The organism is Kosakonia sp. AG348, from assembly GCF_003337365.1.
Lineage (GTDB): Bacteria > Pseudomonadota > Gammaproteobacteria > Enterobacterales > Enterobacteriaceae > Kosakonia.
Genome location: NZ_QPJR01000006.1, coordinates 229180 through 286850 on the forward strand (window position 1 = coordinate 229180; position 57671 = coordinate 286850).

A 57671-nucleotide genomic window follows, 5' to 3' on the forward strand; every position below is an offset into this window, starting at 1 on the left:
ATAAAAGGCTTCCCGATCCCGCGTCAGCAGTAATGTATTTGTCATGAAACTGTCATTTTAATTGCATTAAAAAATGTGATGGTGGTTTCATAATAAAAATACGTAACCATCTCAAATGCACATTACGGATGATGTTTCCGACGAGCCTTTTGTGGCTCGTCGCTATTTCTTTTCCCGCACAATATCCTTCAACTGTATTTAGCCCCGTCTGGTATTTTCTCCGAAGCGCTCACAGGCACTGACCTGCAAACCGGGTATACTGGAAAACTGTTTGCAGCCGGGAAGCGCTATGAAAACCATCACTCTTTATGATGTCGCCAGCCATGCGGGCGTCTCTTACCAGACCGTTTCGCGCGTGATTAACGATGCGGCACATGTCTCGCCAAGGACGCGCGAGAAAGTGCTCGCTGCAATGGCGAAACTGCATTACATCCCCAATCGCGGTGCTCAGCAACTGGCAGGTAAACGCACAAAAACGCTCGGTTTGTTGACGTCCGATCTGGCTTTGCATGCGCCATCGCAAATCGCGTCGGCGGTAAAATCCCGCGCCGGCCAGGCCGCGGCCAGCGTGATCATCTCTATGTTGGAGCAGCACGATGCAGCCAGCTGCTCGGCTGCCTTACAGGAACTGCTGGCGCAGCGCGTTGAAGGCGTGTTGATCAACGTGCCGCTTGATGATGCGCTGGCGCAGCAACTCGCGGCGCAGGCGGCACCCACGCCTGTGTTGTTCCTGGATGTTGGCGAGACGGCCGCGGTGAACAGCCTGGTGTTTGATGCCATGCAAGGCGCGCGGCTTGGCGTAGAACATCTGCTGGCGCAGGGGCATCGTCAGATTGCGTTACTCGGCGGGCCGCGGACTTCGGTTTCCGCCCGCACCCGCTTTGCTGGCTGGCTGACGGCGCTCCAGCAGGCGGGGCTTACGCCTTGTGCCAGCGCGCACGGTGACTGGAGCGCGGCTTCCGGTTATGAAAAAGCGCACAGTTTGCTTGCGTGCAACCAGTTACCCGACGCGGTGCTGGTGGCAAATGATCAAATGGCGCTTGGCGTTATTCGCGCCTGCGTCGAGAAAGGAATTGATGTGCCGGCGCAAATCTCGGTGGTGGGTTATGACGATACCGCCGATAGCGCCTGGTTTTCCCCACCGCTCACCACTATCCGTCAGGCATTTAAAGAGGCCGGGGAGCGAAGCGTCGACTGGCTACTCAGCCCGTCAGCTCAGGGCGATGTCACAGGTCAAACGCGGCTGCCGGTGATGCTCATCGAACGCCACTCCACCGCGCCAGCCCGGCAACAGAAACTGAGCGGTGAAACCCTTGCCAGACGCTTAAACGAACTGGCGCAGCAGGTTGCGATGCTGGATCGCCGTTAACACTTTTGTGATCCCCTTCGCTTTGATCCTGCTACCGGCTTTACCTGTGGTGAAAAATGCGTCATTGTGCCGTTAATTGTGAGCGCTTCGCAAAATGAGGTTTTTATGTCTGCTTCCGCGTTAAATTCGCTTCTCTCCCGCCGCGACTGGGAGAACCCGGTCCTCACGCACTGGCACCGTTTACCCGCGCATGCGCCGATGCGCAGCTGGCGCGATGAAGTCTCTGCGCGTTATAACGCGCCATCACCCGCACGCCGATTACTCAACGGTCAATGGCAATTCAGTTTTTTCGCTGCGCCAGAAGCGGTGCCGGCAGGGTGGATCGAGGAAGATTGCGCTGATGCGGTGGCAATGCCAGTCCCTTCAAACTGGCAAATGCAGGGTTTCGATACGCCGATTTATACCAATGTCACTTACCCGATCCCGGTAAATCCTCCGTTTGTACCACAACAAAATCCGACCGGTTGTTACTCGCTCACATTCGAAGTGAGCGAATCAGAACTGGCGCACGGGCAAACCCGTATTGTTTTTGACGGGGTGAACTCGGCTTTTTATCTGTGGTGTAACGGGCAATGGATCGGCTACTCACAGGACAGCCGCCTCCCTGCTGAGTTTGATTTAAGTCAGGCACTGAAGGTCGGAGAGAACCGGCTGGCGGTGATGGTGCTGCGCTGGTGCGATGGCAGTTACCTAGAAGATCAGGATATGTGGCGGATGAGCGGCATTTTCCGTGACGTTTCTCTTCAGCGTAAGCCCGTCACGCACATTGCCGACTTTCACCACGTTACGCAGTTAAATGCGGAACTGACTCACGGGCAGTTGCAGGTTTATGCCCGGCTTGCAGGCGATTTTACCGATTGCCGCGTCGCTTTTGCGTTATGGCGAGGGGAAGAAAAAATCGCCGAAGCGCAACAAACGCCGGGTAGCGCAGTGGTTGATGAGCGCGGATGCTGGGCGGAGCGCCTGAGCGTCACGTTGCCGGTGGCTTCTCCATTGTTGTGGAGCGCTGAAACGCCGCACCTTTATCGCCTGACGCTAACACTGTTCGACGCACGGGGAAATGTACTGGAAGTGGAAGCCTGTAATGTCGGGTTCCGCCAGGTTGAAATCAGCAACGGCTTGCTGAAACTTAATGGAAAACCGTTGCTGATCCGTGGCGTTAACCACCACGAGCACCACCCGGAAAACGGGCAGGCGATAGATGAAGCCACCATGCGTCGCGACATTGAGCTAATGAAACAGCATAACTTTAATGCGGTGCGCTGCTCTCACTATCCCAATCATCCGTTGTGGTATCAGCTGTGCGATGAGTACGGTTTATATGTGGTGGATGAAGCCAATATCGAAACCCACGGTATGGTGCCGATGAGCCGTCTCGCTGACGATCCGCTCTGGCTTCCGGCGATGAGCGAACGCGTAACCCGCATGGTGCAACGCGATCGTAACCATCCATCGATCATCATCTGGTCGCTGGGAAATGAGTCGGGGCATGGCGCCAACCACGATGCACTCTATCGCTGGCTGAAAACCACCGATCCGACGCGCCCGGTGCAGTATGAAGGTGGCGGGGCGAACACCGCCGCAACCGATATTGTTTGCCCAATGTATGCGCGCGTTGACCAGGATCAGCCATTTCCGGCAGTGCCGAAGTGGTCAATCAAAAAGTGGATCGGTTTGCCGGATGAAAACCGCCCGCTGATTTTATGTGAATACGCCCACGCGATGGGCAACAGCTTCGGCGGCTTTGCCAAATACTGGCAGGCCTTTCGCGCCGCGCCGCGCTTGCAGGGCGGTTTTGTCTGGGACTGGGTCGACCAGGCGCTAACGAAAAAGGACGAGAACGGAAAACCGTTCTGGGCGTATGGCGGTGACTTTGGCGATACGCCAAATGACCGACAGTTCTGTATGAATGGGCTGGTTTTCCCGGACAGAACACCGCATCCGGCGCTGTATGAAGCGCAGCGCGCCCAGCAATTTTTCCAGTTCAGCCTGCTGAGTACCCAGCCGCTGGTTATTGAGGTGGAGAGCGAATACCTGTTCCGCGCTGCCGATAACGAGTCCCTGCGCTGGCGCGTGGAGCGTGATGGCGAGGTTCTGGCACAGGGAGAAACGGCACTCGATATCGCGCCGCAAGGAAAACAGAAAATTGCGCTCACGCTCCCTGAACTGCATGCGGCCCCGGGAGATGTATGGCTGAATGTCGAGGTTTACCAGCGGGCGGCAACGCGCTGGTCGGCGGCGGAACACCTTTGCGCGTGGGATCAGTGGCGTTTACCTGCCCCGCTGTATAGCGCGCCGCGCGTGGCAAGAGGTGCGCGTCCGGCGTTGCAGACGAGCGAGCTGGATTACACAGTCAGCGCTGGTCATCAGCGCTGGCAGTTCAGTCGCCAAAGCGGCAACCTGGTGCAGTGGTGGCGCGATGAGCAACCGACGCTGTTAACGCCGCTCACGGACTGCTTTGCCCGCGCGCCGCTGGACAACGATATCGGCATCAGCGAAGCGACGCGCATTGATCCCAATGCCTGGGTAGAGCGCTGGAAAGCGGCTGGCATGTATGACCTGCACGCGCAGTTGCTCTATTGCGAGGCGGAAGAGGGGGCAGCAGACGTTGTTATTCATACGGGACATTGCTGGGTGGGCGCGGGAAAAACGGTGTTTATCAGCCATAAGCGCTGGCGCATTGATAGCCACGGTGTATTGCACGGTGACGTGGAGGTACAGGTGGCAACCGATATTCCGCCACCGGCGCGTGTCGGCCTGGTTTGCCAGCTCGCAGAACTCCATTCGCAGGCAAGCTGGTTAGGGTTAGGGCCGCATGAAAACTACCCCGACCGTAAACTGGCGGCGCGCCAGGGTTTGTGGACATTGCCGCTTGCTGCGCTGCATACGCCCTATATTTTCCCCGGCGAAAATGGCCTGCGTTGCGATACGCGCATGTTGCGCTATGGCGCGCATCGACTGGACGGCGATTTCCACTTCTCGCTGGGGCGCTACAGCGATAAGCAACTGCGCGAAACCACACATCATCATCTGCTGCGTGAAGAGGCTGGTTGCTGGCTGCATGTTGATGCGTTCCATATGGGAGTCGGCGGCGATGACTCCTGGAGCCCAAGCGTGTCGGCAGAGTTTATTCTCAACACGGACAAGGTGCGTTACGCCTTTTGCTGGCGGCAAGACTAAACTTATCGGGCCTGATGCGGCGGGGGTGTCCTGCCGCACGGCCACTTCGGAGATCAACTCATGAAGTATGTTGATGGTTTTGTGGTTGCCGTGCCGGCCGATCAAAAAGAGGCCTACCGCCAGTTGGCAGCAAAATCTGTCGCGTTGTTTAAAGCGTATGGCGCCACGCGGATTGTCGAATGCTGGGCGGACGATGTTCCCGACGGTAATTTCACCGACTTTCGCATGGCCGTGAAAGCTGAAGACAACGAAGAGGTCGTCTTCAGCTGGATTGAATATCCATCAAAAGAGATACGCGACGCCGCGAATCAGAAAATCATGGCTGACCCGCGAATGCGCGAGTTGGGCAACGAGATGCCCTTTGACGGCAAGCGTTTGATTTACGGGGGCTTCGTTCCCATTCTTGACGAATAAGTGGCCGCTCAGGAAACTTTGGTAAACAGCGCCTTGCGCTCCAGCACGTCGCCATCTGTACGGAATACGCCCCCACCGACATAATGCAGGGTTTGCGGCCACTCCGGCTGGGGGTTAACCCGTGCGGCAACCACTTCCAAAATAAAGAAGTTGTAGTTATCCACCATCGCGTCATCGTAAAGCCGACACTCGAACTGCCCGAAACACTCTTTTATCGACGGCGCACTGACCTTGTCGCTCTTTTCTGCTGTCAGGCCAAATTTCGCGAACTTGTCGACGTCATCGCCGGTGCAGTTACCGATGCGTGAAACGGTATCAATCATGCTGGCTTCCGGCAGATTAATCACACATTCACCGCTCTGGCGAATGCGCGCAAAACTGGCGTTTCCCGCTGAAATCATGCAGCCCACCAGCGACGGCGTAAACTCCAGAATCGTGTGCCAGCCCAGGGTCATAATATTGTTTTGCCCTTGCCAGTGGCTGCTGAGCAGTACCACCGGGCCGGGTTCCAGCCAGTGCCGGACATCATGCAGCGGCCAGGATTGCTTTTTCATCATGCTTCCTCCGCGTGTTAAACCACTTTTAACAGTAGCAAAACTAGGCGGCGCGCAGGTTGTTTTCCGCCCACTGAATAAACGCGTCAGGCGGCAGCGCTTTGCTGTAGAGCCAGCCCTGGCCGTACTCCACGCCATACTTCTTTAGCCACTGAAGCTGGCCTTCGGTTTCAATGCCTTCCGCCACCATCGCCAGCCTGAGCGCTTTCGCCATATCGATGATGTGCGGCGTTACGGCTTTGTACTCCAGCGCATCGACAAACGATTTGTCGATTTTGATGATGTCGACATCCAGATTTTGCAGATAGCTCAGGCTGCAATAGCCGGTGCCAAAGTCATCAATGTAAATTGCGTGTCCGGCGGCGCGCAGCGCACTGATTGCCGGGCCGCTCACCGCCGGATCGGCGAAACCGCGTTCGGTGAGTTCAAGGGCGATTTGTGTTGGCGAGAGCTGCCACTGGGCGATGAGACGCGCCAGCAGATCCGGCAGGGTAGGATCAAGCAGATCCGCCGGCTCAAGGTTAATCGAAATATGTTGATCCGGGTGTTGGTGCAGCCAGGATCCGAGAGTGGAAAATACGGTTTCGACCACCAGTTTGGTCAACTGCGGCATCAGACCGCTGTGCACCGCCAGCGGAATAAAAATATCTGGCGCAAGGTAACTGCCATCTTTCTGCCGCCAGCGTGCCAGCGCCTCCGCGCCGACTATCTTGCCGTTATCGAGCTCAACAATCGGTTGAAAAAAAACGGTAATTTCGCGTCCGTGAATGGCGTCCTGCAACTGCGCGCGCGGTGAATGCAAACGGCGCAGCAGCCTTAACATGACAAAAGCGAGCAGCAGGCTTACCAGCAAGCCGAGTGGCAACCAAATCATCAGTAACCGATGCCAGTTTTTTTCCAGCGGCGCAATCGCCATCCAGGTAACAATTGCCAGCCCCATGTCCGCATCGCGCTCGATCCGGTAGACCTCGCCATTGGTAATGATGCGCGTTGGACCCTGCTGGTTTATTTGTGCCAGCCTGGCCGCAGTCAGCCGGGGGCTTCCGGCAATGCGCTGGTGCGTTTTGGTATTGATAAGCGCGATATAAACGGGGGCGGTGCCATGCGACAAAATATCAATAAACGACGTCGGATCGACCATCACCACATAGTGCGCACTGCCGATCGCGACCATATATTTTGCCAGACCCAGATCGTTGTGGCGAGTCAGCCAGGCGCGAAAGCCATCGGTGGTGATCTTCCCGGGCTCGGGAAAAGGCGGAATATGGCTGTCGGCTTGTAGTGATGAGCAGATCGGTTGCAGCCCGTTCATATAAAGAACTTCGCGCACATAGCGCCATGAATAAGAAATACGCCGCATCGTCAACAAATGTTCTGGCGTACAGGGCGCGCCATCGTAGGCATCCAGCTCACGAAGCGCGGCTTTACTCTGGTTGATGACGCGTTGGGTACGCATTTCTGCCAGCGTAGAGTACGCGTCCAGATCATTCATAAAGTTTTCTTCAGCCTGGCGGTGACTCATCCAGATACTCAGGCTCACCGGCAGGAAAATGGCGAGCACCAGAGCAACTGTCGCAAGACTCATCAGTCGTCGGTTGGTCATGATCAAAAATCCTTCTTTGATACTGATAAACGAGGAGTATCTTTTAGCCGCTGATGTTATAACACGCGGCAGCGATTGTTTTCTTTCAGGAAAGAAAGGATGAAAAAAAAAGAGTTTGTGACCCAGGATTTGCTAAGCAAAATTTATCAAATCAGCGCGCCTGGCCCGCGCAAACTCCCGCCTGAACGCCAACTGGCTCAGGAGTATGGCGTCTCGCGCTTTACTATCCGACAGGCGCTGGAAAAACTCGCGAGTATTGGTGTGGTGAATATTGTGCAGGGTTCCGGCATCTGGATTAACGAGCAGGCGCGCAGCAATCCGCTGGTTTACAACTCCATCACCGAAAAGCGTTTTGATCAGATTCGTTTTCGCATGATTAGCCTGCATAAAAAGCGCCCGGACCGCGATGAACAGCAAATCTTTGGCCTGAACGAAGAGAGCTTTATCTGGCAGTTTTGCCGCCTGCGGTTTGTCGACGAACAAGCGGTACAGATTGAGATTTCCCGCATGCCGGTGGAAGGGTTTGCCGATCTCAACCAGCAGGTCATTGAACGTTCGATCCAGCAGTATGTGCTGGGCAAAGGCTACCGGATCTCACATCTCCTGACCACCTACCGGGCGGTGAGCGTGAGCCGCGAACAGGCGGTGCTGTTGGGCTGTAAAAAGGGCAGCCCGGCAATGCATATTAGTAATCGCGGTATCCTGGAAGGCGGGCAGGTGTATGAGATCAGCGACATTATTGATATCAACTACACCTGTACGTATGTCATTCCGCATAACCGCGAAAACCTCACCTTCCGCCAGGGTGGTGGCTGACGTTACGGCGTGTGGATGGCGCCATCGGCAAGGCGGCTTTGTGTCCACTCATGCGGGCGATAGATGCCAGGGTGCGCCAGCGCTTGCTGCTCGTCGAAACTGACGCCAATGCCCGGTTTTTCCGGCGCATAGACGAAGCCATCTTTGACTTCCGGCGCGCCAGGAAACACCGCGTCTGTGCTGGCGGAGCGGGGGATATACTCCTGGATCGCCGCATTATGCAGATGAATATTCAAATGCGTATTCACCGCCACACCAATGGGCGTCATATCTCCCGGCCCGTGCCAGGCCAGCCGTACGCCGAATGCCTGGCACAGAATCGCCAGTTTTAATGCCGGTGTGATGCCGCCAATCTGCGAAATGTGGCAGCGGATGAAATCGATGCGGCGATTGACAATCAACTCGTGCCACTCTGCCGGGTTGTTAAACAACTCGCCCATCGCCAGCGGCGCACTGCTGTGCTGGCGCACTTGTTCCAGCCATGCGCTTTGCGCTGGCGGCAGAATATCTTCAATAAAATAAGGCTGATACGGCTCAAGCTGCTTTGCTAACTGCACCGCTTGTTGCGGGAATAAGCGCTCGTGAACATCGTGCAGGATCTGCAAGCGATAACCATATTTTTCCCGCAACGCTTTAAACATCGCCACGGTGTTGGCCATGTACTCCTGCTGATCAAAATAGGCGCCGGTCGTGGGATTTTCCGGCGTATGCAGTTGCGCGGGCGTGCCGCCGTAAAAACCGAGCTGGCAGCGAATGTGGCGATAGCCCTGAGCCGCCAGCTTGTCGACGGCGGTGAATAATTCTTCCAGCGTTTCGCCACTGGCATGGCTGTAGGCGGCGATAGCATCCCGTGATTTCCCGCCGAGCAACTGGTACAGCGGCATGCCCGCCAACTGACCTTTGATATCCCACAGCGCCATATCAACGCCGGAGATGGCGTTGTTCATGATCGGGCCGTTACGCCAGTAGGCGTTAACGTTCATCATTTGCCAGAGATCTTCAATGTGGTTGGCATCACGGCCTATCAGCAAGGGTTTCAGATATTCATCGACCAGCGTTTTCACCGCCAGTGGGCGTTGCTGGAAAGTGGCACAGCCGTGCCCCGAGATGCCTTTATCGGTTGTCATCCGCACTACCACCAGGTTGTGGCGGTCGGGCCGGGTGATAAAACATTCGATATTCTGGATAAGCGTGGGCGTCACGGGAACTCCTTTACAGCGTGAGATAAGCAAGTGAGGGCTATTATCTTCGCCTTAATTTTGGCGAAAGGTAAACTGTTTTGTGGAATAAATTTTTTGGTCAGTTATTGCTTTATTTTTTAATTAAAAACCAAACCAATTTAAGGTTTGTTGCGTTTTTATGGCTTGTTGATTGGTAATTGTGATGCGATTCATATTTTATTGGTTTGTTTTAACATTTGGCTTTCTCTACCATTTGAGGCAATGAGTAAAACGACAACACATCCGGCAGGAGTTTTTATGGGGACGCAAGAAGCCATCGGCAATATTATTCGCCTGGTGGGCGGACGGGATAATATCAACAACGTCTGGCACTGTATGACACGCTTACGTTTTGATCTGATCGACGATGACAAAGTGGATCAGAACGAAATTAAAAAACTGCCGGGCGTGCTGGGCGCACAACTGCAAAGTGACCAGTTCCAGATTGTGATTGGTCCAAAAGTGAATAGCTGGTACGAGCAACTACTGGCCATGCTGGGTAAGGCACCAGAACACGCGGCAGGACAGGGGAAAGCGCGCAAAAGCCTGGTGTCGATGTTTATGGATACGGTATCTGGCGTGTTTGGGCCGATTGTGCCCGCCATTGCTGGTGCCGGGATGATTAAAGGTCTGCTGGCCGGGTTGATTGCGCTAAAAGTGGTATCGGCGAAAAGCGATACGGTGATGGTTATCGATCTTATCGCCAGCGGTGTTTTCTATTTCCTGCCGTTTTTCCTTGCGGTTTCGGCGGCAAAAATATTCAAGACCAATGAATATCTCGCAGCGGCGATTGCCGCTTGCCTGATGTATCCGTCGCTGATTGAGGCGGCAAAAGCGCTGGCAACACATCAGGATGGCGCGGTCAGCGCGTTCTGGTTGCTTAATGCGCTGCCGGTGTCGGTGTTTAACTACTCGGCCAGTGTCATCCCGGTTATCTTCTCGATCCTCGCGTTAAGTTACATTCATCGCTGGGTCGATAGCATCATGCCCGATGTGTTGAAAACCGTTTTTACCCCAACATTGACGCTGTTTCTCGGCGCGCTGGCGGCGCTGGTGGTGATTGGCCCGATTGGTATTTACCTGGGCAAAGCGCTGGCGTGGTTTATTGAAGGGCTGTTTGGCGTGTCGGGGAGTTTTGCCGGGCTGATTGTCGGCGCGATTCGCCCGGTGGCGATCCTCACCGGGATGCATCACGCGATGACACCGATTGCCTTACAGAACTTTAGCGAGCGCGGTTACGACATGCTGATGCCGATGATGTTTATGGCAAACATGGCGATTGCCGGGGCGACGTTTGCTATCTGGCGGTTGAGTAAAAACCGCCAGGACAAAACCGTTACGCTGTCGGCGGCTATCTCCGCGCTGCTGGGGATCACGGAACCGGCGCTGTTTGGCGTACTGACGCGCTACAAAAAAGCCTTTATCGCCGCCACCGTCGCAAGCTCGCTGGCCTCTGCGTTCATCGCCTTCTTCGGCGTGCGGCTGTATGGCTATATTTTGTCGAGCATTTTCAGCCTACCGGCCTATATTGGCCCGTACTTTGTCTTTGCGGTTTCAGGTGTGATCATCGCGCTTGTCCTGTCGTTTGTGCTGACCACCTTGCTCGTGGGTAAAGAGGCGCAAGAGTAACCTTATCGTCGGTGCGCCAGGCGGCGCACCAGCCTGTCGCCCGCCATTTGTACCCCTTGCACCAGCGCCACCAGAATCACCACTGTGCCGACCATGACCTGATCGTTAAACCGCTGATAGCCGTAACGAATCGCCAAATCGCCAAGACCGCCGCCGCCAATTACGCCAGCCATCGACGAGAAACCAATCAGCATAACAATAGTAAGCGTGATACTTGCCAGCAGGGTGGGTAACGCCTCCGGAAGCAGCGCTTTGGCAATCACATGCCACAGATTACCGCCCATCGAAAGAATGGCTTCAATACGCCCGTAATCCACTTCATCGAGCGCGTTTTCCGTTAACCGTGCGAAGAAGGGAAATGCGCCGATGGTCACCGGCACCACGGCCGCCGTGCTGCCAAGCGTGGTGCCAATTAGCGCGCGGGTAAAAGGGATGAGCGCAATCAGCAGCACAATAAAAGGCAGTGAGCGGCTAAAGTTAATCACCGCACCCAGTAAAGCATTCAGTTTTGGCATTGGTGCCAGCCCGTTACCGCGGGAGACAAATAACAGCACGCCGACGGGCAAACCGATCAGTACGGTGAAAAATGCCGCCAGCCCAACCATATAAATCGTCTCCAGTGTGCCGTTAAGCAGCAGCGGCCAGAGATCGTCCCAGCTCATGCGACCACGCATAACGGCCTCCCGTTAAAACCATGGCGGGTTAAAAACGCCTGTTCGGCTTTTGGATCATGCAGTAGCGCCTGGCGCAGTTTTGACCACGGCGCGACCAGCAAATCGGCGATTTTTCCGCTCTCGATAAGCTCGCCGTTTTCCAGCAGCGCGGCGTGATCGCACAGGGTTTTCACCACTTCCAGCTCGTGGGTGATCAGCACTATGGTGAGCTTCAGTTTCTGGTTGATATCTGCCAGCAGCTCAAGCACAGACGCGGTGGTTTGGGGATCTAACGCGCTGGTGGCTTCATCGCACAGCAGCACGTCTGGCCTTGTCGCCAGCGCGCGGGCGATACCGACGCGCTGTTTTTGCCCACCGGAAAGCTGCGAGGGAAAGGCATCGGCTTTTTCACTCAAGCCGACCAGCCAGAGCAGCTCTTCGACGCGCGCCTGGCGCTGCGCTTTTGCGACGCCAGCGATTTCGAGCGGCACGGCAATATTGTCGGCCACTGTGCGCGCATGCAGTAAATTGAAGTGCTGGAAAATCATGCCGGTGCGCAGGCGATGCTCGCGTAATGCCGCTTTGTCTAACTGCGTGATGTCGTTGCCGTTGATAATAATGCGGCCCGCCGTGGGCCGCTCCAGCAAGTTAAGGCAGCGAATCAACGTGCTTTTGCCCGCGCCACTGCGCCCAAGGATGCCGTAGATCGCCCCCTTCGGTACGCTCAGCGAGACCTCTTTCAGCGCCGGTCGGCCTGTTCCGGCATAGGTTTTGCTCAGCCCTTCAATCTCTATCATGACTGCGGTGCGACCGGAATTACCGAGCCGTTATATTGCTTACGGATAAACTCCGCCACCTGCGGCGAGGTGAGATCTTTCGCCAGCTCTTTGATGCGCGGATCGTTAGCCAACTGCGGGTTGGTAACCAGAATATTGGCATACGGGTTGTGGCTCGCGCTCTCCAGGCCGAGCGCATCTTTCGCCGGGGTTAACCCGGCTTCCAGCGCGTAGTTACCGTTTATTACCGCCAGATCGACATCATCCAGCGAGCGTGGGATCTGCGGCGATTCGATCTCAAGGATCTTCAGATGTTTTGGGTTTTCGGCAATATCTTTCGGTGTTGCCAACGTAGTTGCCGGGTCGGTGAACTTACTGTTGAGTTTTATTAATCCCTGCGCTTGCAGCAGAAACAGCGCGCGACTCAGGTTGGTGGCGTTGTTCGGTACGGCTACGGTGGCATTATTGGGCAGCGATTTGAAATCTTTATATTTGTGCGAGTAAATACCCAGAGGTTCGATATGTACCGTCGCGGCAACCGCAAAGGTTTTACCCAGCGCTTTTTCCTGATCCTTCAGGTAAGGAACATGCTGGAAATAGTTCGCATCGACGTCGCCGTTCGCCAGCAGTTCGTTGGCGTTAGCACCACTGGTTAGCTCGACAACTTGCAGATCCAGTTTTGGGTCGATCTTTTTGATGTAGTTGAGAATTTCTGCGTGTGGTACCGGGTCGGCAGCAACGCGCAGAGCGGCAGCCTGGGCGGAAGACCAGGCCAGTGAAAGAGACAGTGCAACCCCTGCCAGAGTGAATGCGGCATGTTTCATGATGTGTGTTCCTGTGTTGTTATTAGACGATCAGTTGTTCTGTGCGTTCGCGCAGCACATCGCGGTAATAGCGTTCCGCCACATCCGGGTGGGAGCGCAGACGCCCTTTCAGGTAGTTCCATCCCACGTCGCGCAGTAGCGGATTTTGTGGGTCGCTCTCTGGCCCGCGCGCTTCCTGTGCCAGCTCAGGTGGCAGTGTGTAAAGCGGGACGACGGCATCCAGTTGCGCGCCGAGGAAGAAGGCGATAGAGAGGCGCTGCTGGCCGGCCGGGGGCGATACCACGCGATGCACGGTGGCGCGCAGATAACCGTTTGTCGCCAGCTCCAGCAACTCGCCAATATTGACCACAAAGCTGCCTGGCAGCGGTAACGCATCGATCCAGCGGCCGGGTTCGATTTCGACCTGCAACCCTTTTTGCTCGTCCTGCAGCAGGAAACTGAGGAAACCCGAATCTTTATGAGCGCCGACGCCCTGTGAGCTCTGCGTGTTTTGCTGGCCGGGATAGCGGATCAGTTTGATGTGTTCGTTGGGCTTGCTGCCATACAACGCATCAAAGGCGTTGGCTGGCAGGTGCAGTGCTTCGGCAAAGGCGCGCAGCAAGGTGATCGCCATGTTGGTCATTGCCTGTTGCCAGTTAAGCAGGGCGGGTTTTAGCGTCGGCTGCGCCGTCGGCCACAAGTTTGGGCCTTGTAACCGTCGCCAGCGCGGGTCATTTTCACTGAGCTGCAAAGCCGGGCGTTCCGCGCCGATATCAAACTGTTCGCGCCAGTCAGGCTGCCCGCGGGTGATTTCTGATGCTGCGCGGTTGTAGCCGCGAAAATGCGGAGAGTGGATCATCGCCACTTGCTGTTTTTGCGCATCAGAAAGCGCGAAAAATTGCCGGGCTTCATGCTGGACAGCCTGCTGTAGCGCGTCATCGACGCCGTGGTTAATAAGATAAAAGAAGCCGATATCGCGCGCGGCATGGCGCAGGTCGGCAAGAAAGGTGTCGCGCTCAGCGCGTTGCGTATAGCGGGCGAGATCGAGAATAGGCAGTGTTGTCGCGGTCATTGTGGTCTCCGGGGACGTTAAAAAGATGTCGGTTCTGGCTCAGGGTTCGGCGGCAACAACAGCGCATTTTCTTTTCCTCACATTTTGGGTGTCGTCACAGCTTGCCTTATGACAAACACTTCAACCAATAACGTTCTTTTCTAATTTATGACCGGGCAGGATCATGTGCTTTTGCAAAAAACGCATAACGCGGAACGCTTGAAATGGGCAAATAAGTTCGATAGACTTTTGTTATGTTATAACAAAACAAAAGAGTGAATAATGAGACCTGATATCCACCCCCATTACCGTACCGTTGTGTTTCACGACACCAGCGCCAATGAGTATTTCAAAGTGGGTTCGACCATTAAAACGGACCGCGAAATTGAACTGGAAGGCGTGACGTATCCGTACGTCACGATTGACGTCTCTTCCGCTTCGCACCCGTATTACACCGGTAAACAGAAAGTGATTGCTAACGAAGGCAGCGCGGCGCGTTTCCAGCAGCGTTATGGTCGCTTTTTTGCCGATAAAAAGGAGTAAATGATGCAGGTGCTGAATTCACTACGTAGCGCGAAGCAACGCTACCCTGACTGCCAAATCGTTAAGCGCAAGGGGCGTTTGTATGTGATTTGCAAATCTAACCCGCGCTTCAAAGCCGTGCAGGGTAAAAAGAAAAGACGCTAAGCGCGAAGCGATGCCAGGGAATAACGCTGCTTGCCGTCAGCCGTGAAATTATCGGCGGCAAGCCAGCGTTGCAGCGCGCTATCCATGGCAGGCCATTCACTATCAATAATTGAAAACCAGTCTGTGTCGCGGTTATGGCCTTTACTCACCAGTGCCTGACGAAAGCGGCCTTCAAACTGAAAACCTAAGCGCAGCGCTGCCTGGCGTGAAGGTTCATTCAGACTGTTGCATTTCCACTCATAGCGGCGATAGCCAAGCGTGTCGAAAACGTAGCGCATCAGTAACCATTGGGCTTCTGTCGATGCCGGGGTACGGCTTAGCAGGGGCGAAAAATGCACGCTGCCCACTTCCACCACGCCGTTTTTTTCATCAATGCGCATCAACGATAAGCTGCCAACCGGCAAACCGGTTGGCTTAGCGATAACGGCAAAATGAAGCGGATCGCGAAGGTCGCATACGCTGGTGACCCACGCGCTAAATGCGGCTTCATCCTGCTCGGGTTCGCGCAACAACCATGTCCAGCTACGGTTGTCGCCTGCACGTTGATGCGCCTGAAACAGCGCGGCGGCGTGTCCTGGTTGCAAGGGTTCGAGACGACAATAATCGCCTTTCAGCACTACGCGCTCGGGGAAAGGTCGCGGCTGCCAGCCCGGCAGCGCTGCACCGATCGGCTGTTGATACACGTTGAATGCGTTCATTTGTGGCTCCTTTTGATATGCCGCCAGCGTAACGTGGTGCTGGTTCCCTAAAAAGAGCCATACCGCTATAGTCTTATGGGGCCACGATTGAGAACGTGAAATGAACATTCCGGACGATGAGTTATATGCGCTACTGCGCCAGCCGCTGGCGGCGCGCGCGGGAGTGACGCGGCAGCGGACGCTTTATCTGGCGCTGCGTGATGCGATACGTAATGGCAGGTTAAAATCGGGTAGCCTGTTGCCGGGTTCGCGCGTACTGGCGCAGGCGTTGGTGCTTTCGCGCAATACCGTTAACACGGCGCTTGAGCAGCTGGCGGTGGAAGGATATGTATTGCGTGACCGGCAAGGAACGCGTGTCGCTACACTGACAAATGTTGAACGTTCACCGCAGACGCCGCCACCGGTCAGGCTGGCGCGCGGCGTACAACAGCTACCCGGCGGTGTTCAGCGTAATTCACCCGCGCTGGCATTCACTCCCGGTATTCCCGCCGCCAACTATTTTCCGCTGGCTATCTGGCGGCGTCTGACGGAGCGAGTATGGCGCGACGAGGGCAACGCGTTGCTGAATTATGGCGCGTCTGCCGGTGAACTGCGTCTGCGCGCTGCGATTGCGCGCCATCTGGCGATTTCCCGCGGTATTCATTGTGACGCCGAACAGATTGTGATCACTGAAGGTGCGCAGGAAGCACTGATGTTGTGTGTGCGTTTGTTGTGCGATGCCGGTGATGAAGCGTGGGTGGAAGAGCCTGGTTATGGCGGTGCAAAAACCGCGTTTTTATCGGCGGGGTTAAATGTCACGGGAATCGGTGTCGATAACGAAGGTATGCGGCTGGATGTGAAGGCAACTACGCCGCGCATTATTTACACCTCGCCGTCGCATCAATATCCCTTAGGCCAGGTGATGAGTGCAACCCGGCGACTGGCGTTGCTGGATTATGCCCGTCGTGCGGGGAGCTGGATTATCGAGGACGATTATGACAGCGAGTTCCGTTATCCGGGCGAGCCTATTCCCGCGATGCTCGGCATGGTGGCTCATCCGCCGGTGGTCTATATCGGGACATTCAGCAAGACGCTGTTTCCATCGCTGCGTATTGGCTTTATGGTCATGCCGCCCGCCCTGGCGCAGGTTGCTGCGCCGGTTATTGGTAGTTTATTACGCGGGGGCCACCGGGCAGAGCAACTAACGCTGGCGCGTTTTATTGAAGAGGGACATTACACGCGCCATCTGGCGGCGATGCGGCGTCTTTACCGCAAGCGGCAGGCACATTTGCTGGAGGCGTTACACAGCGAAATGCGGGTTGATCATCATGTATATGGTGGCGGCGGTGGGCTGCATTTAGCGTTGTCGATTCCGGGGATTGACGATCAGGCTCTTGTTCGCGAAGCGCATCAACTCCAGCTTGCGCCGCATGCGTTAAGCCGTTTCTGGCTTGAGCAAAACGCAGCATCAAGTGGGCTGGTATTGGGTTACGGTAATACCTCCGCCGCGCGGTTTCCGGCGGCGGTAAGTGCGCTTAACCGGCTGATTGTGCGCCAGCAGGGCGGGTAAGAGTGAAAACATCGTAAAAAGAGAGTTCGCCTTTACGCTCAACCATTTTCCGTAGCTGCGCTTTGTGTTCCTCATCCACACTCGGCGAGTGAAGAATGGCCTCAATCAAACCATCAGGTACAAAGCGGGTGTTGTACCACTCGCCGTTGTAACAGACGCGAAAATCGAGAACATCGATATCGTCGTAGTTGTAGCGCGGATATACATCGAAAAAGAAAAAGCCGTTTAGCACGATGAACAGCACAACCAGCAACCATACCGAACCGGAGAGGGTTTCGGACTGCAGCATCACGGCGAGCGTAGCCAGCCAGGCCAGATACATGCCGATAAACAAGCCAGGATGTTTGCGGATAAAACTGATGCTAAAGCGCGGCCGGTTATCCCGTTTCTCGCGCTGATTTATCTCTTCAATCGTTTCGGTGAGCAGCCGCTGTATCTCTGTCATCTTACGCCTTTGTTGATACTGTTTTGCAGGTGGACAGCCTATTTTAAGTTGCCACCATGTATGAAAAAAGTAACAGTTTCAGCACAAAAAACGATAACAGTTACAGCGCGGCGGGGGGCAGTGTTTTGATGATCTGCGCCGGGTTACCGCCGACGATCACATTGGGTGGTACATCTTTGACCACAACCGCACCGGAAGCAATCACGGCGTTATCCCCGATTGTGACGCCAGGATTAATCACCGCTCGCCCGCCAATCCAGACGTTATGGCCAATGGTGACGGGCTTTCCATATTCAATGCCGCTTATGCGTTCAGCGGCATCAACCGGATGCGTTGCCGTGTAAATATGCACGCCAGGTGCCAGCATGCAATTGTCGCCGATGTGAATAGGGCAGACATCGAGCATCACGCAATCAAAATTAGCGTAAAACGACTTACCGAGGAAAATATTGTACCCATAGTCACAGCGGAAACTGGGTTCAATGTAAGCATCTTCACTTTTACCAAGCAGATCTTTGAGAATGGCTTTGCGTTCAGCTTTTTCCTCAGGGCCTGAATGGTTATAGCGATGAAGCAACTGCCGGGCGCGCAGACGGTCGGCACGCAAGGTTTCATCAGACGGGCGGTAGGGTAGGCCGGCTGTCATTTTTTGTTTTTCATCATTCATTGGGAGCGGATACACCTGTCACCAAGGTTGAACGCCATGTTGCGGTAGAAAAATCTTCGATAAACATTCAGGATAATTAGCGCACAAACTTCCACACGGAGGAGGGGATTTTGTCATAAAGCTTATTCATGGTCAGTTCTGCCAGACGATGATCCGCTGCTGAATAAAACACCGCGAGTTCCTCGTCGGGGAGTTCATATTTATTTTTTTCAATTACACGTTCAAGGGTATCAATTGTCTGACAGCGTCTTAAACGCATCAAATAATCAATTTTTGTTAATGGTTTTTCGGACATACCTTCACCTTAGTGTTGAAAAATTAACAAGAGTGGCTAACAGGATTAGCCTTGCTTACATTGACGAAACTGCGGAACAGTTTGTTACCTGTTTTACGCCATTTCTGTAAGTCGTGTGTATTTATGCCATAGCTACTGAACAACATAAACGTATCGTCGAGGTATTCGTCTATCTGTTCAATCAGCTTATTATCTTCATTGTACTTAATTTTATAATTAAGTGCGAAAGTGGCTATGTGTTCTATCAGCTCGTTTAACTGCAAATTGATTGCTGAAGTAGGATCGTTAACCCACCCATGATGGCTCTCTTCAAGATTAACGAGGCAATCATGGTACAACGTTTCGCAGAGAAATTTGAGCTGCGCAATATCATGCCTTTTCGGCGAGTATTCGTCCATAACGCATCCCCTTCTGAGTGGTAATTTTTTTACTAACCAAACGCTGTTTCAGGATGGGAAACTTCTGCTCTGACCAGAGACACAGGCTGCTTTATGATGTTGATATAACTATAAGCTAGTCTGAATAGGATTTCATGGTGCCATCATGAAAAATTACAAATAATATGTTTTTCTGCCCAAAATGGACGAAATAGCAATCGACTCAATGGAGATAAAATGTCGCGGATATGCGTTTTATTGTTCGCGCATCCTTACGATTCATTAAGTTAGCGCAATTGAGATTATTCCTCAAATGGGAATATTTTTATACCAGGATTTTTCTGACTTAATCTGATTGTACCAGCTAATTAAGAGTATTACCTGGCGATCAAAGTTTTATCCCAAATACACAGTAATTATATGCCTTATATTTGCAGCATAAAATAAACAAACAGACAATAAATGCTTTTAATGGCTGTTTATGGACGAATGCGTTGATGTGAAAAAGGCCGCTAAGCGCGGCCTTTTCTAATATAGAGACTGAGAAACTTACTGCTGCTCAACCTTGTGGCTATGTTCGATATCTTCGCTGCGGCGGCTAAAGCGGCGGCGGACCACCACAAAGAACACCGGAACGAAGAAGATAGCCAGTACGGTTGCGGTGATCATGCCGCCCATTACGCCGGTACCTACGGCGTTCTGCGCACCAGAACCTGCACCGGAGCTGATAACCAACGGCAGTACCCCGAGGATAAACGCCAGAGACGTCATCAGAATCGGGCGCAAACGCATACGTACTGCTTCGAGCGTCGCTTCTATCAGCCCTTTACCCTCTTTATCCATCAGATCCTTGGCGAATTCGACGATAAGTATCGCGTTCTTCGCCGACAAGCCAATGGTTGTCAGCAGGCCTACCTGGAAGTACACGTCATTGGTCAGGCCACGGAAAGTCGCCGCCAGCAATGCGCCAACTACCCCCAGTGGCACCACCAGCATGACCGAGAACGGAATCGACCAGCTCTCATACAATGCCGCCAGACAGAGGAAGACCACAATCAGCGAAATGGCGTACAGCGCTGGCGCCTGGTTACCGGAGAGACGTTCCTGGTAGGACATCCCCGTCCAGTCATAGCCGATGCCGGTAGGCAACTTGCTGGCCAGTTCTTCCATCATTGCCATTGCTTCACCGGTACTTTTACCGGGAGCCGCCTGGCCAAGAAGTTCCATTGACGGTAAACCGTTGTAACGTTCCAGACGCGGTGAACCATATTCCCAGTGCGTGGTGGAGAAGGCCGAGAACGGCACCATTTGACCATCGGTTGCACGGACGTACCAGTTACCGATGTCGCTTGGCAACATGCGGTATTTCGCCTGCGACATCACGTACACTTTCTTCACGCGACCACGGTCGATGAAGTCGTTAACGTAGCTCCCACCCCATGCTGCTCCCAGCGTGGTGTTGATATCGCTAATTGAGACGCCCAGCGCCTGCGCTTTTTCCTGATCGATATCGATCTTGAATTGCGGTGTATCTTCAAGTCCGTTAGGACGCACACCGACCAGCAGATCCGGATGCTGCGCGATTTCACCAAACAACTGGTTACGCGCCTGCGTTAACTTCTCATGACCGAGGTTGGCCTGATCGATTAACTGGAAGTCAAAGCCGGTAGCCGTACCCAGCTCGACAATCGCTGGCAGGTTAAAGGCGAAGACCATCGCATCTTTAATTGATGCAAAGTGCGCACTGGCACGGCCCGCAATGGCCGGAACCTTGTTCGCTTCACCTGGGCGTTCATCCCAGTTTTTCAGCGAAACGAATGCCAGACCGGTGTTCTGACCGCGACCGGAGAAGCCGAAACCGTTAACGGTAAAGACGGAGTTAACGTTGTCTTTCTCGTTTTCCAGATAATACTTCGTCACTTCATCCAGCACTTTCTGCGTGCGTTCTTGAGTCGCACCAGCAGGTAACTGAGCCATGGTCAAAAATACACCCTGGTCTTCATCCGGCAGGAACGAACTTGGCAGACGAACAAACAGCACCGCCATGCCCGCAACGATAATGATATAGAGCAGCAAATAACGACCGGTGCTGCGCAGGATGTTGCCCACGCTGTCGGTGTAGTGGTGCGTGCTCTTCTCGAACATGCGGTTGAACCAGCCGAAGAAGCCTTTTTTGCCTTCGCCGTGATCGCCTTTTGCGACCGGTTTCAGCATCGTGGCGCACAGCGCAGGCGTCAGGATCAACGCCACCAGTACAGAGAGCACCATCGCAGAAACGATAGTGATCGAGAACTGGCGATAGATAGCGCCGGTAGAACCACCAAAGAAGGCCATCGGGATAAATACGGCTGACAGAACCAGCGCAATACCGACCAGCGCGCCCTGAATCTGCTCCATCGAGCGGCGTGTCGCCTCTTTCGGCGGCAAGCCCTCTTCCATCATCACACGCTCGACGTTTTCCACCACCACGATGGCGTCGTCCACGAGCAGACCTATCGCCAGCACCATACCAAACATGGTGAGGGTATTTATCGAGTAGCCAAACGCGGCGAGTATGGCGAAAGTACCGAGCAGCACCACCGGCACCGCGATGGTTGGGATAAGCGTTGCGCGGAAGTTCTGCAGGAACAAATACATCACCAGGAACACCAGCACGATCGCTTCAACCAGCGTTTTCACCACTTCGTTAATTGAGATCTTAACGAACGGGGTGGTGTCGTACGGGTAAACCACTTTCAGACCGTGCGGGAAGAACGGTTCCAGTTTGGCAATAGTCGCGCGTACTGCCTCGGCGGTATCCAGTGCGTTCGCGCCGGTTGCCAGTTTAATCCCCAGACCCGCTGCCGGTTGACCGTTGTAGCGGGCGATAACGTCGTAGCTTTCGCCGCCCAGTTCGATCTTCGCGACATCACGCAGACGAACCTGCGAGCCATCGCTGTTCACTTTCAGCAGGATTTTGCCAAACTCTTCGGTCGAGGTCAGACGGGTCTGCGCGATGATGGAGGCGTTCAACTGCTGCCCTTTCACCGGCGGTGTACCGCCTAACTGACCAGCCGCTACCTGGGCGTTCTGCGCTTTAATAGCCGTAATCACGTCAACCGGCGTCAGCTGGAAATTATTGAGTTTGTTCGGATCCATCCAGATACGCATTGCATACTGCGCACCGAACAGCTGAACATCACCCACGCCCGCTGTACGGCTGACCGGATCTTTAATGGTCGCGCCCACATAGTCGGCGATATCTTCCTGCGTCATTGAGCCATCGGTGCTGATCATACCGAGAACCATCAGGAAGCTACTGGATGATTTCTCAACGCTAACGCCTTGCTGTTGTACTTCCTGCGGTAACAACGGCATCGCCAGCTGCAGTTTGTTCTGCACCTGAACCTGCGCGATATCCGCATCAGTACCGGAATCGAAGGTGATAGTGATCTGCACCGTACCAGAGGAATCACTGGCAGAGGACATATACAGCAGGTTATCGATACCGTTCATATTCTGTTCGATAACCTGCGTTACGGTATCCTGCACCGTTTTCGCATCAGCACCTGGGTAGGAAGCCGTGATCTGAATTGCCGGTGGCGCGATCGTCGGATACTGCGCTACCGGCAATTTGAGGATCGAAAGCGCCCCCGCCAGCATGATGATAATCGCGATAACCCACGCAAATATGGGGCGATCGATAAAAAACTTAGCCATGTCTTAACGGCTCCTGTTTAAGTTAAGACTTCGGTTTTTCTGACTGGCCGCCGGCCTGGGCTTGCTCTTTATTGTCAGAAGTCACTTCCTGCGCTTTCACCTGCGCGCCCGGTTTGACTTTTTGTAAGCCCGTGATGATCACGCGATCGCCGGTTTTCAGGCCATCCGTTACGAGCCATTTGTCGCCAATGGCCTGGGTCGCAGTGATATTACGGATTTCAACTTTGTCACCTTCGCCCACAACCATCACCGTTGCATCGCCCCGCGGTGTACGGGCAACGCCTTGCTGCGGAACCAGCATCGCGTTCGGGTTTACACCCTCTTCAAGCCTGGCGCGCACAAACATGCCCGGCAGCAGAGTGTGGTCAGGGTTCGGGAACACCGCACGCAGCGTGATAGAACCGGTGGTCTGGTCAACGGTCACACCGGAGAACTCCAGCGTACCAGTCTGCGAATACTGAATGCCGTCATTGGTGACCAGTTGCACTTTCGCTTTGCCGTTTTCCTGTTTCAGAGAACCATTGGCCATCTCCTGTTTCAGGCGCAGGAAGTCGTTGCTCGACTGGGTTACATCAACGTAGATCGGGTCAAGCTGCTGCACGGTAGTCAGCGCAGTCGTTTGCCCACTCTGCACTAACGCGCCTTCCGTTACGGTCGAGGTACCGGTGCGGCCACTAATTGGCGAGGTCACTTTGGTGTAAGCCAGATTGATACGCGCGCTTTCAACCGCTGCTTTTGCGGCGACAACCGACGCATTAGCCTGCTGTGCATCCGCCTGCGCGGTGTCGTAATCCTGTTGGCTGATGTACTTGGTGCCGAGCAGCTTTTTATAACGATTCACGGTCATCTGCGCGATATTCGCCGCAGCTTGCGCCTTAGCAAGGTCGCCTTTCGCGCTGTCGTAAGCAGCCTGATAAGTTGCCGGATCAATCTGATAGAGCGAGACACCAGCTTCAACGTCACTGCCTTCCGTGAAGTTGCGTTTTAAGATAATGCCGCTAACCTGCGGGCGGACTTCTGCGATGCGGTACGCACTGGTTCGGCCCGGCAGTTCTGTGGTGATTTGCAGAGGTTCAGTTTTGACCGTTACGACGCCAACTTCTGGCATCTGGCCTGCTCCCTGCTGCGCAGGTTTTTCGTCACATCCTGTAAGCGCTAAGCTGCCCGAAAGCATCAGAACGACCGCCAGAGGCGTTAACCCTCTGTTTTTGTTCATAAGTAAACCTCGAGTGTCCGATTTCAAATTGATCAATGGATCAATGGCCCAAAAACCCATTGCTGCGTTTATATTATGGTCGTGCTATGGTACAAACATTCACAAATGTATGTAAATCTGACTCCTGTAAATTCACCAACATATGGCACGAAAAACCAAACAACAGGCGCTGGAGACTCGTCAGCACATTCTTGATGTCGCCATGCGTCTATTTTCGCAGAATGGCGTTTCTGCAACTTCGTTGGCTGAAATTGCGCAGGCGGCAGGCGTGACTCGCGGCGCGATTTACTGGCACTTCAAAAACAAGTCGGATTTGTTTAGTGAAATATGGGAGCTATCAGAGTCCAGTATTAGCGATCTTGAGACTGAGTATCGGGCAAAATTCCCCGACGATCCACTCTCTGTATTAAGAGAAATATTGGTTTATATCCTTGAAGCAACAGTTGTTGAAGAACGGCGTCGCTTAATGATGGAGATCATTTTTCACAAATGTGAGTTTGTCGGCGAAATGGCGATTGTGCAAGAAGCGCAGCGGAATTTGTGCCTGGAAAGTTATGATCGAATCGAGCTTACACTCCGCGAATGTATGCAGGCAAAATTGCTGCCGGACAATTTACTCACCCGCCGCGTCGCAGTGCTTATACGCGCCTATATTTCAGGGATTATGGAAAACTGGCTCTTTGCCCCGCAATCTTTTGACCTCAAAAAAGAAGCGCGTGATTACGTTTCTGTCTTGCTTGAGATGTGCCAGCTCTGCCCGACGCTGCGCGCTGAGCCGCACGCGCTCAACGCATAACATTGAAAGCCGCCAGGATTTCTCCTGGAGGCTTCTCACTTCGCTAGGTTGTTGCATAACAGCGTGATATTCTTGCGCGCGTGGCTATTCCGGCCGCCTTCCCGAACAGAAAACGATCGCTCAAATTATGTTGCACAACTATCGCACGCGAAATACGTTCGCCGCTTTTGCCGCCGCATTGTTTCTTGTCTTTATTTGCCTTGCGAGTAACGTCGCCCGGGCGCAGACAACCAACGATTTGCCTTCCCGCACCGATGTGCAAAGCCAGCTTGATGCGCTGAATAAGCAAAAAGAGCACTCCGCGCAGGACAAACTGGTTATCCAGGATTTAACGGAGACGCTGGACACGCTCGACAAAATTGACCGGGTCAAGCAAGAAACCGCGCTGCTCAAGCAGAAAGTCGCACAAGCGCCAGACAAACTGCGCCAGGCAACGGATGCGCTCAACGCGCTTAACGATAAAGACAACGACGACGAGACGCGTAAAACGCTGGCCTCGCTCTCCCTGCGCCAGCTGGAATCCCGCGTGTCACAACTGCTTGAAGATCTGCAAACCGCGCAAAACGACTTATCCAATTACAACAGCCAACTGGTGTCATTACAGACTCAGCCGGAGCGTGTGCAGAATTCTATGTACTCCGCTTCGCAGCAGTTGCAGCAAATTCGCAACCGTCTGAACGGCACCGCAGCGGGCGAGGGCGCACTGCGTCCTTCGCAGCAAAACTTGTTGCTGGTACAGCAGGCATTGCTCAATGCGCAGATCGAGCAGCTGCGCAAAAGCCTGGAAGGCAACACGGTATTGCAAGACACGTTGCAAAAGCAGCGCGATTACGTTACTGCGAACAGTAACCGCCTTGAACACCAGCTCCAGTTATTGCAGGAAGCGGTAAACAGCAAGCGCCTGACGCTAACCGAAAAAACCGCGCAAGAAGCGGTCACGCCGGACGAAACGGCGCGTATCCAGGCGAACCCGCTGGTAAAACAAGAGCTGGATATTAACCATCAACTGAGCCAGAAATTGATTGCCGCGACAGAGAGCGGTAACGCGCTGGTGCAGCAGAATATCAAGGTGAAAAACTGGCTCGATCGTGCGTTGCAGTCTGAGCGCAATATAAAAGAACAGATTTCCGTATTGAAAGGCAGCTTGCTGTTGTCGCGTATTCTCTACCAGCAACAGCAGACCTTACCGTCGGCGGATGAACTGGAAGATATGACCAACCGCATTGCGGATCTGCGTCTTGAGCAGTTCGACATCAACCAGCAGCGTGATGCCCTGTTCCAGAGCGATAACTTTGTCGCCAAACTGGAAGAGGGGCATCAGACCGAGGTTAACGACGAAGTCCATGACGCGCTGTTGCAAGTGGTGGATATGCGCCGCGAACTGCTCGATCAACTGAACAAGCAGCTTGGCAACCAGCTCATGATGGCCATCAACTTGCAGGTGAATCAGCAGCAATTGATGAGCGTGTCGAAAAGCTTGCAGGAGATCCTCACTCAGCAAATCTTCTGGGTGAACAGCAATAAGCCGATGGACTGGGAGTGGTTCAAAGCTTTCCCGAAAGCGCTACGCGACCAGATTAAAAGCACCAAAATCACCGTTAACTGGGAAAAAGCCTGGCCAGCGGTGGCCATTGCTTTCCTGGCCGGTTTGCCATTATTACTGATTGCCGGGCTGATCCGCTGGCGTTTGCGCTGGCTGAAAAACTACCAGGCAAAACTTGCCGCCCAGGTCGGGCAATTGCGAAGCGACAGCCAGTTGCATACGCCGAAAGCGATCTTTATCGATCTGATTCGGGCCTTGCCAGTCTGTTTGCTAATCCTGGCAGTCGGTCTGATCCTGCTTACCATGCAGCTAAACATTAGCGAGCTGCTGTGGGCATTCAGTAAAAAACTGGCGCTGTTCTGGCTGGTATTTGGCCTGTGCTGGAAAGTGCTGGAAAAAGACGGCGTTGCGGTCAGTCACTTTAATATGCCCGCCCAGCTTACCAGCCACTGGCGTCGGCAGATTGTGCGTATCAGCCTGGCATTATTGCCGCTGCACTTCTGGTCGGTGGTATCAGAACTCTCCCCGCTGCATCTGATGGATGATGTGATCGGGCAGTTTGTCATTCTGGTCAACTTGCTGGTGATCACCGCGCTGGTATGGCCGATGTTCCGCGAAAGCTGGCGTGATAAAGAGTCGCACAGCATTCGTCTGGTGACGGTCACCGTGCTGGCGATTGTACCGATTGCCTTAATGGTGCTGACGGCGACAGGTTATTTCTACACCACGCTGCGCCTCTCCGGGCGCTGGATTGAAACGGTTTACCTGGTCATTATCTGGAACCTGCTTTACCAGACGGTGCTGCGAGGGTTAAGCGTAGCGGCACGCCGTATTGCGTATCGTCGTGCGCTGGCGCGTCGGCAGAATATGGTGAAAGAGGGCGCAGAAGGGGCTGAACCGCAAGAAGAACCGACCATTGCGCTGGAACAGGTTAACCAGCAAACATTGCGTATCACGATGTTGGTGATGGTCGCGCTGTTTGGCGTGGTGTTCTGGGCGATTTGGTCTGATTTGATCACCGTTTTCGCCTATCTCGACAGCATCACCTTGTGGCATTACAACGGCACTGAAGCTGGTGCGGCGGTGACGAAAAGCGTGACGCTTGGCAGCTTGCTGTTTGCGGTGATTGTCTTTGTGGTGGCATGGGCGCTAATCCGCAACTTACCGGGCTTACTGGAAGTGTTGATCCTCTCGCGGCTGAATATGCGCCAGGGCTCGTCTTATGCCGTCACTACTATCCTTAATTACGTCATTATTGCCGTTGGCGCGTTAACCGTGTTCGGCTCGCTTGGCGTCTCATGGGATAAACTGCAATGGCTGGCAGCCGCGTTGTCGGTTGGTCTCGGGTTCGGCTTGCAGGAAATTTTCGGTAACTTTGTTTCCGGCCTGATTATTCTGTTTGAACGCCCGGTGCGCATAGGCGATACGGTAACAATTGGTACTTTCTCCGGTACGGTCAGCAAAATCCGTATCCGTGCCACTACTATTACCGATTTTGACCGCAAAGAGGTCATCATCCCGAACAAAGCGTTCGTCACCGAGCGTCTGATTAACTGGTCATTGTCCGATACCATCACCCGCGTGGTGATCCGCATTGGCGTGGCCTATGGTTCAGATCTCGACAAGGTGAAAAAAGTGTTGCTGAAAGCGGCGATGGAGCATCCAAAAGTGATGCACGATCCGGAACCGTCCGTCTTCTTCACTACTTTTGGCGCCAGTACGCTGGATCACGAGTTGCGTCTGTATGTGCGTGAACTGCGCGATCGCAGCTATACGGTGGATGAGCTCAACCGCACCATCGATAAACTGTGTCGCGAGAATGATATTGATATCGCCTTCAATCAGCTGGAAGTGCACCTGCGTAATGGTAAAGGTGATGAGCTGACCGAAGTGAAGCGTGAGCTAAAAGGTGACGATCCGACACCGTCGGTCGGGCAGTAAAAATGTGGCCCCTCTTACGGAAGAGGGGCAGCCAGTTGTTTATTTTCAAAATCTTTTTTAACAATCTCCAGCGCCTTGAGCACCAGCTCAGGCGCAATATCATGCTGCTCCAGCAACATAATCAAATCCACCGCCAGCTTGACCTCATCCGGGGCATTTTCCAGTGACATTCTCTCTCCTGGGTTAACGGGTTAAGCGCGTCAGCACGCCTTCGATCTTCTCCAGCGCATGGCGGCAACGGGTGAGCCTGCCGGCAAACGCTTCAACTTCCTTCTGCAACTGTTGCTGTTCAACAAGCGTAGTGACCGAGCGCAAACGCTGTTCGCGTTCTTGTTTCATTGCCAGCAGCCGACGCTCATACTCCTGATGCTTCAGGCGTCTACGCTGCCAGCGTGCGATGCCCGGCGATGCGTGATCCCACTCGCGTAACGACCAGACGGCGCTTTCACGCGTCAACGCCGCGATTTGCGCGGTCAAATGCTCCGCCAGCCAGACCACTTGTTCTACCCGCCCGTGTTCAACCGCGTGGCGTAACGCCGCCATATTCGCTGTACTTTCATCAAGATAAGATTGCATCCGCGTACTGCGGGTTTGAAAAAGATGCCTGTCAAAACGGGCGCTAACCGTGGCGTGATGCGCCAGCGGTGCGACCTGCTGGCGTAGCGTCGCGAGTTGTTGTTCCAGCCTCTGTAAAAGCACGGCGCTTTTCACGCGTCTTCCCCCTGTAAATCATCCTGACTGTGCTACATTAGCCGCTCATCCTGATAACGATTCGCATTATGCAACGCACTATTTTAATCATCATAGGCTGGTTGGCGGTAGCCCTTGGTACGCTCGGCGCGGTGTTGCCGCTGCTCCCAACCACTCCTTTTATATTGCTGGCGGCATGGTGCTTCGCCCGCTCTTCGCCGCGTTTTCACCAGTGGTTACTCTACCGTTCCTGGTTTGGCGGCTATCTGCGCCACTGGCAGCAGTACCGTGCGATGCCGCCGGGCGCGAAGCCGCGTGCGATTGCGGTCATCCTGGTTACGTTCGCCATTTCATTATATTTCGTGAACATGCTATGGGTTCGAATTCTGTTACTGGTCATTCTGTCCTGTCTGCTTTTCTTTATGTGGCGCATCCCGGTGATTGACGCAAAGCAACAAAAACCATAAAGCGCAGCGAAGGCAGTTGCAATTGTGGCGGACTGCCAGTAAATTCGAGCGTTTTCGAGCACGGGTGCGGCTGATTAAATGTTAATCAGTGGTTACATCAAGCCTTCAACGCGCGTACCGTGAGTAATACCGTTTCTATCAGGCAAAAAATCCATGACAGCGACTGCGCAGCAGCTTGAATTTCTTAAAAACAGCATCAAAAGCATTCAGGATTACCCGAAACCGGGCATCCTGTTCCGTGATGTCACCAGTTTGCTGGAAGACCCGAAAGCGTACGCTCTCAGCATTGAACTGCTGGTTGAACGTTATAAAAACGCCGGGATCACCAAAGTTGTCGGTACCGAAGCGCGTGGTTTCCTGTTTGGCGCGCCGGTCGCGCTTGGTCTGGGTGTCGGTTTTGTACCGGTGCGTAAACCGCGTAAACTGCCGCGCGAAACCATCGCCGAAAGCTATGAGCTGGAGTACGGCACCGATCAGTTAGAGATCCACGTTGATGCGATCCAGCCAGGCGATAAAGTGCTGGTGGTGGACGATCTGCTGGCAACCGGCGGCACCATTGAGGCGACCGTAAAACTGATTCGCCGTCTGGGTGGTGAAGTAACTGACGCCGCATTTATCATTAATCTGTTCGACCTCGGCGGCGAACAGCGCCTGCAAAAACAGGGCATAACCAGCTACAGCCTGGTGCCGTTCCCGGGGCATTAATCGCGCTGTTTACGCCAATTACCTCCATTCCTCATGCCTGAGGGATGGAGTGTATTCACAGCCTGGCTGTGTTAGCATTATCCCTTCGTAAATCCACCTTCCAGCGTTTCAGAGCCTGCCAATGAGTTATCAGGTCTTAGCCCGAAAATGGCGACCACAAACTTTTGCTGACGTCGTCGGCCAGGAGCATGTGCTGACCGCACTGGCGAACGGCTTATCCTCAGGACGCATCCATCATGCGTATCTGTTTTCTGGCACCCGTGGTGTCGGAAAAACCTCTATTGCCCGCTTGCTGGCGAAGGGGCTTAATTGCGAAACCGGCATCACCGCCACACCGTGCGGCGTCTGTGATAACTGCCGCGAAATCGAGCAGGGCCGCTTTGTTGATTTAATAGAGATTGACGCCGCCTCGCGCACCAAAGTGGAAGACACGCGCGATCTGCTGGACAACGTACAGTACGCACCGGCGCGTGGGCGTTTCAAAGTTTATCTCATCGATGAAGTGCATATGCTCTCGCGTCACAGCTTTAACGCGCTGTTAAAGACGCTGGAAGAGCCGCCCGAACATGTCAAATTCTTGCTGGCGACCACCGACCCGCAAAAACTGCCGGTGACCATTCTCTCTCGTTGCCTGCAGTTCCATCTTAAAGCGCTGGATGTCGACCAGATCCGTAACCAGCTCGAACATATTCTCGACGACGAGAAGATCGAACACGAACCCCGCGCGCTGCAACTGCTGGCGCGCGCCGCTGACGGCAGCCTGCGTGATGCGCTGAGTCTGACCGACCAGGCAATAGCCAGCGGCAACGGCCAGCTTTCCGCCGACGTGGTCAGTTCCATGCTCGGCACGCTGAATGACGACCAGGCGCTTTCGCTGGTTGAAGCGATCGTCGCCGCTAACGGCGAACGCGCAATGGCGCTGGTGAACGATGCGGCCTCGCGCGGCGTTGAGTGGGATGCGTTGCTGCTGGAAATGCAAACGTTACTGCACCGCATCGCGATGGTTCAGCTCACACCTTCGGCGCTTGGCAGCGATATGGCGCCGGTTGAACACCGTCTGCGTGAGCTGGCCCGTACGGTACCGCCTGCCGATGTGCAGCTCTATTATCAGACGTTGCTGATTGGCCGCAAAGAGCTGCCGTTTGCGCCGGACAGGCGTATGGGCGTCGAGATGACGCTGCTGCGCGCGCTGGCTTTCCACCCGCGGATGCCGCTGGCCGCGCCGGAAGCAACACAACACTCTTTTGCTCCCGTGGCACCCACGGCGGTAGTCGCGCCGCAGCAGGTTGCTGTCGCACCGCAAATGCCTTCGCAGATGCCACCGCCACAAGATGTAGCGATGCCCGACGCGACCAGCCAGGTACTGGCGGCGCGCAGACAATTGCAACGCGCGCAGGGAGCCGATAAAGCAAAAAAGAGTGAACCGGCAGCCGCAACCCGCGCGCGGCCGGTGAGTAACGCCGCGCTGGAACGACTGGCTTCGGTGACCGAGCGCGTGCAATCGCGTCCGGCTCCGTCGGCGCTCGAACAGGCTCCGGCCAAAAAAGAAGCCTATCGCTGGAAAGCGACAACGGTCGTGGAAACGGTAAAAGAAGTTGTCGCCACGCCAAAAGCGTTGAAAAAAGCGCTCGAGCATGAAAAAACGCCAGAGCTGGCGAAAAAACTGGCGGAAGAAGCGATAGAGCGCGACGCCTGGGCGAAAGAAGTCAGCCAGCTTAAATTGCCGAAACTGGTCGAGCAGGTTGCGCTGAACGCCTGGAAAGAGCAGGACGGCGAACGGATATGCCTGCATTTGCGTAGTTCTCAGCGCCATCTAAACTCGCAGGGCGCGTTGAAAACGCTGGGCGAGGCGCTGAGTGAATTACATGGCGCGGCGGTTGAACTGACTATCATTGAAGATGATAATCCGGCAGTGCGTACGCCGCTGGAGTGGCGCCAGGCAATCTATGAGGAAAAACTTGCGCAGGCGCGCGAGTCGATCATTGCGGATAGCAACATCCAGACGCTGCAACGCTTTTTCGATGCGGATCTGGACGAAGAGAGTATCCGCCCCCTTTGACGGGCAGCTGCGGCTACCCGTTTTCAACCCTGAATGTGACTTATCACTCTGGTTAGTCACCACAGCTAAAGAGAGAAGCCTATGTTTGGAAAAGGCGGTCTGGGTAACCTGATGAAGCAGGCCCAGCAGATGCAAGAAAAGATGCAGAAAATGCAGGAAGAGATCGCGCAGCTGGAAGTGACCGGCGAATCGGGCGCGGGTCTGGTGAAAGTGACCATCAACGGCGCGCATAACTGCCGTCGCGTGGAGATCGATCCGAGCCTGCTCGAAGACGACAAAGAGATGCTGGAAGATCTGGTTGCCGCTGCTTTTAACGATGCCGCTCGCCGCATTGACGAAACGCAGAAAGAGAAAATGGCCTCCGTCTCTTCCGGTATGTCGCTGCCGCCAGGCTTTAAGATGCCGTTCTGATGCAGACCAGCCCGCTGTTAACGCAGCTTATGGAAGCACTGCGCTGCCTGCCGGGCGTTGGCCCGAAGTCGGCGCAGCGTATGGCGTTTACGCTGTTGCAGCGCGATCGCAGCGGCGGCATGCGGCTGGCACAGGCGCTCACTCGGGCAATGTCGGAAATCGGCCACTGCGCCGATTGCCGCACATTCACCGAGCAGGAAGTCTGCAACATTTGCAGCAACCCGCGCCGCCAGGAAAACGGTCAAATCTGTGTGGTGGAAAGCCCGGCAGATATCTACGCCATTGAGCAGACCGGGCAGTTCTCTGGTCGCTACTTTGTGCTGATGGGGCATCTGTCACCGCTCGACGGTATCGGCCCGGACGACATTGGCCTTGACCGGCTGGAGCAGCGTCTGGCGTCCGAGAAAATCCAGGAGCTGATCCTCGCCACCAACCCGACGGTGGAAGGCGAAGCGACCGCTAACTATATTGCTGAGCTTTGCGCGCAGTATGGTGTGGAAGCCAGCCGTATCGCCCACGGCGTGCCGGTGGGCGGCGAACTGGAAATGGTTGACGGGACGACGCTGTCGCACTCGCTGGCCGGCCGCCACAAGATTCGTTTTTAACCAAACGGAGGCAGAAATTTTTGCCTCCGCTTGAAAATTCCCGCCAATATCCCCACTTCTCCCTCAACGCATTTTTACCTTGTAAATGGCATTGTTGAGGTTTTCCCAATGAAAGGACAAGAAACTCGCGGTTTTCAGTCTGAAGTGAAACAGCTTCTGCACTTGATGATCCATTCTCTTTATTCGAACAAAGAAATCTTCCTGCGTGAGCTTATCTCCAACGCCTCGGATGCGGCGGACAAATTGCGTTTCCGCGCGCTGTCCAAACCGGAACTGTACGAAGGCGATGGCGATCTGCACGTGCGCGTCTCCTTTGATAAAGAGAACCGTACGCTGACCATTGCCGATAACGGCATTGGTATGACGCGCGATGAAGTGATCGACCACCTGGGGACGATTGCAAAATCGGGTACCAAGGCGTTTCTGGAATCCATGGGTTCCGATCAGGCGAAAGACAGCCAACTGATTGGTCAGTTCGGCGTCGGTTTCTATTCGGCATTTATCGTTGCCGATAAAGTGACCGTGCGCACCCGCGCGGCGGGTGAAAGCGCTGAAAACGGCGTGTTCTGGGAATCCGAAGGTGCGGGTGAATACACCGTTGCCGATATCACCAAAGCCGATCGCGGTACCGAAATCACGCTGCACCTGCGCGAAGGGGAAGACGACTTCCTCAACGACTGGCGCGTACGCTCGATCATCAGCAAGTATTCCGACCATATTGCGCTGCCGGTAGAGATCGAAAAACAGGAAGAGAAAGACGGCGAAACCGTGGTTTCCTGGGAGAAGATCAACAAAGCGCAGGCCCTGTGGACGCGTAACAAAGCGGAAATCAAAGACGAGGAATACAACGAGTTCTACAAACATATCTCCCACGACTTTACCGATCCGCTGATCTGGAGCCACAACCGTGTGGAAGGTAAACAGGAGTACACCAGCCTGCTTTACATTCCGTCGCAGGCACCGTGGGATATGTGGAACCGCGATCATAAACACGGCCTGAAACTCTATGTTCAGCGCGTGTTTATCATGGACGAAGCCGAGCAGTTCATGCCGAACTACCTGCGCTTTGTGCGTGGCCTGGTCGATTCCAACGACCTGCCGCTCAACGTTTCCCGTGAAATCTTACAAGACAGCAGCGTGACGCGCAGCCTGCGCACCGCGCTGACCAAACGCGTGCTGCAAATGCTGGAAAAACTGGCGAAAGATGACGCGGAAAAATACCAGACCTTCTGGCAACAGTTTGGCCTGGTGCTGAAAGAGGGCACGGGCGAAGATCACGCGAACCTGGAAACCATCGCCAAACTGCTGCGCTTTGCCTCCACGCACAACGACTCTTCCGCACAAACTGTGTCACTGGAAGAGTATGTGTCGCGCATGAAAGAAGGGCAGGAAAAAATCTACTTCATCACCGCCGACAGCTACGCCGCGGCGAAGAGCAGCCCGCATCTGGAGCTGCTGCGTAAGAAAGGCATCGAAGTGCTGCTGCTTTCCGATCGCATCGACGAGTGGATGATGAGCTACCTGACCGAGTTCGACGGCAAGCCGTTCCAGTCTGTTGCCAAAGCCGACGCTTCGCTGGACAAACTGGCAGACGAAGTGGATGAAAGCGCAAAAGAAGCCGAGAAAGCGCTGGAGCCGTTCGTTGAGCGCGTGAAAACGCTGCTGGGCGATCGTGTGAAAGAAGTGCGCCTGACTCACCGTCTGACCGATACGCCAGCCGTGGTAGTGACCGATGCCGACGAAATGAGCACCCAGATGGCGAAACTGTTCGCCGCAGCGGGCCAGAATGCGCCGGAAGTGAAGTACATTTTCGAACTCAACCCGGATCACGCCCTGGTGAAACGCGCGGCTGACACGCAGGACGAAACCCAGTTTAAAGAATGGGTCGAGTTACTGCTGGATCAGGCGCTGTTTGCTGAACGCGGTACGCTGGAAGATCCGAACCAGTTTATTCGCCGCATGAACCAGTTACTGGTTTCATAAGCCGCGTTTGAGCTGATACCGATAAGGGGCCATTGGCCCCTTTTTTTATTTCTTAATGGACTTATTAGCGCCGGGGTGATGTTACCGGGCACTTTTCCTTTTCTGCCTTGCGCATGATAAGAAAACGTATCATTAACCGTTTCAGCCGATCCCGCTTCCTTGAGCGTGGGTCGTTCTGGTGGTATCTTTTAGCGCTTTTTGAAAAATTGAACCAACATTTGAGGGGATTTTCGCAATGCGTATTATTCTGCTTGGCGCTCCGGGCGCGGGTAAAGGAACTCAGGCTCAGTTCATCATGGAGAAATACGGTATTCCGCAAATCTCTACCGGTGACATGCTGCGCGCCGCTGTTAAATCTGGCAGCGAACTGGGCAAACAGGCAAAAGACATCATGGACGCGGGCAAGCTGGTCACTGACGAGCTGGTTATCGCGCTGGTGAAAGAGCGTATTGCCCAGGAAGATTGCCGCAATGGTTTCCTGCTGGACGGTTTCCCGCGCACTATTCCGCAAGCGGACGCGATGAAAGAAGCCGGCATCAACGTTGATTTCGTTCTTGAGTTCGATGTGCCGGACGAGCTGATCGTCGATCGCATTATCGGTCGCCGTGTACACGCTGCTTCCGGTCGCGTTTACCACATCAAATTCAACCCGCCGAAAGTGGAAGGCAAAGACGACGTGACCGGCGAAGAGCTGACCACGCGTAAAGACGATCAGGAAGAGACCGTGCGTAAACGCCTGGTGGAATACCATCAGATGACCGCGCCGCTGATCGGCTACTACCAGAAAGAAGCGCAGGCGGGTAACACGCGCTATGCGAAAGTCGACGGCACCAAAGCCGTTGCTGATGTACGCGCAGAGCTGGAAAAAATCCTCGGCTAATCGCGCCCGCTCACCCGGACTCTCCGGGTGAGAATTTTTCTCATCTTACCTATCGCAGCAATGGGTTCCGTTTAACCGCATTTACGCTACAATTACCAACCATTCAAAAGGTTAAGAGGCGTGAATGAGTCAGGCGAAAACCGGCATCCTGCTTGCCAATCTGGGCACTCCCGATGCCCCGACCCCCGAAGCGGTGAAACGCTATCTGCGGCAATTCTTGAGTGACAGACGCGTGGTCGATACGTCGCGTTTATTGTGGTGGCCGCTACTGCGCGGTGTGATCCTGCCCATTCGTTCTCCCCGCGTCGCCAAACTCTATCAATCTGTCTGGATGGAAGAGGGCTCACCGCTGATGGTTTACAGCCGCAGGCAGCAGCGGGCACTGGCAGCGCGCTTGCCTGACGTGCCGGTCGTGCTTGGGATGAGTTACGGTTCGCCGTCGCTGGAAAGCGCGGTCGATGAGTTGCTGGCGCAAGGGGTCGAACATATTGTGGTGCTGTCGCTCTACCCGCAATACTCCTGTTCTACCGTTGCCGCCGTGTGGGACGAGCTGGCGCGCATTCTGGCGAAAAAGCGCCATATTCCGGGCGTCTCCTTTATTCGCGACTACGCCGACAATGCGGATTACATCGCTGCGCTCGCCAATAGCGTGCGTGCCTCGTTTGCGCAGCATGGCGAGCCGGATTTATTGCTGCTCTCTTACCACGGCATTCCCCAGCGTTATGCGGCAGAAGGGGATGATTACCCGCAGCGCTGTCGCGATACGACGCGCGAGCTGGTTTCTGCGCTCGACTTACCGCCGGAAAAAGTGATGATGACGTTCCAGTCACGCTTTGGTCGTGAACCGTGGTTAACGCCATACACAGATGAAACTCTGAAAATGCTCGGCGAAAAAGGTGTGAAGCATATTCAGGTGATGTCCCCGGGTTTTGCAGCCGACTGCCTGGAAACGCTGGAAGAGATAGCCGTGCAAAACCGCGAATTCTTTCTGGAAGCCGGTGGCGAAAAATATGAGTACATTCAGGCGCTTAATGATTCTCCTGAACATATCGAGATGATGGTTAATCTGACGGCCAAATATCGCTGATCGCAGCGCGGGCTGAGAGTGTGTTAACATTCCCGGCCCGAATGTATGGCGCTAATTACAATCATGAAATTTCCCGGTAAACGTAAATCCAAGCATTATTTCCCCGTTAACGCCCGCGACCCGCTGTTACAGCAAATTCAGCCCGAGAGCGAATCCGGTACGTGTTGGGTTGTCGGTATCGACCAGACGCTGGTGGATATCGAGGCGAAAGTGGATGATGCGTTTATTACCCGTTACGGCCTCAGTGCCGGTCATTCGCTGGTGATCGCCGACGATGTCGCGGAAGCGCTCTATCAGGAACTGGTCAGTAACGATTTGATCACGCACCAGTTCGCGGGGGGCACCATCGGCAACACCATGCATAATTACTCGGTGCTGGCGGATGACCGCTCGGTGCTGCTTGGCGTTATGTGCGACAACGTGAAAATCGGCAGTTATGCCTACCGCTACCTGTGTAACACCTCCAGCCGTACCGATCTCAACTATCTGCAAGGCGTCGATGGCGCCATTGGTCGTTGTTTCACGCTGATTAGCGACAGCGGCGAGCGCACCTTTGCTATCAGCCCTGGCCATATGAACCAGTTGCGCCCGGAGAGCATCCCGGAAGCGGTGATCGCCGGAGCGTCTGCGCTGGTGCTCTCCTCTTACCTGGTGCGCTGTAACCCCGGCGAGCCGATGCCGGAAGCCACCATGCAGGCGGTGGCGTACGCCAAAAAGCATAACGTGCCGGTGGTGCTGACGCTCGGCACCAAATATGTGATTGCCGATAACCCGCAGTGGTGGCGTGATTTCCTTAAAGAGAACGTCTCGATTCTGGCGATGAATGAAGAGGAAGGCCATGCGCTGACCGGCGAAAGCGATCCGCTGCTGGCGGCCGATAAAGCTCTGGACTGGGTTGATCTCGTCCTGTGTACCGCAGGCCCAGTTGGTCTGTATATGGCCGGTTTCACCGAAGACGAAGCGAAGCGCAAAACCCAGCATCCCTTGCTGCCGGGCGCGATTGCCGAATTTAACCAGTACGAGTTCAGCCGTGCGCTGCGCCACAAAGATTGTGAACATCCGCTGCGCATTTACTCGCACATTGCGCCGTATATGGGCGGGCCGGAAAAAATCATGAATACCAACGGCGCGGGCGATGGCGCACTCGCGGCGTTGCTGCATGACATCACCGCCAACAACTACCACCGCACCAACGTGCCGAACTCCAGCAAGCACAAATTCAACTGGCTGACGTACTCTTCGCTGGCACAGGTGTGCAAATACGCCAATCGCGTCAGTTACCAGGTGCTGAACCAGCACTCGCCGCGTTTAACGCGCGGTCTGCCGGAACGCGAAGACAGCCTCGAAGAGGCATACTGGGAACGTTGAGGTGATTGCCCGACGAAGCCGGGCAGACACGAGGATGAGACAAAGCCGGAGCAGCGTAAGCACTCCGGCTTTTTTGGATTAACCCGTTACGGCTTCTTCAGCCGGCGGTTTTTCCAGCAATGTCAGCATGGTGTTGGCGATTTCGCGCTCGCCCATGACCACCTGATTCGCGCCACGTTCAGTGATGTAGTCCACCTCATCGTCGTAGTGCGCGCGAGCGATAATTTCAATGTGCGGGCACTTCTCACGCGCGGTGGCGACAATCTCCCCGGCTTCGTAACCATTTGGAATGGTCAGCAGCAACCAGCGGGCGCAATCGAGATGCGCCAGGTTCATGATCTCTTCGTTAGCGGCATTGCCCAGCACCGCGCGGATGCCACGCTCACGCAGTTCATCCACGCGGGTACGTGAAGTTTCAATCACCACCAGCGGAATGCCTTGTGCCATCAGTTTTTCACCCAGCAGGCTGCCGACGCGGCCAAAACCTACCAGCAACGCGTGGTTGCAGATATCGACCGGGATCTGTTTCTCTTCTTCGATAGCCTCTTCCAGCGTTTGCTCTTCCAGCGTCTCGGTTTTGTCGAGGTACTTTTCCAGCAGCGTGAACAGCACCGGGTTGAGCATAATCGACAGGATAGCGCCCGCCAGCACCAGATTTTGCCCGGCCTGCGGCAGCAGGTTCAGCGACATGCCGAGGCCCGCCAGAATAAAGGCGAACTCACCGATCTGCGCAAGGCTTGCGGCGATGGTCAGCGCGGTGCGCGGCGAGTGGCCAAACATGCGCACCAGCAGGAACGCGGCGACAGATTTACCAAAGATGATGATCGCCAGCGTAGCGAGCACCGCCAGCGGCTGCTCAATGAGCACCAGCGGATCAAACAGCATACCGACGGAGACAAAGAACAGCACCGCAAACGCGTCGCGCAGCGGCAGCGTATCGTGCGCCGCACGGTGGCTCAGCTCGGATTCGTTGAGCACCATTCCGGCGAAGAACGCGCCCAGCGCAAACGAAACATCAAACAACTCCACCGCGCCAAAAGCGATACCGAGCGCCAGTGCCAGCACGGAGAGCGTAAACAGCTCGCGTGAGCCGGTCGCCGCGCTGCGCGCCATGATCCACGGCACCAGACGGCGGCCAACCAGCATCATGATGGCGATAAAGGCCACCACTTTGCCGATGGTGATGCCCATATCCACCGCCAGCGATGCCAGCCCGACATTGCCTTTTTCCACCATTCCGGCGACGGCAGGCAGCAACACCAGTGTTAGCACCATCACCAGATCTTCTACAATCAGCCAGCCGATAGCGATTTGCCCTCGCTGGCTGTCGATAAGCTGCCGCTCCTCAAGCGCGCGCAGCAGCACCACGGTACTGGCGGTGGAGAGACAGAGCCCAAAGACAATGCCGGTCATCAGTGACCAATCCAGCATTGCGGAAAGCGCCATACCCAGTAGCGTCGCAACAGCAATCTGCGCGATCGCACCGGGAATGGCGATGGACTTTACCGCCATCAGATCCTTCAACGAGAAATGCAGCCCGACGCCGAACATCAACAAAATCACGCCCAGCTCCGCAAGCTCCGGCGCGAGTTGGGTATCGGCGACAAAGCCCGGCGTAAACGGCCCGGACAATACACCCGCTATCAGGTAGCCCACCAGTGGAGAAATACGCAGTTTATTGGCAAGCATGCCGAGGATAAAAGCGAGCACAAGGCCGCCGACAATGGTGGTGATAAGCGGTGTGGCGTGATGCATTCCGTCTCCTTTCGTTGGTGCGTGGATCCCGCGGTTAAAAACCGACAACTGCGTTACAGTTTATGACAGTTTTCGCCACTATGTTTATGAATAATTGTTGAATTATGAAGAAAATGGCAATTTAGCTGAAAAAAGATAGCCTGTAGGGTATCCGTAACAGAAATCATGCGCCAGGCGCGGGCAGGCAAGAGAAAGCAGCGGCCAAAGTATGACTTTGGCCGTGAGGAAATCAGTGTTGCGGGCGGTTATCGGGCAGGAATATGGTCAGGATGCCGAGTAAAGGCAGGAAAGCACATATTTTATAGACCAATTCGATGCTGGTATGATCGGCAACCAGCCCTAATACTGCTGCGCCAAGGCCGCCCATTCCGAAGGCAAAACCAAAAAACAGCCCGGAAACCATGCCGATACGGCCTGGTAACAGCTCCTGCGCATAGACCAGAATGGCTGAAAACGCCGAGGCGAGCACAAAACCAATAATCACCGTTAAAATCCCGGTCCAGAAGAGGGTTGCGTAGGGTAAAAGCAGGGTAAATGGCGCGACGCCGAGGATAGAGCCCCAAATCACATATTTTCTGCCAATCTTATCACCCAGTGGCCCGCCAATAACCGTGCCTGCCGCCACCGCGAACAGGAAGATAAACAGATGCATCTGGGCGTTTTGCACCGACAAATCAAATTTTTGCATTAAATAAAAGGTGAAATAGCTGCTAATGCTCGCCATATAGAAGTATTTCGAGAAAATGAGGATCAGCAGCACGCAAACTGCCAGCACCACTTTGTTGCGCGGCAGTGGATTGACTACTGAAACGGGTTTTTTACCTTTATTCACCCGGTGCTGCGCGGCGTACCAGCGGCTTACCTGCATCAGCACAATAATCGCCAGCAGGGCCGCCAGCACAAACCAGGCAACATTGCCTTTGCCATAAGGCGCAATGATCACTGCCGCCAGCAATGGCCCAAGCGAGGCACCAAAGTTGCCGCCGACCTGAAAGATGGATTGCGCCAGCCCGTGACGCCCGCCAGACGCCATACGCGCCACGCGCGACGATTCCGGGTGGAACACTGATGAACCCGTTCCTACCAGCGCGGCAGCGATCAACACCGTGGTAAAACTTCCCGCCAGTGCCAGTAGCACCAGCCCGCTTAAGGTGAAACACATGCCGATGGGCAGCGACCACGGCATCGGGTGTTTATCTGTCAAATAGCCAACCACCGGCTGCAGCAGCGAGGAAGCGACCTGGAAGGTCAGCGTGATAAAACCGATCTGTACAAACGACAATGCAAAGTCGGCCTGCAACAGCGGATAAATCGCCAGCAGCAGGGATTGGATCATATCGTTAAGCAGATGCGAGAGGCTGATAGCGCCAAGAATACCGAACGAGGTGCGCGCAGCAGGCGGTGTCTGCGACGTTTCACTGATTGCCATAAATACCACGTATGTTGTCAGAAGAGGTTAGGGATAAAGCACGGTAATGATTCCCGGACTACCATACCTTTGCTGAAAGTTTGAAGGAAGTTGCGATTCTGAATACATATTTGTCTATTATTGGCAGGCGCTGTAATTTCTCAGTTTATCAATGGGTCAGGGAGGGAAGCATGAGATTGTTAAAGAAGAGCATTACGCTGGGGCTGCTGGCGGCGATGGGCGTTGCCAGCTGGCAGGTACAGGCTTACGAGCAGGATAAGACCTATAACATCACCATTCTGCATACCAATGATCATCACGGTCATTTCTGGCGCAGTGATTACGGCGAATATGGTTTATCGGCGCAAAAAACGCTGGTTGATGGCATTCGCAAAGAGGTAGCGGCCGAAGGCGGCAGCGTGCTGCTGCTGTCCGGCGGCGATATCAACACCGGGGTGCCGGAATCGGATTTACAGGATGCCGAACCCGATTTTCGCGGCATGAACCTGATTGGCTACGATGCGATGGCCGTGGGCAACCATGAGTTCGACAACCCGCTCAGCGTACTGCGCCAGCAGGAGAAATGGGCTAAGTTCCCGTTCCTTTCCGCCAACATTTACCAGAAAAGCACCGGCGAGCGCCTGTTTAAACCGTGGATGATGTTTAATCGCCAGGGGCTGAAAATTGCCGTTATTGGCTTAACTACCGACGACACGGCGAAAATCGGCAACCCGGAGTTTTTCACCGATATCGAATTCCGCAAACCGGCCGACGAAGCGAAGCTGGTGATAGCTGAGCTGAAGCAAAACGAAAAACCGGATGTGATTCTGGCGACCACGCATATGGGCCATTACGACAATGGCGAGCATGGCTCGAATGCGCCAGGCGATGTGGAGATGGCACGCAGCCTGCCAAAAGGCGCGCTGGCAATGATTGTGGGTGGTCACTCACAAGATCCGGTTTGCATGGCGTCTGAAAATAAAAAACAGGTCGATTACGTGCCTGGTACGCCGTGCGCGCCGGATCAGCAAAATGGCATCTGGATTGTGCAGGCGCATGAGTGGGGCAAATATGTCGGCCGCGCGGATTTCCAGTTCCGTAACGGCGAGATGAAACTGGTGCGTTACCAGTTGATTCCGGTCAACCTGAAGAAGAAGGTCACCTACGATAACGGCAAAAGCGAGCGCGTACTCTACACGCCGGAAATTGCTGAAAACCCGCAGATGCTCTCTCTGTTAACGCCATTCCAGAACAAAGGTAAAGCGCAGTTAGAGGTGAAAATCGGTAACGCGAATGGTCATCTGGAAGGCGATCGCAGCAAAGTGCGTTTTGTGCAAACCAACCTCGCACATGTGATCCTCGCCGCGCAAATGGCGCGTACCGGCGCGGATCTGGCCGTGATGAGTGGCGGCGGGGTGCGTGACTCTATCGAGGCGGGCGACATCACTTACAAAGACGTGCTGAAAGTGCAGCCGTTCGGCAACACGCTGGTGTATGTCAACCTGACCGGTAAAGAGCTGACGGATTACCTCACCGCAGTGGCGCAAATGAAGCCGGATTCAGGCGCGTATCCGCAGTTCGCCAACGTCAGTTTTGTGGCGAAAGGCGGCAAGCTCAATGATCTCAAAATCAAAGGCGAACCGATCGATCCGGCGAAAAGCTACCGCCTGGCAACGCTCAGTTTCAACGCAACCGGCGGTGATGGCTATCCGCGTCTGGATAATAAAGCAGGTTATGTGAATACCGGTTTTATTGACGCTGAAGTGCTGAAAGAGTACATCCAGAAAAACTCACCGCTAGATGTGAATGCTTACGAACCTAAAGGGGAGGTGAGCTGGCAGTAACCAGCTCCTTATCCGTCAATCGCGGCGGGCGATATCGGCAAATTTCGCGTCCAGCATTTTTGCCAGATCGCTCGCCGCCAGTTCAATATCCAGCCCGCGTTTGCCGCCGGAAACATAAATGGAAGCGAAGTCTTGCGCGGGGGCATCAATCAGCGTCGGCAGACGTTTTTTCTGCCCCAACGGGCTGATGCCGCCCACCAGATAACCCGTGGTGCGCTGGGCGACCAGCGGATCGGCCATATCAACTTTTTTCGCGCCAAGCGCTTTGGCGACTTTTTTCAGATCTAACTGCCCGGCGACCGGCGTGACCGCAACGGCAAGATGTTTCATATCGCCATTGATCGCCACCAGCAGCGTTTTATAGACCTGATCGGCGTTCAGCCCCAGTTTGCGCACCACTTCATCACCAAAGTTGGTTTCATTGGGATCGTGATCGTAAGTGTGTACCTGAAAGGGAACCTTGTTTTTTTCGAGTAACTTCACGGCGGGTGTCATAATAATCCTTCTTACCACGGTCATCTTACGGCGCTTAGCATACGCCTGCTCGCGTGCGCGAAAATAGTACCATCTTGCGCTATTGCGCCGCTCTTTCGCGCAGCAACGCCGGTAAATTCCCTTCGCCATAGAGATGCAGGGCGCCTGCTGCCACCACATAGTGCCCTGGTGGCAGCGCAAACAAACGCTCGCACCACGCCTGGTTACGCTGGTGCATCAAAACATCATGCAGCGGCTGGCTGAATGTTGATGGCAGCGTCAGTTCATCTTCTGCGGGCGGATTTTCCAGCCACCAGCTCATCATCACCTGTAATAAACGCGCATTTTCGTGCCAGTGGGTCAGGGTGTCCTGCAACAGTTCATTTCCTTCGTCCGGCAACCTGCGCAGGATATCCAGCTGGCTGCTGGTGCCTTCCAGCTCCATCACTTTCACTTGATATTGCTGCGCCGCCTGTAGCAACTGATAGTCGATGCCGTACTCCGGGCGTAGCCCCAGCCGCTGTGCCTGCGTGGCCTGCAATACCAGCGCGATATGCCAGGCGGGCCGCTGGTCGAATTCATCTCTGTGAAGCGACAGGGTTTGCAGCGTGTTGTCGAGCCGGGTAAGAAGTTCAGGGGGAAGGCGTTGCTCAAGCGGTTCGACCGGCGGCAGATTGTCGAATGGCGAATCCGAACCGGCGATATCCGCTTCCACGATGAGCGCGTCAGCATCGCGCAGTTTTTGCAGGAGCTGCGCCGGGAGCGGCGACATACCGTAGGTGCCCATATGAATACTGCCCACCAGGTGCAGATGGCGACCGCCGGGTAAATCCACATCCAGTGCAGGCCAGCGGTAATAAGGCACACGAAGCGCAAGAAAAAAGGTTTTCAATCGTTGAAACAGGCTCATACGCGCTTCCTGAGTGAAAAATCTCATGCTAGCGCGCGCGGCCAGAAGGTGCAAACCCCGCCGGATAAACGGCGGGGTTGTGGCATTTACTGATGAGGTTTAAAGCGCAATAACCGGTTGGCGTTGCTGACCACGGTAATGGACGAGAGTGCCATTGCCGCGCCTGCGACCACCGGATTGAGCAATGTGCCGGTTAGCGGCCAGAGAATGCCCGCGGCAATCGGAATACCCAGCGAATTGTAGACAAACGCGCCGAGCAGGTTCTGTTTCATATTGCGCAGCGTCGCTTTTGAAATCGCCAGCGCATCGGCAACGCCCAACAGGCTGTGGCGCATCAGCGTGATGGCGGCGGTTTCGATTGCCACATCGCTGCCGCCGCCCATCGCGATCCCCACGTCGGCCTGCGCCAGCGCGGGCGCATCGTTAATGCCGTCGCCAACCATCGCCACCTGGCGGCCCTGCTGTTGCAGGTTTTTTATCGCCTCGGCTTTGCCATCCGGCATCACGCCGGCGATCACCTCATCAATACCCGCCTCTTTAGCGATAGCGTTGGCGGTGGTGGGGTTGTCACCGGTCAGCATTACCAGGCGGTAGCCTTCACGGTGCAGACGTTGCAGCGCATCGATGCTGTCTTCGCGTAACGGATCGCGGATCGCCAACAGTGCCACGGCTTTCCCGTCAATTGCCAGCAGTACCGGCGTGGCGCCCAGGCTTGCCTGAGCGTTCAGCTCATCATCAAGCGCGCGGGTATCCACGTTTTGCTCAGCCAGCAGCGCCTGGTTGCCAAGCAGCACACTGTGCCCGTCGACCTCACCGCTCACGCCCAGCCCGCGCAGTGTACGGAACTGATTGACCACCGGCAGCGTCTGCGCGCCTGCTTTTTCGATAATCGCCCGCGCCAGCGGATGGCTGGAACCTTGCTCCAGCGCCGCCGCCAGACGGAGCGCCGTTGCGTCGTCGATATCCAGCGTTTTCACGCTCACCACTTCCGGTTTGCCGCGCGTCAGGGTGCCGGTTTTATCAAACACGATGGTATCCAGTGTGCTGGCGCGTTGCAGCGCATCGGCATCGCGAACCAGCACGCCAAACTCCGCCGCGCGACCGACGCCGGAGATAATCGACATCGGCGTTGCCAGCCCCAGCGCACAAGGGCAGGCGATGATCAGCACCGTGGTGGCGATGACCAGCGTGTAGACAATTTGCGGTGCAGGGCCGAAGACGTACCAAATAGCGCCGCTGAACAAGGCGATAGCGACCACCACCGGCACAAACACGGCGGAAATGCGATCGGCAAGCTGGCCGATCTCCGGCTTGCTGCTTTGTGCCTGGCGCACCATGCGAATAATGCGCGACAGCGTGGTGTGGCTGCCGACGGCGCTGGCGGTAAACAGCACGCTGCCGTCCTGCACTACTGTCCCGGCATGAATGCTCTCGCCGGAGCTTTTCTCCTGCGGCACCGGTTCGCCGGTAAGCATGGCTTCATCGAACCAGGCTTCGCCCTGGCTGATTTCACCATCCACCGGCACGCGATCGCCCGTTGTCAGGCGCAGCGTCATACCCGGCTGAACGTCCGCCAGCGGTACATTTTTCTCGCCGTCGGCGGTGATCACGCGTGCGGTGGGCGGGGTTAAATCTAATAAACGCTCAAGCGCTTTAGACGAGCGCTGTCGCGCGCGGGCTTCCAGCATATGACCGAGGTTAATCAAACCGATGATCATCGCGCTGGCTTCGTAATAAAGGTGACGCGCTTCCATCGGGAACCACTGCGGCCAGATATTGACGCTCATGGAGTAGAGCCAGGCCGCGCCTGTCCCCAGCGCTACCAGCGTATCCATGGTCGCCGTGCCATTACGCAGGCTTTTCCAGGCGCTAGTGTAAAAATGGCCACCCGCTACGATCATGACCGCTAGCGTGACAACACCGAGCATGAGCCACAGCGTGCGGTTGGCGTCGGTGACCATCATGTTATCGCCGAGCATGCCCCACACCATGATCGGCACGCCAACCAGCAGCGCGACAATCGCCTGCCAGCGGAAGCGTTTCATGGTGGCGAGCGCGGTTTCCTGCTGGCGCTCGCGGCGTTTGATGTCATCTTCAATGGCTTCAGCGCCGTAGCCTGCGTTCTCTACGGCGCTGACTAATTCAGCGGCGGGGGCACTGCCCATAACCAGCGCGGTGCGCTCCGCCAGATTGACCCGTGCCTGCGTAACGCCCGGTACGGCCTGTAAGGCCTTTTGCACCCGGGAGACACAACTGGCGCAGCTCATGCCGTTGATCAACAGTTGTTGGCTGTCATCAAGCTCGCTGGCTGCCGGAAGCTCAGGTGTGGCCGCTGTCAGTGCTTCCGACGGGAGTGATGACTCTGCCAGCGGTTTAGCCTTTGGGTGGCTTAAGCTCGCACCATATCCGGCTTCTTTGATGGTTTCGATCAACGCGTCAGCGCTGGCGCTGCCGGTGACTTCCGCGCGTTCAATGGTGACGTCTGCCTGTTCTACATCCGGGCGTTTTTCCAGGCTCTCTTTGACGCGTTTTATGCAATGGCCGCAGGAGAGGCCATCCAGGTCTAGCGCTATGGTATGAGACATACTTAATCTCCTTGGTTGTGGTGCTTCAATAGTGACTGTGTAGAAGCTTAAACCTTCCATCAAGGGGAAGGTCAAGGTTTTATCATGACAAAGAGGCGACAGGTGTTCCATAAACGACAAACCCCACACAAGGCGGGGTTTGTTTATTACCGGCGGGGTAAAACTCAACCGTATTTACGGGCAAATTCCTGATCGGAGTTGCACAGATAAATAATAAATTCGATGAAAGAGATGATCGCCGGAATAAAGGTCCAGCAAAACAGAAGATAAAGGATCCCCTGCCATGGTTTCCCTAAATAAAATTTATGCGCGCCAAACCCACCTAAAAAGAAGGCAAACAGCGCAGCAGAAATTCGGCTTTTCTTCCCGGCGGTGTTTTGAGGCGCGCCGCACTGCGGGCAAGCCACCGCTTCTTTATGTATTTGCTTTCCGCAACCACGGCAAAACGCCATATCACTCATAACCACTCCTGTGTGTAAATCATTTATCATTCTTAGAAATATCCGGCCACATGTTATAGCGAAGCGGCAAGGTGGGTAAATAAAAAACCATTAACAATATGGATATATTTGTTTTATTACATAGCAGCCATTTATAGTGATTAGCGCAGGGTCTGGTAGTGAGGGGGGAAAACGTGAATATCAGCGATGTGGCAAAAAGAACCGGTTTAACCAGCAAAGCGATTCGCTTCTATGAAGAGAAAGGGCTGGTGACACCGCCGCTGCGCAGCGAAAACGGCTACCGCAGCTACAACCAACAACACCTGAATGAGTTGACGCTGCTGCGCCAGGCGCGGCAGGTAGGATTTAATCTCGAAGAGTGCGGCGAGCTGGTGAATCTGTTTAATAACCCGGCCCGTCATAGCGCAGATGTCAAAGCGCGCACGTTACAGAAGGTGGCCGAGATCGAGCGGCATATTGGCGAACTGCAACAGATGCGGGTACAACTGCTGGCACTGGCGGATTCCTGCCCTGGTGACGACAGCGCCGATTGCCCGATTATTGATAACCTTTCTGGCTGCTGCCACCACGCGAAGGGTTGAGCATAAATGTCACCGTGCCGCGATACCACGGGGAGGCGGCGAGTTGCTGCTCTTCGTGTGTATCACGCGCGCCGTTCTGCACCAGCCCCAGTTTAAACGGGATGCGTAACGCTAAAAGTGCGGGCAGGTAGTCGGTGTAATTCGCAACGGTGCTGCGCCCCTGATAGCTCTGCACCACCAGTTCATCTACCGGCAATGCGTTAAGGGTTTGCACGCTGCCGGTTTTCGCCCAGTCCAGTAAACCGGTGACGCCCAGAGCGTAGTCTGCTGGCAGCGTCTGGCGCAGACGGTGCAAAAACAGCGCGTAATCGCCAAGGCGGTGAGTGGCGGCATCGAAATCCACCTGCAACCCGACGACATGGTTTCCCGCCGCTTGCCAGCGAGCTAACAGCCGGGTAAGACGTAACAACAGCGCATCCGGCACGTCCAGCGTGGTAAAACGCACCGTGAGCCAGATGCGCGGAAAGGTAAGCTGATTGACCGGCAGCCCTTTACGCTCAAACACAGTTTGACCGGCAACGCTGACGACATCGCCCTGATGCAGATAGACAATATCGGCATCACGCAGCGTTTGCGTGGGGCGTACGCCAGACCATAACCAGTACGCTGCTGCCTTCCCCTGAGCGGATAACGCCGCAGGGCAGAGCAGCGCACCTGCCAGCGCCATTACCAGTAATATTTGAGCTCTTTGGCCCATACGCTTCCCGGATAACGGCTTTTCAGTTGCTGGAACCATGCTTTACGCACGGATTTATCGACGTCTTCGCCGCCGCAATCGTTATAACCGGAGGGGGCGTAACACATTACGGCGCGATACAGCGCGTAGCTCTTATCTTCCGGCTCGGCTTTGGCATCGTTGATAACCTGCTGATACCAGGCCAGACGGTGCGCAACGCCGGGCGCAGCGTTAAGCTTTGTTGCGTCGTCCAGCGCGTCGTTACCCCACTGGTCGGTTTCCCGGTTAACGCGGGTTTGCGTGATACGGAAAAATTCGCCGAGGCAGTTCAGCGCATGGCCATCCTGCGCTTTCTGGCTCAGGGTAGTAACCGTTTTTTCCAGCGCAGCGCAGAAGTAGACGCTCTCTTTGTCGGTGCCTTTCCAGGTAAATGCGCTCAGATTGACGTCATCAAACGCTTCGCCAGTGACCGGCGGTGCGATCGCGGCGATCAGTTGTTTGTCTTGTAACCAGTCGGCGTAATGCCCTTCGGTCAAATCGCGCGTCAGCAGCGTGTGCAGTGCGATGGTGCGCTCTTCGTTATTTGGCCCATTGCTGGCCTGCTGGCGCAGTAACTCGCGTGGTGCTTTGGTTTTCAGCACTAAGGAACGGTAACGCAGATTCGTGACCTTGCTGTCAGGCGTAAAAATCTGCGCCAGCGCGTCGCTTTCCACCAGCGTTGCCGCCAGTTTGGCCTGCAGCAACTGCTGCTGTTCGACATCTTTGCTCAGCTCCAAAAGATGCAGCCAGTGCGCTTTGGCCTCCGGCCACTGTTTTTCCGCCATCAGTGCTTCGCCGTACAGCACTTGCTCGCTAAACGCGAGAATATTGTGCGGTGCCAGTGTTTGCGCAGGGGTGATGGCGCTGCGCACGGTGGCGTAATCCTGTTTGCTGAAAGCCAGCTTCAGACGCAGGTAATTCCACAGATCGCCGCGTTTATTTTTGTCGAAATCGGCTTTGATGCTGTCGAGCCAGGCTTGATCGATACAGGGATGCTTTTCATCGCATTTATTATCGCGCAGGCGGCGCAGCGTCAGGATAAAGGTCATCAGCGAGGCATCCGGCGTGCTGATAAAATCATCACCGCCCCATTCGAGAAGTTTGTTGTCGCTTTCATTCACCAGCGCGATTAACGCATCACCGCTGGCCGTCTGTGACAGCGCCTGTTCGTAGAGCGCCGCCAGCGCGTTCCAGTCCTGCAAATACCAGTTGATACGGCGCAACATCCCCTGCGCCGATTCTGCGTAGTGGCCCTGAGGCCAGCTTTTCAGGTAATGAAGCGCTGCATCCCGCGCTTTCTGCGCCTGGGATTTGTCTACTTTTGTGACATCGAAATCGCCATATTCACCGTTGGCATTCGCGCTACTGGCGTTGAGCGCGGTGCGCATCAACATATAGCTGGCTGTTTCGGCAAGCCACGGCTGCGGGCTGCCGGTCAGCGCGGTAAAATCCTGCACGGCGGCGTCATAATCACCGGCATAGAAAGCGTTAGCGCCGTGTAAATAGGTACGGAAACCGAGAGCAACTGAACCTTGCGGGAAACTCAGTGCATTGATAATGACTTCACCGCGGCCATCCGCTGCCGTTCGCGCTTTCGCCAGCGCCAGGCGCTGTTCCGGTGTTAAGGCTTTTTCGTCCAGCAGGGCGGCGAAAAAGCCAGAAAGTGTCTCGTTATTACGCGACACAAAACGGTTTTCCATCTCATCGGATGCAAAACCTTCACCAGTTACTGTCTGCGCCGCGTCACCTTCGGCGATCAGGCGCAACAGCGCGGGAGGAATTTGATCATCAGGTTTGATGCCCAGCGCTTTCATTTGCTGGCGCAGGGTGTCGTCACTGGAAACGGGTTCCGCCGTTGCTGCCGGGGCGGTTGTGTCATCGTGATGAATACCGAAATAGAAGCTTCGGCTGCGCGTGAAATCTTGCGGTACGGGCTGGCGCAGTGGCAAAAATCCTTTTTGCTCATCCACCAGGCGCAGCAGGTTATCGCGGGTATCGGTATCAATGCCCAGCACCGGCGGGCTGGTGATGAAACATCCCGTGCTCCCCCATGTGCAGCTATCGATATCAGACGACGCCAGCGCGGGTGCGCTGGCGGTAAAGGAGAGACACAAGCCCAGCGCGAGGCGACGGCGTTTTATCATTCCCTGAATCCTTGCGTTATTGTTATTCGTTTACGGCATTAATGCGTAAGGTGATGCCTTCAACGGCCGTTACCTCAACGCGCGTTCCGGCAGCGAGATCGTCGTCGGCGCTGACCGGCCACGAACTGTCGCCCACACGCATATGGCCTCGACCGTTCACCAGTGCGTTATCAAGCTGGAAGCGGCGGCCGACGAGCTGTTGCCCACGCAGATTCAGCGACGCGTCGGCGGGTTTTTGCTGTTTTACCCGCCGCGAAAGCCATTGCCACCACAGCCAGGCGGCCAGCATGGTCAGCACGGCGAACAGTACACCCTGCCACTCCCAGCCGAAGGGAATAACCCACGCCAGCAACCCGGTGACCACCGCCGCGACGCCGCTCCACAACAGATAGCCGTTACCGCCCAGCATTTCCGCAGCCAGCAACAGGCCACCAAGCACCAGCCAGGCGAGGTGTGTATGTTCGAGCAGCAGAGTGGCAATCATTTTTTACGCTCGCCGGCGCTGTCTTTCACCAGTTCGGCGATCCCGGCGATCGAGCCCATCAGGCTGCTGGCATCCAGCGGCATCATCACCACTTTGCTGTTGTTCGCCGAGCCAATTTGTTGCAGCGCGTCGGTATATTTCTGGGCCACGAAGTAGTTCACTGCCTGAATATCCCCGGCGGCAATCGCTTCAGAGACCATCTGCGTGGCGCGGGCTTCGGCTTCTGCCGAACGTTCACGCGCTTCCGCCTGCAGAAACGCCGACTGGCGATCGCCTTCCGCTTTGAGGATCTGCGACTGTTTTTCCCCTTCGGCTTTGAGGATCTCCGCCTGGCGGATCCCTTCAGCTTCAAGAATGTAAGCGCGTTTGGTACGTTCCGCTTTCATCTGCGCATTCATTGAGGCAATCAATTCCGCCGGTGGGCGCACATCGCGGATTTCAATACGCGTGACTTTTACGCCCCACGGATTGGTGGCTTCATCCACAATATGCAGCAGACGGGTGTTGATGCTGTCGCGCTGCGAAAGCATTTCGTCCAGCTCCATTGAGCCGAGCACGGTACGGATGTTAGTCATGGTCAGGTTGATGATCGCCAGTTCCAGGTTGCTCACCTCATAAGCGGCACGGGGCGCGTCGATTACCTGAATAAAGCACACTGCGTCAATGGTGACGTTGGCGTTGTCTTTGGAAATAACTTCCTGCGAGGGTATATCGAGAACCTGTTCCATCATATTGATCTTACGACCAATGCGATCCATAAACGGCACCACCAGGCTTAAACCTGGCTGCAGCGTACGGGTGAAACGGCCAAAGCGTTCCACAGTCCACTGGAAGCCTTGCGGGACGATTTTCACACCGGAGATAACCACCACCAGCGCGACGAAGATAAGAACCAGAATGACGATTGGCATCAAAAAAACCTCCTGTTTAATTTGATGCCATCTTAGCCCGAATTAGCGATTAAAACAGCGCGATCGCCAAATTTAGCAGGGGAATTAGTAGAGCAGGGAGTAGAGCTGGCGGCGGTATTTCGATGCCAGCGCGTCGCCGGTGCCGAGCGCGGCCAGGATCTCTTGCAGCATTTTGCGCGCTTCACCGTTTGCCGCAGCCAGATCTTTACGCAGATGGCTAAACAGCAGCTCCAGCGCTTCTTCGTTGCGGCCCACCTGGTGCAGTTGCAGCGCCAGTTGTGTTGCCAGCAGCGCGTCCTGCGGGTTGTCTGCAACCTGCTGTTGCAGTTGCTGGATTTCCGGCGTATCCGCGGCTTTTTTCAGCAGTTCGATCTGCGCGATAAGGCCCTGGTAACGGGTGTCTTGATCCTGTAACGGAACCGCTTTCAGCGCCGCTTCGGCTTCATCCGCACGGTTCAACACAATCAACGTTTCTGCCAGCAGCAGGGTGATTTCGCTGTTTTGCGGTGCTAACTGGCTGGCCTCTTTCAGCAGCGGCAGCGCGTCGATGTGTTTGCCTTCCTGCATCAACTGCATAGCTTGTTGCGCTTTCAGCTCCTCTTCGCACGGCAGCACTTTATCCAGCAGCGCGCGAATCGCGTCTTCCGGCTGCGGCCCCTGGAAACCGTCAACCGGCTGGCCATTCTGGAACAGGTAAACAGTAGGAATGGCGCGTAAGCCAAACTGCGATGCCACCATCTGCTCTGCGTCGCAATCGACTTTCGCGAGGATAAACTGCCCGTTGTACTGGGCGGCGAGGTTTTCCAGCACCGGCGTCAGTTGCTGGCAGTGCTGGCTGCGTTCGGACCAGAAATAGAACAGCACCGGCGTGGCAACGGATTGCTCCAGCACCTGTTGCAGGTTCATTTCGGTAATATTGACAATATTCTGTGCAGACATACTAAGTTCTCTTTATTTCACTGTTTCGTCATACATGGGGGACAGGCTTCGCGCCTTCAACTCACCCGTGCAAAATTTTATCCATCATGCGCGTTGGCAGCAGGCGTTTTAAAAAGGTAACCGCCCATGTCACCAGCGTTACCGGGTAGCGCACTTTCGGGTTGCTGCTCTCAAAAGCATGGCGCACTTTGGCGACGACTGCCTCCGGCCCCAGCGTAAAACGTGCGGCGATACCGGGGTTTTCCACCGGCTTATCGCGTTGTGTCTGATTCACGTTGTCGGTAAAGCGCGTGCGAATCGGGCCGGGTTCAATCAGGCTCACTTTGATGCCTGTATGGCGTAGCTCCATTCGTAAAGCGTCCGACCAGGCTTCCAGCGCATACTTGCTGGCGGCGTAAGCGCCGCGGCCTGGCGTTGAGATCAGCCCCATCACCGAGGAGGTCATCACGATGCGCCCCTCGTCGTGCGGCAGCATCGCAGGCAGCAGCAGCATGGTGAGCTGGTGAGTGCCAAAAAAGTTACTGGAAAATTGCTGTTCCAGCTGTTCGCGGCTGATGGTATCGAGCGGGCCATAAACACCGTATCCGGCGTTGTTGAAGATCCCGTACAGGCGATTGTCGGTCAGCGCTATCACTTCGGCGGCGGCGCGTATCACGCTTTGCGCGTCGTCAAGATCGAGCAAAATGCCGGTAAAGCCTTCGCTTGCCATCCGGGCGACATCGTCCGGTTTACGGCAGGCCGCCAGCACGCGAAAACCCTGACGTTTCAGTTCGCGTGCGCTTTCCAGCCCGATGCCGCTGGAACATCCTGTTATTAAGACCGTTTTTTGCATAACTTTACCTGGGGGCGTGCCTGAACAATCAGGAGTCGTGGTTAACTAAAGGCGCCAGTCGCGTTGCCATCCAGTCTGCAATAAACGGCTGCGCATCGCGGTTGGGATGGATGCCATCATCCTGCATCCATTGCGGTTTCAGATAGACCTCTTCCATAAAAAATGGCAGCAGAGGAACATCCAACTCCTTGGCAAGCTTAGGATAAATGGCGCTAAAGGCTTCATTATAGCGGCGACCGTAGTTGGCAGGGAGCCGAATTTGCATTAACAGCGGTTGCGCGTTGGCGGCTTTCACCGCCTGCACCACCTGGCGCAGCGTTTGCTCTGTTTGCTGCGGCGCGAAACCGCGCAGACCATCGTTACCGCCCAGCTCCACCAGCACCCAGCGCGGTTGATGCTCTTTAAGCAGCGCAGGCAGGCGCGCCAGCCCCTGCTGCGAGGTGTCGCCGCTGATGCTGGCGTTGATAACCGTCGGTTTTTGCTGCCATTTGTCATTGAGCAGCGCAGGCCACGCGGCATTCGCCGCCATGCGATATCCGGCGCTCAGACTGTCGCCAAGAATCAGTAACGTGTCCGCCGCCGCGGCGCGAAAGGTTAACAAAAGCAAAAACAGGAAGGGCAAATGCCAGCGGAAAACATTGTTGAAGTTCATCATCTTAAGAAGTCCGTCGGTCAGGGGGAGCATGAGCTTTCCATCCTTACCGGAGTTGAGCTGGTTGTCAAACCAGCCGAGACCATCGCCCTGATTGGCGAATCCGGCTCCGGAAAGTCCACCTTATTAGCGATCCTCGCCGGGTTAGACGATGGCAGTAGCGGCGAGGTGAACCTGCTCGGTAAACCTCTGCATAAGATGGATGAAGAGGCGCGCGCGCAACTGCGTGCGCAAAATGTCGGCTTTGTTTTTCAATCCTTTATGCTCATTCCCACGCTAAATGCGCTGGAAAATGTTGAACTCCCGGCCTTGCTGCGCGGCGAAAACAGCAATCAAAGCCGCAGTAGCGCGAAAGCGTTACTGGAAGAGTTAGGGCTGGGTAAACGGCTGGATCATCTGCCTGCGCAGCTCTCCGGCGGTGAACAACAGCGGGTGGCGCTGGCTCGCGCGTTTAATGGCCGACCGTCGGTGCTGTTCGCCGATGAACCTACCGGCAATCTCGACAGGCAAACCGGCGACAAGATCGCTGATTTGCTCTTTTCCATGAATCAACAATATGGCACCACGCTGCTGCTGGTAACGCACGATCCGCAGCTTGCCGCGCGTTGCGATCGGCGGTTGCGGCTGGTCAATGGTGAACTGCGGGAGGATGCATGATAGCCCGTTGGTTCTGGCGCGAATGGCGCTCGCCGTCGCTGCTGATTGTCTGGATGGCGCTAAGTCTGGCGGTGGCTTGCGTGCTGGCGCTCGGCAACATTAGCGATCGCATGGAAAAAGGGCTCAGCCAGCAGAGCCGGGAATTTATGGCGGGCGACAGAGCGCTACGCAGCTCTCGTGAGATACCCCAGGCGTGGTTGGATGAAGCGCGAAAAAAAGGGCTGCGAGTCAGCGAACAAATCAGTTTTGCCACCATGACTTTTGCTGGCGACACGCCGCAATTAGCCGATGTGAAAGCCGTTGATGACATTTACCCCCTTTATGGTGAGCTGCAAACCAGTCCGGCGGGGTTAAAACCGAGTGCGGGAACGGTGTTACTGGCGCCACGGTTAATGGCGCTGCTCAATTTAAAAACCGGTGATGCTATTGATGTGGGGGATGCCACATTGCGTATTGCCGGAGAAGTGATACAGGAGCCGGATTCAGGCTTTAACCCTTTTCAGATGGCACCACGTCTGTTGATGAATATTGCCGATGTGGCGAAAACCGGTGCGGTGCAGCCAGGTAGCCGCGTCAGCTGGCGGGTAAAATTTGGCGGCACACCCGCGCAATTAGATGCATACGAAAAATGGTTGCTGCCGCAGTTGAAACCGGAGCACCGCTGGTACGGGCTGGAGCAGGATGAAGGCGCACTGGGCAAATCCTTGCAGCGTTCGCAGCAGTTCCTGTTGTTATCTGCGCTATTAACGCTGTTGCTGGCAATAGCTGCCGTCGCGGTGGCGATGGGGCACTATTGCCGTAGTCGCTACGATCTGGTGGCGGTACTGAAAACCCTTGGTGCGGGCCGCGCGCAATTACGCAAATTGATTGTCGGGCAGTGGTTAATGGTACTGGCGCTATCAGTGGTGACCGGTGGCGTCATCGGCCTGGTGTTCGAAAGCGTTTTAATGGTGCTGCTCAAGCCGGTGCTGCCTGCTGCGCTGCCGCCCGCAAGTTTGTGGCCGTGGCTGTGGGCGGTCGGGGCGATGGTGGTGATTTCGCTGCTGGTAGGGTTGCGGCCCTATCGCTTGCTGCTGGCGACGCAGCCGCTGCGTGTGCTGCGACGTGACGCGGTGGCCAATGTCTGGCCGCTGAAGTTCTACGTGCCGGTGATCTGCGCGGTAGCCGTGCTGCTACTCGGCTGGCTGATGGGCGGCAGTATGTTGCTGTGGGCTGTGCTGGCGGGCGCGGTGGTGCTGGCCTTGCTGTGCGGCGTGGTGGGCTGGCTGCTGCTTAATGTGCTCAAACGACTGACATTTAAAGCGCTGCCGTTGCGTCTTGCGGTGAACCGGCTGCTGCGTCAGCCGTGGTCAACGCTGAGCCAGCTTGCGGCGTTTTCGCTCTCCTTTATGTTGCTGGCGATGCTGCTGGTGCTGCGCGGCGATCTGCTGGACAGGTGGCAACAGCAGTTACCGCCGGAAAGCCCGAACTACTTTTTAATCAATATCGCGCCGGAACAAGTGACACCGCTGAAAGCGTTTCTTTCTGAGCACCATGTTGACGCCCAGGCATTCTTCCCGATTGTGCGCGCGAGGATGACGCAAATTAACGGCCAGTCGACGGAGGGCAACCAGGATGAGGCGCTGAACCGCGAACTCAATCTCACCTGGCTTCAGCAGCGCCCGGATCATAACCCGGTCACCGCCGGACACTGGCCGCCGAAAGACGGGGAGGTCTCGGTTGAGGAGGGGCTGGCGCAGCGGTTAGGCCTGAAGCTGGGCGACTCCGTGACGTTTATGGGCGATACGCAGGAATTCAGCGCCACCATCAGCAGCTTGCGCAAAGTGGACTGGGAAAGCCTGCGGCCAAATTTCTTCTTTATCTTCCCCCTGGGGGCGCTGGACGGCCAGCCGCAGAGCTGGCTCACCAGTTTCCGCTGGCAGAACGGCAACGGCATGTTAACGCAACTGAACCGGGAGTTCCCGACCATCAGCCTGCTGGATATTGGCGCGATTCTAAAACAGGTCGGTCAGGTGCTTGAGCAGGTCAGCCGGGCGCTGGAAGTGATGGTCGTGCTGGTCACGGCCTGCGGCGTGTTGCTGCT

At 55.2% G+C, this 57671-nt stretch carries 53 protein-coding genes and 1 other annotated feature (2 of these 54 only partly in view); of the genes, 24 read left to right on the plus strand and 29 right to left on the minus strand.

Features of this window, described 5'->3' with window-relative positions; all coding sequences use genetic code 11:
* The 4 genes from DFO56_RS16315 to DFO56_RS16330 all read left to right on the plus strand — a co-directional run.
* A protein-coding gene (locus DFO56_RS16315) for a hypothetical protein (RefSeq protein ID WP_020456790.1) crosses the window boundary here: on the plus strand, positions 1–33 show its 3' portion. It extends 186 nt beyond the left edge of the window; the window shows 33 of its 219 coding nt (coding positions 187–219); its start codon lies beyond the left edge, outside the window; the stop codon is at positions 31–33.
* Between the two features lie 256 nt (positions 34–289).
* Positions 290–1369 (plus strand): LacI family DNA-binding transcriptional regulator, encoded by a 1080-nt coding sequence (locus tag DFO56_RS16320; RefSeq protein WP_045509192.1) that lies wholly within the window; start codon positions 290–292, stop codon positions 1367–1369.
* Positions 1370–1474: 105 nt separating this feature from the next.
* Entirely contained in the window at positions 1475–4549 is a 3075-nt protein-coding gene (locus DFO56_RS16325; RefSeq protein ID WP_045509190.1) for a beta-galactosidase, read from the plus strand.
* 60 nt (positions 4550–4609) lie between these two features.
* Positions 4610–4963 (plus strand): DUF1428 domain-containing protein, encoded by a 354-nt coding sequence (locus DFO56_RS16330; protein ID WP_020456793.1) that lies wholly within the window; start codon positions 4610–4612, stop codon positions 4961–4963.
* 8 nt (positions 4964–4971) lie between these two features.
* Here the strand turns inward: DFO56_RS16330 and DFO56_RS16335 are convergent, their stop codons facing one another.
* Positions 4972–5517 (minus strand): flavin reductase family protein, encoded by a 546-nt coding sequence (locus DFO56_RS16335; protein WP_082071770.1) that lies wholly within the window; start codon positions 5515–5517, stop codon positions 4972–4974.
* Positions 5518–5560: 43 nt separating this feature from the next.
* Complete coding sequence (locus tag DFO56_RS16340; RefSeq protein ID WP_045509186.1) at positions 5561–7120, minus strand: EAL domain-containing protein; 1560 nt, start codon at positions 7118–7120, stop codon at positions 5561–5563.
* Positions 7121–7219: 99 nt separating this feature from the next.
* Between DFO56_RS16340 and DFO56_RS16345 the strand changes: the two genes are divergently transcribed.
* Positions 7220–7936, plus strand: coding sequence for a GntR family transcriptional regulator (locus DFO56_RS16345; RefSeq protein WP_045509184.1), 717 nt, complete (start codon positions 7220–7222; stop codon positions 7934–7936).
* A 2-nt stretch (positions 7937–7938) separates the two neighbouring features.
* Here the strand turns inward: DFO56_RS16345 and DFO56_RS16350 are convergent, their stop codons facing one another.
* Positions 7939–9138: an enolase C-terminal domain-like protein gene (locus DFO56_RS16350; protein WP_045509182.1), complete on the minus strand. Its 1200-nt coding sequence runs from the start codon at positions 9136–9138 to the stop codon at positions 7939–7941.
* A gap of 276 nt (positions 9139–9414) precedes the next feature.
* On the opposite strand from DFO56_RS16350, the gene DFO56_RS16355 reads away from it, so the two are divergent.
* Entirely contained in the window at positions 9415–10785 is a 1371-nt protein-coding gene (locus DFO56_RS16355) for a PTS transporter subunit EIIC (RefSeq protein WP_045509180.1), read from the plus strand.
* A 2-nt stretch (positions 10786–10787) separates the two neighbouring features.
* On the opposite strand, the gene DFO56_RS16360 is transcribed toward DFO56_RS16355, so the two are convergent.
* Genes DFO56_RS16360 through DFO56_RS16375 form a run of 4 tightly spaced genes read right to left on the minus strand, consistent with a single transcriptional unit; the run spans position 10788 to position 14089 of the window.
* Positions 10788–11447 (minus strand): methionine ABC transporter permease, encoded by a 660-nt coding sequence (locus DFO56_RS16360; protein ID WP_161796281.1) that lies wholly within the window; start codon positions 11445–11447, stop codon positions 10788–10790.
* The gene (locus tag DFO56_RS16365) at positions 11444–12235 is read right to left on the minus strand and encodes a methionine ABC transporter ATP-binding protein (RefSeq protein ID WP_082071769.1); all 792 of its coding nucleotides are present in this window, start codon (positions 12233–12235) and stop codon (positions 11444–11446) included. The genes DFO56_RS16360 and DFO56_RS16365 overlap by 4 nt, the downstream gene beginning before the upstream one ends.
* The gene (locus tag DFO56_RS16370; protein WP_045509176.1) at positions 12232–13038 is read right to left on the minus strand and encodes a MetQ/NlpA family ABC transporter substrate-binding protein; all 807 of its coding nucleotides are present in this window, start codon (positions 13036–13038) and stop codon (positions 12232–12234) included. Before DFO56_RS16370 ends, DFO56_RS16365 begins: the two co-directional genes overlap by 4 nt.
* Before the next feature lie 22 nt (positions 13039–13060).
* Entirely contained in the window at positions 13061–14089 is a 1029-nt protein-coding gene (locus tag DFO56_RS16375; RefSeq protein WP_045509174.1) for an isopenicillin N synthase family oxygenase, read from the minus strand.
* A gap of 261 nt (positions 14090–14350) precedes the next feature.
* Here DFO56_RS16375 and DFO56_RS16380 point away from each other — a divergent pair, with 261 nt between their 5' ends.
* Positions 14351–14611, plus strand: a complete 261-nt coding sequence (locus DFO56_RS16380; RefSeq protein ID WP_017459984.1) for a type B 50S ribosomal protein L31 — start codon at positions 14351–14353, stop codon at positions 14609–14611.
* A gap of 3 nt (positions 14612–14614) precedes the next feature.
* Positions 14615–14755, plus strand: coding sequence for a type B 50S ribosomal protein L36 (gene ykgO, locus DFO56_RS16385; protein ID WP_045509428.1), 141 nt, complete (start codon positions 14615–14617; stop codon positions 14753–14755).
* Here ykgO and DFO56_RS16390 read toward each other — a convergent pair.
* Positions 14752–15453, minus strand: a complete 702-nt coding sequence (locus DFO56_RS16390) for a GNAT family N-acetyltransferase (RefSeq protein WP_045509172.1) — start codon at positions 15451–15453, stop codon at positions 14752–14754. The two genes, ykgO and DFO56_RS16390, sit on opposite strands and share 4 nt — an antisense overlap.
* A 100-nt stretch (positions 15454–15553) precedes the next feature.
* Here DFO56_RS16390 and DFO56_RS16395 point away from each other — a divergent pair, with 100 nt between their 5' ends.
* The gene (locus DFO56_RS16395; RefSeq protein ID WP_045509170.1) at positions 15554–17002 is read left to right on the plus strand and encodes a PLP-dependent aminotransferase family protein; all 1449 of its coding nucleotides are present in this window, start codon (positions 15554–15556) and stop codon (positions 17000–17002) included.
* Here DFO56_RS16395 and DFO56_RS16400 read toward each other — a convergent pair.
* The 6 genes from DFO56_RS16400 to acrA form a co-directional block, all read right to left on the minus strand.
* A complete protein-coding gene (locus tag DFO56_RS16400) occupies positions 16968–17447 on the minus strand; it encodes a YlaC family protein (protein WP_045509168.1) in 480 nt (159 codons plus the stop codon). The two genes, DFO56_RS16395 and DFO56_RS16400, sit on opposite strands and share 35 nt — an antisense overlap.
* A gap of 100 nt (positions 17448–17547) precedes the next feature.
* The gene (gene maa, locus DFO56_RS16405; RefSeq protein ID WP_045509166.1) at positions 17548–18114 is read right to left on the minus strand and encodes a maltose O-acetyltransferase; all 567 of its coding nucleotides are present in this window, start codon (positions 18112–18114) and stop codon (positions 17548–17550) included.
* Positions 18115–18190: 76 nt separating this feature from the next.
* A complete protein-coding gene (locus DFO56_RS16410) occupies positions 18191–18409 on the minus strand; it encodes an HHA domain-containing protein (protein ID WP_017459990.1) in 219 nt (72 codons plus the stop codon).
* 23 nt (positions 18410–18432) lie between these two features.
* Positions 18433–18807 (minus strand): Hha toxicity modulator TomB, encoded by a 375-nt coding sequence (gene tomB / locus DFO56_RS16415; RefSeq protein ID WP_045509164.1) that lies wholly within the window; start codon positions 18805–18807, stop codon positions 18433–18435.
* Between the two features lie 528 nt (positions 18808–19335).
* Positions 19336–22485 carry a multidrug efflux RND transporter permease subunit AcrB gene (gene acrB / locus DFO56_RS16420; RefSeq protein WP_020456808.1) on the minus strand — a complete coding sequence of 1050 codons (3150 nt, stop codon included), beginning with the start codon at positions 22483–22485 and terminating at the stop codon, positions 19336–19338.
* Positions 22486–22507: 22 nt separating this feature from the next.
* Positions 22508–23701, minus strand: a complete 1194-nt coding sequence (acrA, locus tag DFO56_RS16425) for a multidrug efflux RND transporter periplasmic adaptor subunit AcrA (protein ID WP_045509162.1) — start codon at positions 23699–23701, stop codon at positions 22508–22510.
* 142 nt (positions 23702–23843) lie between these two features.
* Between acrA and acrR the strand changes: the two genes are divergently transcribed.
* Entirely contained in the window at positions 23844–24497 is a 654-nt protein-coding gene (gene acrR, locus DFO56_RS16430) for a multidrug efflux transporter transcriptional repressor AcrR (protein ID WP_045509160.1), read from the plus strand.
* Between the two features lie 127 nt (positions 24498–24624).
* The gene (mscK, locus tag DFO56_RS16435; RefSeq protein ID WP_045509158.1) at positions 24625–27981 is read left to right on the plus strand and encodes a mechanosensitive channel MscK; all 3357 of its coding nucleotides are present in this window, start codon (positions 24625–24627) and stop codon (positions 27979–27981) included.
* Positions 27982–27995: 14 nt separating this feature from the next.
* Here mscK and rsmS read toward each other — a convergent pair whose 3' ends face one another.
* Complete coding sequence (gene rsmS / locus DFO56_RS16440) at positions 27996–28151, minus strand: pleiotropic regulatory protein RsmS (RefSeq protein WP_020456812.1); 156 nt, start codon at positions 28149–28151, stop codon at positions 27996–27998.
* Positions 28152–28164: 13 nt separating this feature from the next.
* A complete protein-coding gene (priC, locus tag DFO56_RS16445) occupies positions 28165–28692 on the minus strand; it encodes a primosomal replication protein N'' (protein WP_020456813.1) in 528 nt (175 codons plus the stop codon).
* 68 nt (positions 28693–28760) lie between these two features.
* Here priC and DFO56_RS16450 point away from each other — a divergent pair, with 68 nt between their 5' ends.
* The 9 genes from DFO56_RS16450 to DFO56_RS16490 all read left to right on the plus strand — a co-directional run bounded on the left by DFO56_RS16450 (position 28761) and on the right by DFO56_RS16490 (position 38236).
* A complete protein-coding gene (locus tag DFO56_RS16450; protein ID WP_045509156.1) occupies positions 28761–29138 on the plus strand; it encodes a DUF454 family protein in 378 nt (125 codons plus the stop codon).
* Positions 29139–29291: 153 nt separating this feature from the next.
* Positions 29292–29843, plus strand: a complete 552-nt coding sequence (gene apt / locus DFO56_RS16455; protein ID WP_017459999.1) for an adenine phosphoribosyltransferase — start codon at positions 29292–29294, stop codon at positions 29841–29843.
* A 121-nt stretch (positions 29844–29964) separates the two neighbouring features.
* On the plus strand, positions 29965–31902 hold the full coding sequence (gene dnaX, locus DFO56_RS16460; protein ID WP_044489580.1) for a DNA polymerase III subunit gamma/tau: 1938 nt from the start codon (positions 29965–29967) through the stop codon (positions 31900–31902).
* Positions 31235–31299, plus strand: a sequence feature (DnaX frameshifting element). (Overlaps the previous gene by 65 nt.)
* Before the next feature lie 81 nt (positions 31903–31983).
* Positions 31984–32313, plus strand: coding sequence for a YbaB/EbfC family nucleoid-associated protein (locus DFO56_RS16465; protein WP_007373594.1), 330 nt, complete (start codon positions 31984–31986; stop codon positions 32311–32313).
* Positions 32313–32918, plus strand: coding sequence for a recombination mediator RecR (gene recR / locus DFO56_RS16470; protein WP_017460002.1), 606 nt, complete (start codon positions 32313–32315; stop codon positions 32916–32918). Before DFO56_RS16465 ends, recR begins: the two co-directional genes overlap by 1 nt.
* A 108-nt stretch (positions 32919–33026) precedes the next feature.
* The gene (gene htpG, locus DFO56_RS16475; protein WP_045509154.1) at positions 33027–34901 is read left to right on the plus strand and encodes a molecular chaperone HtpG; all 1875 of its coding nucleotides are present in this window, start codon (positions 33027–33029) and stop codon (positions 34899–34901) included.
* A 235-nt stretch (positions 34902–35136) separates the two neighbouring features.
* A complete protein-coding gene (gene adk, locus DFO56_RS16480) occupies positions 35137–35781 on the plus strand; it encodes an adenylate kinase (protein WP_020456817.1) in 645 nt (214 codons plus the stop codon).
* Positions 35782–35905: 124 nt separating this feature from the next.
* Complete coding sequence (gene hemH / locus DFO56_RS16485; protein ID WP_045509152.1) at positions 35906–36868, plus strand: ferrochelatase; 963 nt, start codon at positions 35906–35908, stop codon at positions 36866–36868.
* 63 nt (positions 36869–36931) lie between these two features.
* Positions 36932–38236 carry an inosine/guanosine kinase gene (locus DFO56_RS16490; protein ID WP_045509151.1) on the plus strand — a complete coding sequence of 435 codons (1305 nt, stop codon included), beginning with the start codon at positions 36932–36934 and terminating at the stop codon, positions 38234–38236.
* A gap of 78 nt (positions 38237–38314) precedes the next feature.
* Here the strand turns inward: DFO56_RS16490 and ybaL are convergent, their stop codons facing one another.
* Together ybaL and DFO56_RS16500 are read right to left on the minus strand one after the other, a co-directional pair.
* A complete protein-coding gene (ybaL, locus tag DFO56_RS16495; RefSeq protein WP_020456820.1) occupies positions 38315–39991 on the minus strand; it encodes a YbaL family putative K(+) efflux transporter in 1677 nt (558 codons plus the stop codon).
* A gap of 229 nt (positions 39992–40220) precedes the next feature.
* Positions 40221–41420, minus strand: coding sequence for an MFS transporter (locus DFO56_RS16500; RefSeq protein ID WP_045509149.1), 1200 nt, complete (start codon positions 41418–41420; stop codon positions 40221–40223).
* A gap of 170 nt (positions 41421–41590) precedes the next feature.
* Between DFO56_RS16500 and ushA the strand changes: the two genes are divergently transcribed.
* Complete coding sequence (gene ushA / locus DFO56_RS16505; protein WP_045509147.1) at positions 41591–43243, plus strand: bifunctional UDP-sugar hydrolase/5'-nucleotidase UshA; 1653 nt, start codon at positions 41591–41593, stop codon at positions 43241–43243.
* A gap of 15 nt (positions 43244–43258) precedes the next feature.
* On the opposite strand, the gene ybaK is transcribed toward ushA, so the two are convergent.
* The 4 genes from ybaK to DFO56_RS16525 form a co-directional block, all read right to left on the minus strand.
* On the minus strand, positions 43259–43738 hold the full coding sequence (gene ybaK / locus DFO56_RS16510; protein WP_045509145.1) for a Cys-tRNA(Pro)/Cys-tRNA(Cys) deacylase YbaK: 480 nt from the start codon (positions 43736–43738) through the stop codon (positions 43259–43261).
* Positions 43739–43817: 79 nt separating this feature from the next.
* The gene (locus DFO56_RS16515; protein ID WP_045509143.1) at positions 43818–44627 is read right to left on the minus strand and encodes a TraB/GumN family protein; all 810 of its coding nucleotides are present in this window, start codon (positions 44625–44627) and stop codon (positions 43818–43820) included.
* 86 nt (positions 44628–44713) lie between these two features.
* Positions 44714–47212: a copper-exporting P-type ATPase CopA gene (copA, locus tag DFO56_RS16520; RefSeq protein ID WP_045509141.1), complete on the minus strand. Its 2499-nt coding sequence runs from the start codon at positions 47210–47212 to the stop codon at positions 44714–44716.
* A 164-nt stretch (positions 47213–47376) separates the two neighbouring features.
* Positions 47377–47673, minus strand: coding sequence for a TM2 domain-containing protein (locus tag DFO56_RS16525; RefSeq protein ID WP_017455691.1), 297 nt, complete (start codon positions 47671–47673; stop codon positions 47377–47379).
* Positions 47674–47846: 173 nt separating this feature from the next.
* Between DFO56_RS16525 and cueR the strand changes: the two genes are divergently transcribed.
* Entirely contained in the window at positions 47847–48254 is a 408-nt protein-coding gene (gene cueR, locus DFO56_RS16530) for a Cu(I)-responsive transcriptional regulator (protein ID WP_017455692.1), read from the plus strand.
* Here the strand turns inward: cueR and DFO56_RS16535 are convergent.
* The 7 genes from DFO56_RS16535 to tesA form a co-directional block, all read right to left on the minus strand.
* Entirely contained in the window at positions 48211–48951 is a 741-nt protein-coding gene (locus DFO56_RS16535) for a DUF3142 domain-containing protein (protein WP_045509137.1), read from the minus strand. The two genes, cueR and DFO56_RS16535, sit on opposite strands and share 44 nt — an antisense overlap.
* Positions 48921–51113 carry a hypothetical protein gene (locus DFO56_RS16540; protein WP_045509135.1) on the minus strand — a complete coding sequence of 731 codons (2193 nt, stop codon included), beginning with the start codon at positions 51111–51113 and terminating at the stop codon, positions 48921–48923. Before DFO56_RS16540 ends, DFO56_RS16535 begins: the two co-directional genes overlap by 31 nt.
* A gap of 22 nt (positions 51114–51135) precedes the next feature.
* On the minus strand, positions 51136–51597 hold the full coding sequence (locus tag DFO56_RS16545; protein ID WP_045509133.1) for an NfeD family protein: 462 nt from the start codon (positions 51595–51597) through the stop codon (positions 51136–51138).
* Positions 51594–52508 (minus strand): SPFH domain-containing protein, encoded by a 915-nt coding sequence (locus tag DFO56_RS16550; protein WP_017455696.1) that lies wholly within the window; start codon positions 52506–52508, stop codon positions 51594–51596. Before DFO56_RS16550 ends, DFO56_RS16545 begins: the two co-directional genes overlap by 4 nt.
* 84 nt (positions 52509–52592) lie before the next feature.
* Complete coding sequence (locus DFO56_RS16555) at positions 52593–53447, minus strand: co-chaperone YbbN (RefSeq protein WP_045509130.1); 855 nt, start codon at positions 53445–53447, stop codon at positions 52593–52595.
* A 61-nt stretch (positions 53448–53508) separates the two neighbouring features.
* Complete coding sequence (locus DFO56_RS16560; protein WP_020456830.1) at positions 53509–54279, minus strand: SDR family oxidoreductase; 771 nt, start codon at positions 54277–54279, stop codon at positions 53509–53511.
* A gap of 28 nt (positions 54280–54307) precedes the next feature.
* Positions 54308–54931 (minus strand): multifunctional acyl-CoA thioesterase I/protease I/lysophospholipase L1, encoded by a 624-nt coding sequence (gene tesA, locus DFO56_RS16565; RefSeq protein WP_020456831.1) that lies wholly within the window; start codon positions 54929–54931, stop codon positions 54308–54310.
* On the opposite strand from tesA, the gene ybbA reads away from it, so the two are divergent.
* Positions 54902–55588, plus strand: coding sequence for a putative ABC transporter ATP-binding protein YbbA (ybbA, locus tag DFO56_RS16570; protein ID WP_020456832.1), 687 nt, complete (start codon positions 54902–54904; stop codon positions 55586–55588). The genes tesA and ybbA overlap by 30 nt on opposite strands.
* Positions 55585–57671, plus strand: the 5' portion of a protein-coding gene (ybbP, locus tag DFO56_RS16575; RefSeq protein ID WP_045509128.1) for a putative ABC transporter permease subunit YbbP. The gene runs 328 nt beyond the window's last position; only the first 2087 of its 2415 coding nucleotides appear in the window; the start codon lies at positions 55585–55587; its stop codon lies beyond the right edge, outside the window. The genes ybbA and ybbP overlap by 4 nt, the downstream gene beginning before the upstream one ends.

Coding starts and splice junctions, on each gene's coding strand:
- DFO56_RS16320 (WP_045509192.1), top strand. CDS start 290: ATGAAAACCATCACTCTTTATGATGTCGCCAGCCATGCGGGCGTCTCT.
- DFO56_RS16325 (WP_045509190.1), top strand. CDS start 1,475: ATGTCTGCTTCCGCGTTAAATTCGCTTCTCTCCCGCCGCGACTGGGAG.
- DFO56_RS16330 (WP_020456793.1), top strand. CDS start 4,610: ATGAAGTATGTTGATGGTTTTGTGGTTGCCGTGCCGGCCGATCAAAAA.
- DFO56_RS16335 (WP_082071770.1), bottom strand. CDS start 5,517: ATGAAAAAGCAATCCTGGCCGCTGCATGATGTCCGGCACTGGCTGGAA.
- DFO56_RS16340 (WP_045509186.1), bottom strand. CDS start 7,120: ATGACCAACCGACGACTGATGAGTCTTGCGACAGTTGCTCTGGTGCTC.
- DFO56_RS16345 (WP_045509184.1), top strand. CDS start 7,220: ATGAAAAAAAAAGAGTTTGTGACCCAGGATTTGCTAAGCAAAATTTAT.
- DFO56_RS16355 (WP_045509180.1), top strand. CDS start 9,415: ATGGGGACGCAAGAAGCCATCGGCAATATTATTCGCCTGGTGGGCGGA.
- DFO56_RS16360 (WP_161796281.1), bottom strand. CDS start 11,447: ATGAGCTGGGACGATCTCTGGCCGCTGCTGCTTAACGGCACACTGGAG.
- DFO56_RS16365 (WP_082071769.1), bottom strand. CDS start 12,235: ATGATAGAGATTGAAGGGCTGAGCAAAACCTATGCCGGAACAGGCCGA.
- DFO56_RS16370 (WP_045509176.1), bottom strand. CDS start 13,038: ATGAAACATGCCGCATTCACTCTGGCAGGGGTTGCACTGTCTCTTTCA.
- DFO56_RS16375 (WP_045509174.1), bottom strand. CDS start 14,089: ATGACCGCGACAACACTGCCTATTCTCGATCTCGCCCGCTATACGCAA.
- DFO56_RS16380 (WP_017459984.1), top strand. CDS start 14,351: ATGAGACCTGATATCCACCCCCATTACCGTACCGTTGTGTTTCACGAC.
- ykgO (WP_045509428.1), top strand. CDS start 14,615: ATGCAGGTGCTGAATTCACTACGTAGCGCGAAGCAACGCTACCCTGAC.
- DFO56_RS16390 (WP_045509172.1), bottom strand. CDS start 15,453: ATGAACGCATTCAACGTGTATCAACAGCCGATCGGTGCAGCGCTGCCG.
- DFO56_RS16395 (WP_045509170.1), top strand. CDS start 15,554: ATGAACATTCCGGACGATGAGTTATATGCGCTACTGCGCCAGCCGCTG.
- DFO56_RS16400 (WP_045509168.1), bottom strand. CDS start 17,447: ATGACAGAGATACAGCGGCTGCTCACCGAAACGATTGAAGAGATAAAT.
- maa (WP_045509166.1), bottom strand. CDS start 18,114: ATGAATGATGAAAAACAAAAAATGACAGCCGGCCTACCCTACCGCCCG.
- DFO56_RS16410 (WP_017459990.1), bottom strand. CDS start 18,409: ATGTCCGAAAAACCATTAACAAAAATTGATTATTTGATGCGTTTAAGA.
- tomB (WP_045509164.1), bottom strand. CDS start 18,807: ATGGACGAATACTCGCCGAAAAGGCATGATATTGCGCAGCTCAAATTT.
- acrB (WP_020456808.1), bottom strand. CDS start 22,485: ATGGCTAAGTTTTTTATCGATCGCCCCATATTTGCGTGGGTTATCGCG.
- acrA (WP_045509162.1), bottom strand. CDS start 23,701: ATGAACAAAAACAGAGGGTTAACGCCTCTGGCGGTCGTTCTGATGCTT.
- acrR (WP_045509160.1), top strand. CDS start 23,844: ATGGCACGAAAAACCAAACAACAGGCGCTGGAGACTCGTCAGCACATT.
- mscK (WP_045509158.1), top strand. CDS start 24,625: ATGTTGCACAACTATCGCACGCGAAATACGTTCGCCGCTTTTGCCGCC.
- rsmS (WP_020456812.1), bottom strand. CDS start 28,151: ATGTCACTGGAAAATGCCCCGGATGAGGTCAAGCTGGCGGTGGATTTG.
- DFO56_RS16450 (WP_045509156.1), top strand. CDS start 28,761: ATGCAACGCACTATTTTAATCATCATAGGCTGGTTGGCGGTAGCCCTT.
- apt (WP_017459999.1), top strand. CDS start 29,292: ATGACAGCGACTGCGCAGCAGCTTGAATTTCTTAAAAACAGCATCAAA.
- dnaX (WP_044489580.1), top strand. CDS start 29,965: ATGAGTTATCAGGTCTTAGCCCGAAAATGGCGACCACAAACTTTTGCT.
- DFO56_RS16465 (WP_007373594.1), top strand. CDS start 31,984: ATGTTTGGAAAAGGCGGTCTGGGTAACCTGATGAAGCAGGCCCAGCAG.
- recR (WP_017460002.1), top strand. CDS start 32,313: ATGCAGACCAGCCCGCTGTTAACGCAGCTTATGGAAGCACTGCGCTGC.
- htpG (WP_045509154.1), top strand. CDS start 33,027: ATGAAAGGACAAGAAACTCGCGGTTTTCAGTCTGAAGTGAAACAGCTT.
- adk (WP_020456817.1), top strand. CDS start 35,137: ATGCGTATTATTCTGCTTGGCGCTCCGGGCGCGGGTAAAGGAACTCAG.
- hemH (WP_045509152.1), top strand. CDS start 35,906: ATGAGTCAGGCGAAAACCGGCATCCTGCTTGCCAATCTGGGCACTCCC.
- DFO56_RS16490 (WP_045509151.1), top strand. CDS start 36,932: ATGAAATTTCCCGGTAAACGTAAATCCAAGCATTATTTCCCCGTTAAC.
- ybaL (WP_020456820.1), bottom strand. CDS start 39,991: ATGCATCACGCCACACCGCTTATCACCACCATTGTCGGCGGCCTTGTG.
- DFO56_RS16500 (WP_045509149.1), bottom strand. CDS start 41,420: ATGGCAATCAGTGAAACGTCGCAGACACCGCCTGCTGCGCGCACCTCG.
- ushA (WP_045509147.1), top strand. CDS start 41,591: ATGAGATTGTTAAAGAAGAGCATTACGCTGGGGCTGCTGGCGGCGATG.
- ybaK (WP_045509145.1), bottom strand. CDS start 43,738: ATGACACCCGCCGTGAAGTTACTCGAAAAAAACAAGGTTCCCTTTCAG.
- DFO56_RS16515 (WP_045509143.1), bottom strand. CDS start 44,627: ATGAGCCTGTTTCAACGATTGAAAACCTTTTTTCTTGCGCTTCGTGTG.
- copA (WP_045509141.1), bottom strand. CDS start 47,212: ATGTCTCATACCATAGCGCTAGACCTGGATGGCCTCTCCTGCGGCCAT.
- DFO56_RS16525 (WP_017455691.1), bottom strand. CDS start 47,673: ATGAGTGATATGGCGTTTTGCCGTGGTTGCGGAAAGCAAATACATAAA.
- DFO56_RS16535 (WP_045509137.1), bottom strand. CDS start 48,951: ATGGGCCAAAGAGCTCAAATATTACTGGTAATGGCGCTGGCAGGTGCG.
- DFO56_RS16540 (WP_045509135.1), bottom strand. CDS start 51,113: ATGATAAAACGCCGTCGCCTCGCGCTGGGCTTGTGTCTCTCCTTTACC.
- DFO56_RS16545 (WP_045509133.1), bottom strand. CDS start 51,597: ATGATTGCCACTCTGCTGCTCGAACATACACACCTCGCCTGGCTGGTG.
- DFO56_RS16550 (WP_017455696.1), bottom strand. CDS start 52,508: ATGCCAATCGTCATTCTGGTTCTTATCTTCGTCGCGCTGGTGGTGGTT.
- DFO56_RS16555 (WP_045509130.1), bottom strand. CDS start 53,447: ATGTCTGCACAGAATATTGTCAATATTACCGAAATGAACCTGCAACAG.
- DFO56_RS16560 (WP_020456830.1), bottom strand. CDS start 54,279: ATGCAAAAAACGGTCTTAATAACAGGATGTTCCAGCGGCATCGGGCTG.
- ybbA (WP_020456832.1), top strand. CDS start 54,902: ATGCCAGCGGAAAACATTGTTGAAGTTCATCATCTTAAGAAGTCCGTC.
- tesA (WP_020456831.1), bottom strand. CDS start 54,931: ATGAACTTCAACAATGTTTTCCGCTGGCATTTGCCCTTCCTGTTTTTG.